The organism is Paracoccus sp. (in: a-proteobacteria) (genome assembly GCF_032007265.1).
GTDB lineage: Bacteria > Pseudomonadota > Alphaproteobacteria > Rhodobacterales > Rhodobacteraceae > Paracoccus.
In genome coordinates, this window is record NZ_DALZMB010000005.1 from 1 (window position 1) to 56,724 (window position 56,724).

The window sequence follows — 56,724 nt, forward strand, 5'->3', positions numbered from 1 at the left end:
GGATCGCGTGACAATTTCTTTGCATTGGGTGGCCATTCGCTTTTGGCAATTCAGCTGCATCGGACGTTGCGAGATCAGCTGGGGCTGGCGAGACTGGGCGTAACGGATATTTTCCGCTTCCCGGTGCTAGAGGCCTTTCAGCGTCATGTCAGCGGACTTGCACCCGCACAATCGCCCGTCATCAAGGTCGAGACACCGGCTGCTGCCCCCAAGGTCGCACCTAGTGTCGCGCCTGCTGTCGCAGCTGAACCGGTCGTTGCTGCGGTCGTGCGACCGACGCCGCCCGTGTCGGAAGGACTTGGTGATGTCATGGCGCAGCGTCGCGCGATGCGCCAGCGCCTACGCCAAGGACAATAGGGCCATCTAAATGATAAAAAACGCCGCGATTTGCGGCGTTTTTTATTGATCGGGTGAGTGGCTGATCGTCAAGAAATGAAAAGCCGCGCCAGTTTATGTGCGGAAACCTCGATATCGTGGCGCTCGGTCACCCTTTGGCGGGCATCAAGTCCCATTTGCCTGAGCGCCTCGATCGGGGCTGCGGCCGCGTCCAGCATGGCCTGGGACAGCGCATCGATATCGCCGGATGGAATCAACCATCCCTCTTGGCCGGGGCGGACCAGTTCGGGGACACCGGCGATATAGGTGGCGATACAGGGGCGCGCCGAGGCCATGGCCTCCATGATCACGACGGGCAAGCCTTCGGCGAAACTGGGAACGACCAGCAGATGCGAATCCCCCAGCGCGCGCCGCACGCCATCCTCGGCCTGCCAGCCAAGCAGTTCGACCGCATGAGTGATGCCTTCTTTCTGAAGCATCTGCTCGATCTGAGGGCGCAACGGGCCGTCACCAACCAGCGAAAGGTGCAATTTCGGGTTTTGGCGATAGGCCTGAGCAAAGCCCTGTATCAACAGGCCAAAACCCTTTTGTTCGGCAAAGCGCCCGATTGCGACCATGCGCAGCGTGTCATTTGCCGGCATCGCCACCGGCTCGGGCCAGTTGCCCATCTCGATCCCGCAGTGAACGACTTTGACCTTTGGCCAAGCCTCAGCCTCGGTCCAGCGATAGAGTTGCGAGCGGCCAAAGCTGCTGATCGCAGCGCAGAAGTGCGAATCGTGGACCTTGCCCCCCAGATCCAGCGCCTGAGGACTGTCGAATTCCTCGGGGCCATGCACCGTAAAGCTATAGCGCGGGCCGCCCAGCAGATAGGAATAAGCGGCAACGCGGGCCGAATTGGTGCCGAAATGGGCGTGGATATGGCTTAGACCAAGCTCTTTGGCACGGATCGCGACGCTGGCCCCTTCGATCAAATAAATCAGCTGGCGGGGAAAAGATGATTCGCCCGCACGGGAGCGCCGCCAGGCCAGGCGCACTGACCGTAACATCGCGCCGGGGCGTTGCAGGGTCTGGCGCAAAAGCCGCCCAGCCAGTTTGACTGGGCCTGCCTCTAGAATTCGTTCGGTTTTTTCGTGCTCAGCCAGATCCGCAGGGTCATGCAGCGCCTCGAGTTCGCCGCGCATCGCAAAGCGATGGACGAAAAACCCGAAGCGTTCGACAGCGGCGATTTCGCGTCGTATGAAACTATGTGAGGGTCGCGGATAGGTGTTGACGAGATATCCAATTCGCGGCAACTTCATGTCTAATTCTACTTCTGCGTGCTTTATTTAATATCAGGCAAAGAGTTGCCTAACTTTTTACTATTCTGGGCGATTTTGAGCCTGAAGCAAATGCTGGATCGAAGATTGCTTTGCGTTGGGGCAGAAATCTGAGAAGTTTACTTTAAGGTTCATGTTTGGACACTGCGGGCATAGCCCCAATAGCAGTTGAATATGAATAATTACTTGATGGAGCGGGAAACTGTTTGGAATCCTTGGCATATCAGCGGCTTTTGCAGGCTTGCTATCATGGGCTGCAACCTCGGCGTTTGACTGGCCAGTTTTAGGTGGTTTGGCGCTTTATGCAGTTTCGGGCAGTGGGATTGCACTGCTTTTGGCATGGCGCCGCTTCCAGCAGCAAGAACGCGAGGAAGAACTTGACCGCTGGAATGAGGCAGGCGTGAAGCAGGCAGCTTCGGTGGGAGTAATGCAGCGCGCTCAGTAACCTGTGCCGCGCAGCACGACCCGAAATGTCTGGGCGATGATTTTCGAATCGCTCAGAAAGCCAAGATTCATGGCGTAAGTAGCGTCGAAAGTGGCGCGGGCTGCAAAGCTGCTGTCATTGCGGTCCGAGATTTGCCACAGGCCGGTGACGCCCGGACGCAGGTGGTAGTAGTCGGCGCCAGGATAGAGCTGCGCCTGATCCAGCAGCATGGGGCGCGGCCCGACGATGCTCATGTCACCCTTGAGGACGTTGAAAAGCTGCAGCAGCTCATCCAGCGATGATTTGCGCAAGAAACGCCCGAATTTGGTAATCCGCGGGTCTTTCTTCAGCTTTTGAGTCAAATCCCACTCTGCACGGGCGATGGGGTCGGTGCTCAGATATTCCTCAAGCTTGCTGTCGGCATTGTGAACCATCGTGCGCAACTTCCACAAACGAAAGCTGCGACCCGAACGGCCAACGCGCAATTGGGAATAAAAAGGCGATCCGCCATCCATCGCGATGAATGCCGAAAGAATCAAAATCAAGGGGATTGCGATCGGAAGAACGCAAATCACCATCAAAATATCAAGGGGACGTTTGAAAAAACGAGCGTAGAGGGAACCGATTCCAGTGGGAAGGACCCTGCTATCCTGGGTTGAAGAGATGATACCGCAATCAACGTGATTCGGTTCATCGGCAGCAATATTAACCTGATGCTTCATCGTTACGCTCACAACACAATGTACTCGCTCATTATATCGAAGCATTTGCATAAAACTAGAGCTAACTCGGGGGCTAACTAAAAGAATAGGTTTGTTTGTTATCAATGGTTTATGAGGTGAAAAACCACAGATTTGCGACCGGAACGGGTTAGCCTAGGGCCTTTGAATAAAAAGCTTGGCAGTCAAGGAATGGTTAACCCTGGGTAAAGAGATTTCAAAACAACCTAGAGAAGAATCGCCCGGAGAAACATTTGCATTTTCTCAACGTATGCGCGGCGGCCATTCGCCAAAGATCGGCAATGCCCCTAATGGCGCCACCAGGGGGAATGCCAATCATCACCCTTAGGGTGTTGCAGTTTCTTATTGCGGTTTATTGCCCGGCTGGACCTAAGGCGCTGCAATAGGAACGCCGCTTTAGCGTCCCCGCGCCCAATCATGGCGGTTTTTGCCAATCCGCACGGCGATGGCCACGCTGGCATAGGTCAGAAAACCCAATGGATCGCGTGCCGCAAGCTGAAGGATATTGCGGCCCTGAGGCGGGGCATGTCCTTGATTTGACATTAATTCTGGGTACTTCTGCGCGATCTCGGTGACGCCATTGTCTTGACGTCTGCGCACGCGAACCAATCGGGAAAACCCTTGGGCAATTGGCCATTGATAGCTGCGATCGACCAAATGGCGCTCGCTCTCGGAGAAGTGAAGCCGAACAAAAGTGTCGTCGGAAATGATGCCCGGAAATTGTCCCCAACGCTTTCGACCGGCCTCATTGACCGCAAAAAGCCCCGCGCCCGTTACGCCTTGGGTGACGAAAGGCAGGGTCTGCCAAAACCGGGCATAGGCGCGCGAAATCGCGCTGGTGCTGGGGGCCACCACCAGCTTTCCACCCGCATAGCGTGCATCGTCCGTGTCCAAGGTCTGGGCAATGCCTGCCAGCAAGCCCGCACCCATGCGAATATCCGCATCAAGATAGATCCTTGGCCCCGGTCCGGCGATCGCGTCGGCGTGGTTCAATGCGCCGGGCTTGCCGCCTTCGGGGATCTCGATCACCGTCAGCTTCCAGTTTTTCTGGGCAAAGCGTGGCGCCATGGCTTGGGCGCGCTTGGCGGTGTCATCCGAGCAGCCATTGGCTGCAACGATCACCTCGACCTGACCTTGAAAGTCCTGAGCAAGAACCGTTTGCAGGCAATCGGCAATATATCCGCCTTCATTATGGGCGGGGATGATGATCTGAATGCGGTGCAGGGTCATTGTAATGGGGTGTATTCCAAGCAGCGGACGCGTATGCGACGGTGACGAGCAGGCACAACGCCCGTTCAGGTGTTAGGTTTCATGCGGATGTGAGCTTTGCCAAGTTACGGCCAGGCCCAGCATGCGGGCCACGAATCATCCTCCTATTGCACCAATGCTTTTCCTTGCCGCGACAAATTGGCCACGCTTTTTTGTCAAAGATACAAGCGGTCACAGTCATTTTAACATGGGCGCAACACCTGCAGCTTTATCGCTTATCCTTTGCTAAGCTCCTATTAATTCTATTGGTGTTTTCGGTTATGGCTTTTTCTGGGGCGACGATATCATGCTGATGATTACAGTATCATCGGTGAAGATTTGATTTATCAAGGGATCAATCTATTGACAGCAAACGCAGAAACGGGAACGGGAGAAGCGCCGTCGCATTCCGCGTTTGGCCCTGTCAGTGATAAGTCGGTTGTTTCCGTGTGGCGAAAATTGTTTCCCTTTCTAGGGCCGGTTGAAAAGCCCTCACCCGAGGCTGAGCGTTGGCGTCTGATCGCCCTGCTGCGCACCCGCGTGGTACGCGAAATGCGAGAGCGTGGTTGGACCCGTCTGGGGATCCTGCCCCTGACCCCCGGCGCGGGGGGAACCACCGTCGCGCTTGAGTTGACCCATGTGATTTTACGCCAGCCCGGCGTCAAGGTCAGCTTGATTGATTTGAATTTTTCGCGGCCCGATATTGCGCAGCAATTGCAGATCCCCGGCTGCGGCTCGATTTCGCAGGTGCTTTTTTCCGGGGGCGAAATCGCAGATCTTGCGGTTTGCCTGCCTGATTTTCCGGATCTGCTTGTGCTGGCCCCTGCCGCGCCCGAAGCCTTGGCGGCCGAACTGCTGCAAAGCCCTCAGCTTGCGGCGGGCCTAGAGCAGATCCAAAAAAATCAATCAAGCGATTACGCTATCTTTGATCTGGCCCCGCTTTCGGAAAGCGATATTGGCCTTTCGGCTTTGCCCCTGGTCGATGCCGTGCTGGTGGTCGCTGACGGCAGCCTGGGTCGGGTGGGCGATATGAAACTGGCACAAAGATATCTGGCAGATGACATTCCTTTGCTGGGCGTCGTTTTGAACAAAGCCGAGAAATAGGGCATCGCCATGGGACCGATACAATCGATTGACGATGTCATCTCGATGCTGCGGCGGCGCTTGCCGCTGGTGCTGACATTGATGGCTTTGGGGATTTTGGTCGCGCTGTATTTGGTCGTGACCTCGCCTCGGGTCTATGAGGCCGCAGCGGTTATTCAGATCGAGGCGCCGGCTATTGTCGACCCGGCCAGCGAAACCGGCCTGCCGATTGCGCGCCGCGTGCAGCTGATCGAACAGCGTATCATGGTGCGATCGAACCTGATCGCGGTGATCGAACGGCACAATCTTTATTCCGATCTGCCGTTAAGCATGAACGAAAAGGTGGCGCTGCTGCGTCAGACCTCGCGGTTGGAAAGTGTCGCGGCACCGGGGCAGGGCACGGGCACGGCCTCGCTGGCTGCAATCATCATTACCGCTCAGGGCGGCACGGCGCAGCAGGCGGCGGATATTACCAACGACTTTGCCGACAGCGTGATTAACCGCGACGAGGAAAACCGCCGCTCACGCATTCAGGAAACCCACCAATTCCTGCTTGGCGAGGAAAGCCGCCTGCAGATCGAGCTGGAAGCGCATGACCGCAAGGTTGCGGAATTCAACTCGAAACATGAAGATTCGCTGCCCTCGGCGCAGGAATATCTGCAAAGCGAATTGACCCAGCTTGCGGCTGAGGATGCGACACTTGATCGTGACATCATGGCCCTCGAGCGCGAGCGGCTGGCGCTGCAGGCTGGCGACAGCCCGACCGCATCCGAGGGGCGCTCGGCGGCATCGTTGGTCCAGCAGCTGCGCGCCGCCGAGGTTGAACTGTCGCAGGCCAAACGCACGCTTGCCCCAGATCACCCGGAAATTGCCCGTCTGGAAGCAAATATCAAACGTCTGACACAGGGCGGATTAAGCGATACCTCGCGCGTGGTGATGGAGCAGGTCGAGCTGATCGATTCCCAGCTTCGCCAGCTGCGTGGACAGAAAGAAGCTGTGAACAGCCGCCAAAAGGCCATTGAAAAGGCCCGGGCAGAAACCGCAGAAGTTGTGCGCGAATTCGAGGCATTGTCGCGCGAGCAGCAACGCTACCGCGACCGCTATAACGAAATCTCGCGTCGCCTTGCCGAAGTCGAGACCTTGCAATCCTTGCAGGCCAGCAACCAGACCGAGCGTTTTGTCGTGCTAGAGCGCGCGGTGCCCCCGGAATATCCCGCGCTGTCAGGTCGCAAGAAAAGCGCGGTTCTGGGCGTGTTTTCTGCCATTTTCGCCTCGGTCGGGCTGGCCTTTCTGCTGGAATTAAAAAATCCGGTTTTGCGTAATTCCGGCCAGTTTCAGCGCGCAACAGGTATCTTGCCAGTCGTGGCTTTGCCCTATGTGCCCAATGATGAAGATCTTGATGCCGCGTGGCGGCGCAAGATCTATATCTGCCTGATCTTGTTCTGGAGCTTTGTCGCTGCCGTTTGGCTACTTGGGTTTTTGCCCGGTGTGCCGTCGCCGGGTGTCGTTGGTCCGATGGGATCTGGTTAAGAAATGCATCAGCAAGAGGCCAAACCGGATAGTGGGCAAGGCGAGATTGCCACGACGGTTGCACAGCAGGGGCGCGCAGGCGGGGGACTTGCCTCACGCGCGCTAAGCGGCTCGATCCTGTCGATGATCGGCTTTGGTGGCGGCCAGATTATGCGTCTGGCGTCGAACCTGATCCTGACGCGCATTCTTAGCCCCGATGACTTTGGGCTGATGACGCTGGTGACGGGCTTTCTGATCGGGCTGACGATGTTCAGCGACATGGGGCTTGGCCCCTCGATCCAGCAAAGCAAACGCGGTGATGATCCGGCGTTTCTGGACACTGCCTGGACGCTGAAAATCATCCGCGGTGGCATTTTGCTGGCGGTCTCGACGCTGATCGCCTGGCCGCTTGCCGTGTTCTATAACGCGCCGCAATTCGCACAGGTCTTTCCCGTTGCCGCGATTTCGTTACTGATCGCGGGGTTCAATCCGACGCGGATCGACACGGCCGCGCGCCATATGTTCCTGGGCCGCCTGACCGCCATCGAACTGTCCGCCCAAGCCATCAATATCGGCATTGTGGTGCTTTCGGCCTATTTGTTGCAATCGGTCTGGGCTTTGGTCATTGGCAATATCGCCGGGGCGGCGGTCATGCTGGTGCTGACCTGGCTGTTTTTGCCGGGTCATGTCGACCGCTTCCGCCTAGAGCCCAGCTCACGCGCCGAGTTGGTCCATTTCGGTAAATGGATCTTTCTTAGCACGATCTGTGGTTTTTTGCTGTTTCAGGGCGATCGACTGATCTTGGGCCGTGTTCTGACGCTCGAACAGCTGGGCATTTATAACATTGGCCAGTTTCTTGGGACTGTGCCGATGATGCTGGGTGGGGCAATCTGCGGCAGGCTGTTCATTCCAATGTACCGCCAGCATCCACCGGGTGAATCGGCGGCCAATGCCCATATTTTGTCGCGCGCGCGTGCTGGCGTCTCGGTCTTGCTGATTTTTGGCGTGGCGCTTTTGGTGACGATCGGACCGCATCTGGTGGGCCTGTTATATGATGCGCGCTATTATCAAGCGGGCAGCCTTTTGGTCGTGATCGCGCTCTTGCAGCTGCCGCAGATCATGACGATGAGCTATGATTACTCGGCGCTTGCCGCAGGGGATACGCGCGGCGTTTTTGTCATGCAGGCATGCCGGGCAACGGTTTACGTGCTGCTGGTGGCTTTGGGTGCCTGGTATGCGGGGCTAAAGGGCGTGTTCATCGGTCAGGCCCTGGCCTATTTGCTGAACTATCCCGTCGTGATGCGGCTGGCGCGGCGTCATAACGCCTGGGATCCACGCCATGACCTGATCTCGGTCATCTTGATGATCACTTTGGTCTTTATCGGCTTTTGGCTTTACGGAGCCGAGATTGCTGCGGCGCTGGCGTAACCCAAGCGCCGCAGCCATTGGCCCTTAGAACGGGCTTTCAGGGAAGTAGAATTTCTGCGCGTTTTCCGGCGTGATCAGCTGCGAGCCGATGATGAAGCGTCCGGTCACCGGCGCATCCGAGACAAAGTTCAGAGCCGTCATCTCGATTGCCGAAGAAATCAGCGCAGGCGGATAGGTGACATCAACCGGCAGCTGCGGGTCTTTGTCCATGACGCGCTTGACGATTTCCTTCATGCCAGCGCCGCCAATCACCCACATTTCCTTTTCGCGCTTGGCGGCCGAGATTGCCTCCAGTACGCCCAAAGCCATGTCGTCATCTGCGGCCCAAACAGCGTCGATCTGCGGGAATTTCGTCAGATAATCCTGCATGACCTTAAAGGCATCGTCGCGGTTCCAGTTGCCATGCTGCTTGTCCAGCACTTCGATCTGCGAGCCATCCAATGCTTTTTCAAAGGCGTCCACACGCTCGTTGTCCAGCGTGGTGGGGATGCCGCGCAAGATCACGATCTTTGCGCCGGGCTTGAGGTTCGCCTTGAAATATTCACCAGCAACGCGCCCGAAAGCCGAGTTGTCGCCCGCGACGTAAAGGTCCTCGATGCCCTCTTCGGACAGGCCGCGGTCAACCACGGTGACCCATTTCCCGGCCTCTTTCACCGATTTCACCGGTGCGGTCAGCGGCTCGGATTCGAAGGGCAGCACCACCAGGCCGTCGATGTTGCGGGTCGCCATCATATCTTCGATGTCATTGACCTGTTTGCTGGCATCGGGCGCCGTGGCCAGAACGAATTCGATGTTCGGATAGGTCGTGCCCAGGCGCTTGATGGTTTCCTGCGCATGCCAGTTCAGCCCACCCATGAAGCCATGCGTGGCCGAAGGGATCGAAACGCCGATCACCTTTTTCTCGGCATCTTGCGCCATGATCGCGCCGCCCGAGACACCCATCATCAGCGCCGCGACCAGCGGCAGTTTTAGCATATTTCTACGAAGCATGGTTTTTTCCTCCCCTATTCACCGCTCGTCGGCGGTGGGTTTTTCCCGCTGCAAGACAACAGCAAGCACGATAATGACGCCCTGAATCGCCCCATTCAGGTAGGGGCTGACCAGCGATGTCAAATTCAGAATATTGTCGATCAGGCTTAGGATCAGCACGCCAACAACGGTGCCCCAAACCCGGCCTCGACCGCCTTTTAGCGACGTGCCCCCGATGATGACGGCAGCGATGGCCTCTAGCTCCCAGCCGATCCCGGTCGAACCCGAGGCCGAGCCAAGGCGCGGCACATAGATGATGACGGCCAGCCCGACCAAGCCCCCCAGCAAGACATAGCTAAGCAGCTTCACGCGGTTCACATCAACCGCAGAATAGCGCGCGACCCGGTCATTCGAGCCGATCGCCTCGATATAGCGGCCAAAGCGTGTGTGGCGCATGACCAATTCGCCCAGAACAGCCACCACCGCGAAGGTGATGATCGGCCAGGTGATCCAGCCAATGCCTGAATAATAGACCGGACGATAAAGGGTGCGCATATCCGAGGCGAGGCTCAGTGTGCCGCCATCGCCCAGCCAGGTCACCAGGCTGCGGAAAATCCCCATCGTGCCCAAGGTGACGATGAAGGGTTCGATCCGGGCCTTTGTGACAAGCGAGCCGTTGATCATACCTGCCAGCAGGCCGCCGACCAGCGCGACGCCCATGCCGAGCAAGATCGTGCCCCAGTTCACGCCGGTCAGCGGCGCAAGGGCGTTCATGGCGATGATTGCGACCCCTGCCAGAAAGGCAGCCATCGAGCCGACCGAAAGATCAAGGCCCCCCGATGTGATCACAAAGGTCATGCCCACCGCGATCAGCCCGATAAAGGCCGAGCGCGCAAGCACGTTGGTGATATTTGCCGGCGCCAGAAACGATGGGTTCAGGAACCATCCCAGCAAAACCAGCAGAATCAATGCGACCAAGGGGCCGAGGACGTGAAAGTTGATACGCTTCATGGGGTAACTGCCTCGACTGGTGCTTCTGCGCCAACGCCCATGGCGAGACGCACGATATTGTCTTCGGTAATCTCGTTGCCAGAGACCTCGCCTGCGATGCGCCCTTGACGCATGACCAGGACGCGATCCGCCAGGCCCATGACCTCGGTCAGTTCCGAGGAAATGACGATGATGCTGCGACCTTCGGCCGCCAGCTTGCGGATAAAGGCATAGATCTGGCTTTTCGTGCCGACATCAATGCCACGGGTCGGCTCATCAATGATGATGATCTGGGGGTCGGTCAGCATGGTTTTTGCCAACAACAGCTTTTGCTGATTACCACCCGACAGATTGCCGGCCATAATCTCGCGCGAGGGGGCGCGAATATCGAATTCCTTGATCGCATTCTCTAGGGCGCGGGCTTCGGCCGTTTTGTCGATCCGAATGCGTCCAAATTTCTCTAATGCGGCCAAGGTCAGGTTAGAGGTCAGGCCCTTTTGCAGCAACAGCCCGGCCTCTTTGCGGTCCTCGGTCAGATAGGCCAGCCCTGCATCGGCGGCCTGACGGGGGTCGCGAATGGTGAGGTCCTGACCGTTGCATTTGACCTTGGCCGTGGCGGGGCGCAGCCCGACCAACCCTTCGGCGAGTTCGGTCCGGCCTGCACCAACCAGCCCGGCAATGCCCAGAACCTCGCCGCGACGCAGTTGGAAGTTCACATCATGGACCCGCCCGGGCACGGTCAGGGATGATACCTCAAGCACGGTATCCCCCAGCGCGGTGGCTTTGGGCGGAAAGAAATCCGTCAGCTCGCGCCCGACCATCGCGGTTGCCATGTTATCTTCGGTCATCTCGCCGCGTACGCCACGATGAACGACCGAGCCGTCGCGCAAAACCGTGATGCGGTCGGCCAGATGCACCACCTCGTCCAGACGATGCGAGCAGAACATGATGGCCACACCATCCGCGCGCAGCCGGTCAATCTGATCGTAAAGCGCGCCCACTTCGCGATGCGTCAGCACCGCCGAGGGTTCGTCCATGATCAGCACCCGCGCATCGCGTGACAGCGCCTTGGCGATTTCGACCATCTGCCGATCAGGCACGGACAGATCCCTGATCTGCGCATCCGGCGAGATCTTGGTCTGAAGCCTTTCAAGCAAAGCAGCGGTCTGCTCGCGCATGGCGTTATGATCCAGTCGCCAACCGCCAATTTCGCGGCCCAAAAAGACGTTTGCCGCGACGCTTAGATCCGGCGCCAGGTTGAATTCCTGATGGATGACGATGATGCCCGCGGCCTCGGCCTGGGGGCCAGAGCGATAGGGCGCCGCTTGTCCGTTGAGCAGCACCTGGCCCGTGGTCGGAGCCAGAAAACCGCCCAGGATTTTCATGATCGTCGATTTTCCTGCGCCGTTTTCACCGATCAGCGCGTGAACCTCGCCGGCATGAAGGGCCATATCAACGCCGTGCAAAACCTCGATCGGGCCAAAGCTGCGCGTGACCCGGTCCAGTGCTAAAACTGCTGTCATATACGCACCCATTGCCCGTTGGCGGCCGAGCTTTCCTGCGCGGCGGCGATAAAGCGCATCCCCGATAGCCCGGCTGCGATGCCGGGGACGCGGTCCAGATGAGTCAGATCGCCCTGAATGATATCGGCAATATCTGAATAAAGGTTCGCAAAGCCCTCTAGGTATCCCTCGGGGTGACCGGGGGGCGTGCGAGAAGAGCCTGATCGATCTTGTGCGCGCGTCAGAATGCGCGGAGGCTGACCTTTGGGCACATGGATCAACCGCTCGGGGGTTTCTTGCGCCCAATGCAGCGCCCCGTCAGAGCCGTAAACGTCCAATGTCAGGCCGTTTTCATGGCCGACGGCAACTTGACTGGCCCAAATCCCGCCCTTGGCGCCGCTGGCATAACGCAGCGACACGCGGGCATCGTCGTCTATCTGGCGATTGGGTACCATCGCGGAAATATCGGCCGAGATTTCCTCAGGGGTCTGACCCGTCACGAATTGCGCCAATTGCCAGGCATGGGTGCCGATGTCGCCAAGCGCACCCGCGCCCGCACGTTTGGGATCGACACGCCATTCGGCCTGTTTCGAGTGGATCTCATCTGCCAGCCAGCCTTGCAGATAATTGGCCTGAACCATGCGCAATTGGCCGATCGCACCCTCGGCGATCAGGGCGCGTGCCTCTCGGATCAGGGGCAGGGCTGAATAGTTATGGGTCAGGAAAAAGCGCGCGGATGAGCTGGCGGCAGCATCGGCCATGGCCTGAGCCTCGGCGCCTGTTGCCGCAAGTGGCTTGTCGCAGATGACATGGATCCCAGCTTGCAGAAAGGCAATCGCGGGGGCGGCATGCAAATGGTTGGGGGTGACGATGGAAACGGCACGAATCCCGTCGGCGCGGCCTGCTTCGGCGCGGGCCATTTCGGCATAATCCGAATAGCTGCGCGGAATATTCAGCGCCTCGGCCGAGGATTTCGCCCGCTCTGGATCAGAGGAAAGCGCCCCTGCGACCAGATCAAAGCGCCCGTCCAGCCGTGCTGCAATCCGGTGAACGCCGCCGATAAAGGCGCCCGCACCGCCGCCAACCATGCCCAATGGGATGCGCGCGTTCATAGTCCAAGCGCCTTGTTGACTGCGCTTTGATCGATGGCGCCTGCGGCGAAATCGTCAAAAGCATGCGGGGTGACGCGGATCAGGTGATCGCGCACAAAGGCCGCACCCTCGCGGGCTCCGTCCTCGGGGTGTTTAAGGGCGCATTCCCATTCAACGACAGCCCAGCCTTCATAGTCATATTGGGCGAGCTTCGAGAAAATGCTTTTGAAATCGACCTGCCCGTCGCCAGTGCTGCGGAAGCGGCCTGCACGGTTTACCCAGGATTGAAAGCCGCCATAGACGCCCTGTCGCCCGGTCGGGTTGAACTCTGCATCCTTGACGTGGAACATCTTGATCCGCTCGTGATAGATGTCGATGTGCTGCAGATAATCCAGCTGCTGCAGCAGGTAATGCGACGGATCATATAGCATATTCGCCCGCGGGTGATTGCCGACGCGGTCAAGGAACATCTCGAATGTGACGCCGTCATGCAGATCCTCGCCGGGGTGGATCTCAAAGCAGATGTCGATGCCATGCTCATCCGCAAGATCAAGCAAGGGCAGCCAGCGTGCGGCCAGCGTATCAAAGGCGGTCTCTACCAAGCCCGGCGCGCGTTGGGGCCAAGGGTAAAGATAGGGCCATGCCAGCGCACCCGAAAAGGTGGCCATCGCCTTCAGGCCAAGTGCCGCACTGGCGCGGATGGTCTTGGCGACCTGATCGACCGCCCATTCCTGACGCGCTTTGGGATTGCCATGCAGCGCAGCCGGGGCAAAAGCATCGAAAGGCGCATCATAGGCCGGATGAACGGCGACCAATTGGCCCTGCAGATGGCAGGCCAGCTCGGTCACTTCGATGCCATTGTCGCGCGCCTGTCCCAGATAAGCATCGCGCCAGGCCGCAGAGCTGACAGCCAAGTCCAGATCAAAGATCCGATTGTCGTTGGACGGCACCTGAACGCCACGATAGCCCAGGCTCGAAGCCCAGGTCGTAATCGCACCCCAGTCGTTGAATGGTGGCTGATCTGCTGCAAATTGCGCCAGAAACAGTCCCGGTCCGCGCATGGTTTTCATCGTGGCTCCTCCTCACTTGCAGAAGTCTTGCCCTGTTCTGCAATCGATTGCAATAATCTTGTGGAACCGCAGGCAGAAGCTTAGGGTCCGCCGCTATGAATGATCACGCTCATAACCAAAATCCGGTCAAAATTTCTGATGTCGCTCGTCTGGCGGGGGTCTCTGCCGCGACTGTCAGCCGGGTTCTGTCGCGCCCCAATATGGTGGCCGAGGCCACGCGAGAGGCGGTCTTGCAGGCGGTTCAGGAAAGCGGATACCGGATGAACCATGCCGCCCGGAACCTGCGCAAGCAGCGGACAGGCGCCGTCGTTGCCTTGGTTCCAAATCTTGGAAATCCGTTTTTTGCCAAGATTTTAGCGGGGTTAGGGCGCAGTCTGGAAGAGGCGGGCTATGACCTGCTGGTGGGCGATACATTGGCCCAAGGGGGGCGCAGGCGGTCCTTGCAGCGCTTTTTGGATCCATCACGCGCCGATGGAATCGTGCTTTGCGACGGGCTGGTTGCGCGGGACGAACTGTTGCCGGGACGTGGAGTTCCGCCGGTGGTAATGGCCTGTGAATGGCGTGATGACCTGGATCTGCCCTATGTGGCGCTGGATAATGCGACCGGCACCGAATTGGCCGCCCGGCATCTGGTCGCGTTGGGGCATCGCCGATTCGCATGTATTGGCGGGCCGCCCGAAAATATTCTGCATCGGACCCGTATTGAAGGGGTGGAGCGAGTTCTGGGGGCACAGGGGTTTCGCGTCTTTCCCGGAGATTTCTCGCTTGATGCGGGCAAACGTGCGGCAGGGGCATGGCTGGCGCTTGATCCGGCCGAACGACCCACCGGTGTGATTTCCTTTTCTGATGAAATGGCCTTTGCCTTTGTGGCGGAATTGCAAAGGCACGGGATCGAGGTTCCGCGCGATCTGTCAGTGGTCGGCTTTGACGATATTGAACTGGGCGCGCATCTGACGCCCGCCCTGACCACCGTTCGCCAGCCCAAGCGCGATATTGGGCGACTTGCAGCGGAAACCATGCTGGCGGTGATCGAAGGATCAAAGGTGGCTTCGCGTCTTTTGATCCCGCCCAAGCTGATGGTTCGGCAATCCACCGGGCCCGCGCCTGACTAGGGAAATTACCCATTCATCATATTAATGCGCGTAGCAGTGGGCGCGTTTTTTGAAAATCCCAAAGAAATTGGGTATTTTTTTGATGAAGAAAAGTTTTGACGGATAATTAATCATATAATACGCCTTGAGTCGGGGCCGGGAGGAACGTGGCCCACAGGGAGAGAACATCATGAAGCATTTTCTTGCGGCGACCACGGCGGTCGCCTGTCTCACCATGGCTGCTCCGGTTCTTGCCGCGGGGATGGAGGGCAAAGTTGTTGGCTTTTCCCAGATCGGCTCGGAATCGGGCTGGCGCGCGGCCGAAACCACTTTGACCCAGACGCAGGCCAAAGAGCGCGGCATCGATCTGAAATTTGCTGATGCGCAGCAAAAACAGGAAAACCAGATCAAGGCGGTGCGCGGCTTCATCGCTCAGGGCGTTGATGCGATCTTGATCGCGCCGGTCGTGGCGACGGGCTGGGACGATGTCTTGACCGAAGCCAAAGATGCCGAAATTCCGGTCGTTTTGCTGGATCGCCAGATCGAAGCCCCCGAGGATCTGTATCTGACGGCAGTGACCTCGGATCAGGTCCATGAGGGCAAGGTCGCAGGGGAATGGCTGGTCAAGGATGTGGGCGACAAAGCCTGCAAAGTTGTCGAATTGCAGGGCACCACGGGTTCTTCGCCGGCAATCAACCGCAAAAAAGGCTTTGAAGAGGCTTTGGCGGGGCACGACAACATCACCATCGCCCGCTCTCAGACCGGGGATTTCACCCGCACCAAGGGCAAGGAAGTGATGGAAAGCTTCATCAAAGCCGAAAACGGTGGCAAGGATATTTGTGCGGTCTATGCCCATAACGACGATATGGCGGTTGGGGCGATCCAGGCCATCAAGGAAGCGGGGCTGAAACCCGGAACCGATATCAAGATCGTCTCGATCGATGCCGTGCCAGATATTTTCCTGGCGATGGCTGATGGAGAGGCAAATGCCACGGTCGAACTGACGCCCGATATGGCCGGTCCCGCCTTTGACGCTTTGGCGGCCTATTTGAATGATGGGACTGCCCCCGCAAAGTGGATCCAGACGGAATCAAAACTTTACACCCAAGCCGATGATCCCAAGGCCGTTTACGAGGCCAAAAAAGGCCTTGGATATTGATGAGCTGACTGAAGGGCGGGGCTGAAAGGCCTCGCCCATTTTGCAAGAGGCGGGGCAGATGGTTCACACGGGCATGCTTCTTGAAGCGCGCGCAATCGATAAATCCTTTTTCGGTGTCAAGGTTCTGGACGGCGTTGATTTCAGCCTGCGTGCTGGCGAGATCCATGCGCTTTTAGGTGAAAACGGCGCTGGAAAATCCACATTGGTCAAGATTTTGACAGGCGCGTATCGTCGGGATCACGGTGAGATGGTCCTTGCCGGGCAATCGGTCGAGCCGCGTTCGGTTGCCGAGGCGCAGGCTTTGGGGATTGGCACGGTCTATCAAGAGGTCAATTTGCTGGACAATTTGACCGTGGCCGAGAACCTGTACCTAGGGCGGCAGCCGCGTCGCTTCGGGCTGATCGATGCCGGGCGGATGCGCAAGGATGCGGCACGGCTTTTGCAGGGATATGGGCTAGAAGTTGATCCGGGCGAGACGCTTGGACATTACTCGGTCGCCATACGCCAAATCATCGCCATTGCCCGCGCGGTCGATCTTTCGGGCAAGGTTTTGTTTCTGGATGAGCCAACGGCCAGCCTGGATGCCCGCGAAGTCGAGGCGATTTTCGCAGTCCTGCGCCGCCTGCGGGATCAGGGTTTGGGGATCGTGATCATCACGCATTTTCTTGACCAGGTTTATTCTTTGGCAGATCGCGTGACGGTTTTGCGCAATGGTCGCATGGTCGGCAGTCGTGACATCTCGGACCTGCCGCGACGGGATCTGGTCAGCTTGATGCTGGGCCATGATCTGGCCGAGGCGACCCATGCGCGGCCTCGTCCCAGCGTGGATGGGGCGACCGCGGCCTTTAGCTTTCGTGACTTTGGCAAACGCGGCATGATCGCGCCTTTCGATCTGGCGATTCACCCGGGTGAGGTGGTGGGGATTGCGGGCCTTTTGGGCTCGGGTCGAACCGAGACCGCCTGTCTGATGTTTGGCATCGAGCGCCCTGACAGTGGCGAGATGCGCATCGATGGCCAGGCGGTCCAGTTGAAATCCCCCGAGGATGCGATTGCACATGGCATTGGACTATGTCCCGAAGAGCGTAAAAGCGACGGGATCGTTGCCGATCTATCGGTGCGTGAAAACATCGTTTTAGCCTTGCAAGCGCGGCGGGGCTGGTCGCGGCCGATCCCTCGCGCCGAGGCCGAGGCGATTGCCCTGCGCTATATCAAGGCGTTGGACATCCGGCCCCCCGATCCCAATCGCCCGATCAAATTCCTGTCGGGCGGAAATCAGCAAAAGGCGATCTTGGCGCGTTGGCTGGCCACAGACCCGCGCCTGCTGATTTTGGACGAGCCTACGCGAGGGATCGATATCGGGGCGCATGCCGAGATCATTGCACTGATCCAGCGCCTTTGCGCGGATGGGATGGCCTTGGTGGTCATTTCCTCTGAGGTCGAAGAGCTGGTTGCCTATGCCTCGCGCGTCATCGTCCTGTCCGATCGTCGCCACATCCAAGAGCTGACCGGGGCCGAGGTCAATGCCGGGGCGATCATGAATGCCATGGCCTTGGCCGGAGATGCCGCATGAGTGCAATTGGCTTGAAACTGCGCCGTCTGGCACCACAGCTGGTGGCGCTGGGCGTGGTGCTGGCGCTGACCGCGATGGTCGCGCCGGGATTTTTCTCGCTTTCGGTGCAAAATGGCCGCCTTTACGGCAGCTTGATCGATGTCGGGGTACGTGTGGCGCCGGTGGCCTTGCTGGCGATTGGCATGACCTTGGTGATTGCGACCAAGGGCATTGATCTGTCGGTGGGGGCCGTGATCGCGATTTCAGGCGCGATTGCCGCCAGCCTTGTGGCGCAGGGGCAGCCCTTGATCGTGGTGGTGGTCGTGGCTTTGGCTGTGGGCTTGATCTGCGGTATCTGGAACGGGGTTCTGGTCGCTTTTCTGGACATTCAGCCGATCATTGCCACGCTGATCCTGATGGTGGCGGGGCGCGGGATCGCCCAGCTGATCACCAATGGCGTTATTTTGACATTCAATGACGCCTCATTCGCCTTTATCGGCTCGGGTGCGGTTTTGGGCATTCCGATGCCGATTGTGATCTGGGTCGCGATGGGGCTTGCGGTCGGGCTTTTGGTGCGACGCACAGCCCTTGGCCTGCTGATCGAGGCGGTGGGGATCAACAGGCGGGCCTCGATGCTGGTGGGGGTCAGGGCGCGGTTTTTGATCATGACGGCCTATGCGATCTCGGGGCTTTGTGCGGCCATCGCCGGGATGATCGTCACCGCCGATATCCGCGGAGCCGATGCCAATAATGCTGGCCTGTGGCTAGAGCTGGATGCGATTTTGGCCGTGGTGATCGGGGGGACATCGCTTTCGGGCGGCCGTTTCTCGATCACGGCATCGCTGATCGGGGCTTTGATCATTCAGGCCCTGAATACCGGCATTTTGATGTCGGGGCTGCCGCCTGAATTCAACCTGATCGTCAAAGCCGTGGTGATCGTGGTCATTTTGACGCTGCAATCGCCCGCCGTCCGGCTAGAGGCCTCTTTTCTGAAAAGCCTGCGCAGACATGGCAAATCCGAGGTGAAATCGTGATCCGCACCCGTAACCTGCCTTTCGTCGCGACGGTGGTGATCTTCATTCTGGCCTATGCGCTATGCGTGGCGCAGTTCCCCAATATGCTGTCCTGGCGCGTGGCGGGTAATCTTCTGACCGATAACGCTTTTCTTGGGATTGCCGCGGTTGGCATGACCTTTGTGATCATCTCGGGCGGCATTGATCTGTCGGTAGGGGCGGTGATCGCATTTACCTCGGTCTTTGTCGCGGTTCTGGTTCAGGCGGGGTTGCATCCGGCGCTGGCCTTTGGCTTGGCGCTGGTGGTGTCAACGGCCTTTGGCGCGGTCATGGGGCTGACGATTGATGTGCTGAAAATGCCTGCTTTTGTCGTGACGCTTGCGGGGATGTTTCTGGCCCGAGGGGCCGCCTTTCTGATCTCGACCCAGTCCGTACCGATCAGCCATCCGTTTTTGCGCAGCCTCAAAAGCATTGCCATTTCATTGCCGGAAAAAGGAAAACTCAGCTTTCTGGCGATCCTGATGCTGCTGGTTTTTGCGGCGGGCGTGATTATCGCTCATCGCACGCGCTTTGGTGCCAATGTCTATGCGATGGGCGGCTCGGCCCAGTCATCGGAGTTGATGGGCGTGCCTTTGCGGCGAACCACCGTCCAGCTTTACGCGCTGTCGGGCTTTCTGGCGGGGCTTTCGGGGCTGGCCTATACGCTTTATACCTCGGCCGGTTATTCGCTGGCGACGGTGGGTGTCGAGTTGGACGCCATCGCCGCTGTAGTGGTCGGGGGCACCTTGTTGACAGGCGGCGCCGGGCTGGTTTTAGGGACGTTATTCGGTGTGCTGATTCAAGGCTTGATCCAGACCTATATCGTTTTCGACGGCAGTTTGTCGTCTTGGTGGACCAAGATCGTCGTGGGCTTGCTGCTGTTTGCCTTTATCGTGTTGCAGCGCGTTATTCTGGTGGTCAGCGCCTATCGCGCCAAGCGCCGCACGGCGCAGGTCGCGGGATGACCATATTGAACCGTACCTTGTTCGACGCGGCCCCTGCCTCAAGCCATGCACGTGTCGTCGATGCTTTGGGCCGTGCGATCGTCGCAGGTGAAATGGCCGTGGATGAGGTTCTGCCGGGCGATCCCATGCTGAGTGCGCGCTTTGAGGTGTCGCGCACGGTCCTGCGCGAAGCGATGAAGACATTGGCCGCCAAGGGTCTTATTCGCGCCAAATCGCGCGTCGGCACCCAAGTTAATCCGCGCGAGATGTGGAATTTCGTTGATCGCGATGTGATCACCTGGCGCATGCAAACCGGCATGGATGCGGAATTCGTGCGCCAGCTCGCCGAGATGCGGCTGGCCCTTGAGCCGGCAACCGCAGCCCTGGCCGCGCGCCACGCCACGCCCGATGAAATCATTCGCCTTTACAATATCGCGGCGCGTATGGGTGATCCCTGTCACAGCCGCGAAAGCTTTGCCAAGGTTGATCTGGAGTTTCACCTTGCGATCGCGGTGATGTCGCGCAACCCCTTTATCCGCTCGGTCTCGACCCTGGTCGAAGCTGCGCTGGCCGTCAGTTTCCAGCTGTCTTCACCAGCGCTTAGCCCCGAGGGGATCGCGCAAAGCGCTGCCTTGCACCTGCGCATTGCCCGGGCAATTGCCGATCATGATGCGGAAACGGCGGCGGCCTCGATGCGAGTCGTCATTGATGAAGGGGTCGAGCGGGCCTTCGAGGCGCTAGAGCCCGAAAGGGCCGGAACCTCTGCCTAGATTATCCCCGGCAGTCTGGAAAATTTTACCAAATCCAAGGTATATTGCGACTATTTGGTGATTTCCCTCTATCCCCTTGCGTCGTTTTTCGGCATGGCTGACCTGTATTTTGGGGCCCTCGTGTAGATTTGTCCGAGGGTGGCAGGAGAAGGATCACCATGACCGACGACAATACTCCGCATAAGTCGCGCATCACCAAAGAAGAGGCGCTGGCCTATCACATGGAGCCGCGACCGGGGAAATTTGATGTCGTCGCATCGACACCGATGGCGACGCAGCGTGATTTGTCGTTGGCTTATTCGCCCGGTGTGGCTGTCCCGGTCGAGGCAATCGCCGCCAATCCCGAGCTGGCATATGACTATACGGTCAAAGGCAATATGGTTGCCGTTGTCTCAAACGGGACCTCGATTCTGGGTCTGGGCAATCTTGGTGCGCTGGCCTCGAAGCCGGTCATGGAGGGCAAGGCGGTTCTGTTTAAACGCTTCGCCGATGTGAATGCCATCGACATCGAGCTGGATACCGAAGACCCCGAGGAAATCATCAAGGCCGTCAAGCTGATGTCGCCGACCTTTGGCGGGATCAACCTTGAAGACATCAAGGCGCCCGAATGTTTCATCATCGAGCAACGCCTTAAGGAAATCTGCGACATTCCGGTTTTCCATGACGATCAGCACGGCACGGCCGTCATCTGCGCGGCAGGTTTGATCAACGCGCTAGAGCTGTCGGGCAAGAAGATCGAGGATGTGAAGATCGTCCTGAACGGGGCGGGTGCAGCCGGGATCGCCTGCCTAGAGCTGGTCAAGGCCATGGGCGCACAGCAAAATAACTGCATCATGTGCGACACCAAAGGCGTGATCTATCAAGGCCGCACCGAGGGCATGAACCAGTGGAAGTCGGCCCATGCCGCTGTCACCGAGGCCCGTACCCTCGAAGAGGCGATGCGTGGGGCAGATGTGTTCCTGGGGGTTTCTGCCAAGGGTGCGGTGACGCAGGATATGGTCAAATCCATGGCCGATAATCCTGTGATTTTCGCAATGGCGAACCCCGATCCGGAAATCACCCCCGAGGATGCCCATGCGGTCCGCCCCGATGCGATCGTGGCAACCGGGCGCTCGGACTATCCCAATCAGGTCAACAACGTCCTTGGTTTCCCTTATCTTTTCCGCGGTGCGCTGGATATTCATGCCCGCGCGATCAATGATGAGATGAAAATCGCCTGCGCCCGTGCTCTGGCCGAGCTTGCGCGCGAGGATGTGCCAGATGAGGTGGCCGTGGCCTATGGCCGCAAGCTGCAATTTGGCCGCGACTATATCATCCCGACGCCCTTCGATCCGCGTCTGATCCATGTCATTCCTCCTGCGGTTGCGCAGGCGGGCATGGAAACCGGCGTCGCCCGCCGCCCGATCATCGACATGGAGCGCTATGTCCAAACGCTGAAGGCCCGTATGGACCCGACGGCTGCGGTCTTGCAGGGCATTCATGCGCGCGCGCGTCAGGCGCAGGCGCGGATGATCTTTGCCGAGGGTGACGATCTGCGGGTTTTGCGCGCGGCCGTGGCTTGGCAGCGTGGCGGCATGGGGCAATCCATCGTCGTTGGTCGCGATGCCGATGTCCGGGAAAAGCTAGAGACGGTGGGTCTGGGCGATGCCGCGCGCGAATTGACCGTGGTGAATGCCTCGAATTCGCGCCATCTTGATCAGTATCACGACACGCTTTACGCCCGCCTGCAGCGCAAAGGCTTTGACCGGGAAGACACCAACAAGCTGGCCAATCGTGACCGTCATGTCTTTGCCTCGCTGATGCTTGCGCATGGGCATGGTGATGGTCTGGTGACGGGTGCGACGCGCAAAAACGCGCATGTTCTGGCACAGATCCGCAAGGTCTTTGACGTCAATCCCGAGGATGGCGCGGTCGGGATCACCGCTGTTTTGCACAATGGCCGTATCATCTTGATGGGCGATACGCTGGTGCATGAATGGCCCGAGGCCGAGGATCTGGCCGATATTGCGACCCGCGGCGCCCATGTGGCACGCGGTCTGGGGCTGGATCCGCGCGTGGCCTTTTTGTCCTTCTCGAACTTTGGCTATCCGATCAGCGAGCGTGCCGTGAAAATGGCCAAGGCGACCGAGGTTCTGGACACGCGCAAGGTTGATTTCGAATATGAAGGCGAAATGACGGTCGATGTCGCGCTGAACATGAATCAGGCCGCGAAATATCCGTTCTCGCGGCTGTCTGGCCCGGCTAACGTTCTGGTGGTGCCCGCGCGCCACTCGGCCTCGATCTCGGTCAAGCTGCTGCAAGAGATGGCAGGGGCAACCGTCGTTGGACCGATCCTGACGGGCGTGCCAGAGCCGATCCAGATTTGCTCGACCTCGTCGACGGTGAATGACATTTTGAACATGGCCGCGATTGCGGCGGGCCGTCTGGGACAGGTCCGCTAACGCCAGGCGCGTCGCCCATTCCGAAATGGACAAAAGGCAGCCCAAGGGCTGCCTTTTTCATGAACAAGACGCGAAATCGCGAAATGCCGGATTATTCGGCGGCAATCATCGTCGTGAACTTGCCGCACCAGTCGTTCTTCTGAACGATCGGCCAGAGGCCACGGCCATCAACCTCTGCCGGGGCGACGGGCGGGTTGACGCGGCACAGACCTGCATCCGAAAGCTGGATCGGCGAATTGGCGGCGTGGTCTTCGTAGAATGCGCAAGAATTGCAAATTGCGTGGCTCATCGGGATGTCCTGTCTGGCTGGTTTCGATCAACAGCTTGCTGGCATCCGCTGGCTGGCTGTGTTGCGGCAGATATGTGGGCCAAGGCTGCGAAGGTCAATGAAAAATATAATAAAAACAAATACTTAAGTAGTTTGCTTTGGCATTCAAGACCAAGGGAAATTATCGGATAGAGGAAAAATCTTTTGAATTCGGTGGCTTGCGGGAAAGCCGCGAATTGGGGTGAAAAGACGACAGAAATGCTTGTTAGCCCGACCAAAAAACTTTCTTGGCCAAGTCATAACCTGATGGAATCTATATGCTTTCTTGAACCGGATCTGTCCGCGAATCACTGCTGCGCGCGTCATGGGGCAACCGGTCCAATCGCGGCATGAAAAAAGCGCCCCCGAAAGGGCGCCTTATGCTCAGCAGGGGCGGGCTATGGCCTAAAGTTCCAGCTCGCCGCTTTCGATCTGGCGCTGGCGTTCGCGGAAACGCATGCGGTCAGCATCGCTATATTCCTGCGCGCAGCGATGACAGCAGACGCCTTCCTCGAACTCGGGGCGCAGCTTGTCCTCGGCCGAAAGCGGGCGGCGGCAGGCATGACACAGCTGATAATCCCCCTGAACCAGCCCGTGGCCAAGGCTGACGCGTTTGTCAAAGACAAAACACTCGCCCTGCCATTTGCTGTCATCCTGCGGCACATCCTCTAGGTATTTCAGAATGCCGCCCTTGAGGTGATAGACCTCGGGAATGCCCTGAGACAAAAGGAAGTTCGTTGATTTCTCGCAGCGGATGCCGCCGGTGCAGAACATGGCGATGCGCTTGTTGTGAAAGCGATGGGCGTTCTCTTGCCACCACGCGGGAAAGTCGCGAAAGCTTTTGGTGCCGGGATCGACGGCACCGTCAAACGTGCCGATTTCGACCTCGTAATCATTGCGCGTGTCGATTACGGCCACATCGGGTGCCGAAATCAGCGCATTCCAATCCTTGGCCTCGACGTAATGGCCGACCGAGGCGGTCGGGTCCACATCCGGCTGGCCCATGGTCACGATTTCCCGCTTGAGGCGCACCTTCATGCGGGCAAAGGGCATCTCGGCGGCCGGGCTTTCTTTCCATTCGAAAGCGGCGCAGCCGGGCAGGGTACGGATATGGGCCAGCACGGCGTCAATACCTGCACGCGGACCAGCGATGGTTCCGTTGATGCCTTCGCGCGCAAGCAAAAGCGTGCCCTTGATGCCGCCTGCCTCGCATAGGGCCAGCAAGGGCGCTTGCAAGGCGGCCGGATCAGGGAATCGGGTGAAGTGATATAATGCGGCGACGGTAAACATTGCTGCCGCTTGCCTTAACTTTGGCCAAGGATCAAGTAAACTTGGATGCACTCGCAGCAAATTGCTTGCAGCCCCGGACAAAAACCGCAAACCTAATGGCCTGAATTGGTTGGGGGGCCGGATGTCCAAAGCTTTGATCGTTATCGATATGCAGGTCGATTTCTGCCCGGGCGGTGCCCTTGCGGTTGCGGGCGGTGACCAGATCATTGCGCCGATCAACGCGATGATGGCGGATTATGATGCGGTGATCCTGACGCAGGATTGGCACCCCGCCGATCACACCAGCTTTGCCGATAATCACCCCAATGCCGCGCCCTTTTCGGTAATCGAGATGGATTACGGACCACAGGTGCTGTGGCCGCGCCATTGCGTGATCGGATCGACTGGCGCGGATTTTCACGCCGGGCTGGATCTTGGCACAGCCGATCTGGTGTTGCGCAAAGGCTTTCGCGCCGGGATCGACAGCTATTCGGCATTTTTTGAAAATGACCACCAGACGCAGACCGGCCTTGCCGGCTATCTGCGCGACCGCGACCTGACTGATCTGTCCTTTGTCGGGCTGGCCCATGATTTTTGCGTGGCATGGTCGGCGATCGACGCCGCAAAACTTGGGTTTCAGGCACGTGTTCTGGAATCCGCCTGCCGGGCGATTGACCTGAATGGCTCACTTGAACAGGCCCGCAGCGGTATGATTGCGGCAGGAGTAATACTGGCATGATGATTCCGACCGTCGATATCGCGACGCGCGTTTATAATCACAAATGGAAAATCGATCCGATTGTGCGCTCGCTAATCGATACCGACTTTTACAAGTTGCTGATGTGTCAGTCTGTTTTCCGCAATCGCCCGGAAACCAACGTCACCTTTAGCCTGATCAATCGCAGCAAAGGGATCCGCCTTGCTGATCTGATCGATGAGGGGGAGCTGCGCGAGCAGCTTGACCATGTGCGCGGCCTTAGCCTGACACGTGGCGAAAGCACCTGGCTGCGCGGCAATACATTTTACGGCAAGCGACAGATGTTTCGCCCCGATTTCATGGAGTTTCTGGAAAATCTGCGCCTGCCTGCCTATCAGCTGGAAAAGCGCGATGGCCAGTACGAGCTGCATTTCGAGGGGAAATGGCCCGAAGTGATGCTGTGGGAGATCCCAGCGCTTGCGATCATCATGGAGCTGCGCTCGCGGGCGGTTCTCAAGGACATGGGGCGATTTGAGCTGCAGGTGCTTTACGCCCGCGCCATGGCCCGTCTTTGGGAAAAGATCGAAGAGTTGCGCAAGCTTGGCCCCGATCTGCGCATTGCCGATTTCGGCACGCGCCGCCGCCACAGCTTTTTGTGGCAAGACTGGTGCGTTCAGGCGATGGTCGAGGGCTTGGGCGACGAGCGCTTTATCGGCACCTCGAACTGTCTGATCGCCATGCGCCGGGATATCGAGGCGATTGGCACCAATGCCCATGAATTGCCGATGGTCTATGCGGCCTTGGCCCAAAACGACGACGAGCTGCGGCAGGCGCCCTATAAGGTGATGGCCGATTGGCATGAAGAGCATGACGGCATGCTGCGCATCATCTTGCCCGATACCTATGGCACCAAGCATTTTCTGGAACATGCGCCAGATTGGCTGGCGCGCTGGACAGGTATCCGCATCGATTCGGGCGATCCTGCCGAGGGCGCCGAGACGGCAATCGCATGGTGGAAAAGCCGGGGCGAGGATCCGCGCGAAAAGCTGATCATCTTTTCCGACGGGCTTGATGTCGACAAGATCCGCCAGCTGTTCGAGCGCTTCCACGGCCGCGTCAAAGTCAGCTTTGGCTGGGGTACGCTTTTGACCAATGATTTCCGCGGGCTGGTGCCGGGCGATGGGCTTGCGCCTTTCTCATTGGTTTGCAAGGCGGTCGCAGCCGACGGGCATCCGACGGTGAAACTGTCGGACAACCCGGAAAAGGCGACCGGACCCGCCGAACAGATTGCGCGCTATAAGCAAGTCTTTGAAATCGGTGCCCAGAAAAGCATCAAGGTCGAGGTTTGATCTGACGCAATAGGAAAAGGCCGGGGCAGGTTGCACCCGGCCATTTTCTTGGCGCCGATCCCTTGCCTTAGGCTTTGTCGCGCCAGCGGTTGACCAGCGGATAACGCCGATCCAACCAAAAGGCCTTGCGCGTGATGCGCGGCCCAGGCGCGGCCTGATAGCGCTTCCACTCACTGCCAAAAAGCAGCGCTTGCACCTTGAGAACGACCTCGGCCGGGTGGCCTTTGGCGACCAGTTCCTTGACGGATAGATCATCCTCGACCAAGCCCTCCAGAATGGCGTCAAGGACCTCATAGGGGGGCAGGCTGTCCTGATCCTTCTGATCGGGACGCAGCTCGGCCGAGGGGGGCTTCGAGATGATGCGCGGGGTGATCACCTCGCCCGGTTTGCCCAGCATCCAGTCGCGGTGATTGGCATTGCGCCAGCGGCAGGTTTCAAAAACCCGCGTCTTATACAGGTCTTTGATCGGGTTATAGCCGCCCGCCATATCGCCATAAATCGTGCAGTAGCCGACTGCGACCTCGGATTTATTGCCGGTGGTCAGCAACAGCCCCCCGAACTTGTTCGAGATCGCCATAAGCATGACGCCGCGCAGACGGGATTGGATGTTTTCCTCGGTCGTGTCGGGCTGAGTGCCCACCATCAAATGGGCCAAGGCATCGCCGACCGCGTCACGCGCGCCATCAATGCGCACGCTGTCAATACGCACGCCCAGCCGGTTGGCACAATCGCTGGCATCCTCAAGGCTTTCGGCCGAGGTATATTCGCTTGGCAGCATGATGCAGCGCAGGTTTTCAGGGCCGATCGCATCGGCGGCAATGGTCGCAACCAACGCCGAATCGATGCCGCCAGACATCCCCAAAAGCGCCGTTTTAAAGCCAGATTTGCGCATATAGTCGCGCAGGCCCTCGGTCATCGCCCGGTAATCTTGTTCCCATTCATCGGGCTGGACATCCATCTGCCCGGCCTCGGCGCGCCAGCCATTTGGGGTCTGCACAAAGTCGACATGCGCAAGGACTTCATCGAAGGGCACAAGCTGCACGACTTTTTCCACGCCGCCCGTCGGGCCGGGGTTCAGCACGAAGCTGGCACCGTCATACAGCTGATCATCCTGCCCGCCGACTGAATTGACATAGACCGCAGACAGGCCCGATTCCAGCACCCGCGCCACGATATGGTTCATGCGCAGATCAAGCTTGTTGCGGTGATAGGGGCTGCCATTGGGGATCAGCAAGATCTCGGCCCCGGTCTCGACCAGCGTTTCTGTGACCTCGGGCCACCAGCTGTCTTCGCAGATCGGGCTGCCGATGCGCACAGGCCCGATCCGATACGGCCCGGACACCGGCCCGGAATCAAACAGGCGCAATTCGTCAAACAGCTGCTTATGGGGCAGGTCATGCTTTAACACCCGCGCCACAACGGCCCCGCCCTGCAAGACCCAATAGGCATTGTACAGCTTGTCGCCTTCGCGCCACGGGCCGCCAATGCCAATCGCTGGCCCATCCGCGCATTCGCGCGCCAAAAGCTCGATCGCGGCAATCGCATCTGCGGTAAAGGCGTGTTTAAGGACCAGATCCTGGGTCTGATAGCCGGTGATGAACATCTCGGGCAAAGCCAATAGATCAGCCCCCGCCGCCTTGGCCTCGATCCAGGCGGCGCGTGCTTTGGCACTGTTGCCCGCCAGATCGCCCACGGTCGGATTGAGCTGCCCCAGTGTGATACGGAAACGATTGGCCATCGCGCTCTCCCTGCCTTGCTGCTTCTGTTGATAGGCGAGGTCGCGCGAAAGGAAAAGTCGGCCTTTGCGCCCTGCGCCTGCATAGGCTAAACCCGTCTAAAAAGCAGGCATACCGGAGGCAAGGTGATGAAGGCAGTGATTGCCGCCACGGCGATTTTTCTGGCAGGCGCTGGCATTGCCGGGGCCGATACTGTCATCACCAAGCAATATGATGACGGTGGCGTCTACGAGGGGACATTCCGCAACGGCCGTCAGCATGGTCGCGGCAGCTACAAGCTGCCCAATGGCTATGCCTATAGCGGCGACTGGGTCGAGGGCGAGATCCTGGGCCAGGGCAAGGCCACTTTCCCCAATGGCTCGGTCTACGAGGGCAGCTTCGCCAAGGGGAAGCCCAGCGGCAAGGGCAAGATCACCTATGCCGATGGCGGGACTTATGAGGGCGACTGGAAAGACGGTGAAATTACCGGGCAGGGCGTTGCCCATTATGCCAATGGCTCGGTCTTTACCGGCGGTTTTCTGGATGCGCTTCATCACGGCAAAGGTGTGCTGACCCAGCCCAATGGCTATCGCTATGAGGGTGATTGGAAAAATGGCGTCAAAGAGGGGCGGGGCAAAATCACCTATCCCGACGGTGCCATCTACGAGGGGGACATGCTGGCCAACCAGCGCGCCGGCCGCGGCAAGCTGACCATGCCCGATGGGCTAAGCTATGATGGCGGCTGGGCCGCAGGTCAGATGAGCGGCGAGGGAAAGTTGGTCCAAGCCTCGGGCGATACCTATACGGGCCGGATGGCGAATGGCAAACGCGAAGGCCAAGGCGTTGCCACCTATGAAAACGGCGATCGTTACGAAGGCACCTTTCATGACGATAAGCGCGATGGCCGGGGCGTGTTCACGGGCACGGACGGCTATCTTTACGAAGGTGACTGGGTCGAAGGCCGCATGGAGGGCATGGGCCATATCACCTATCCCGATGGTTCATCCTATGATGGGGCGTTGAAAAACGACCTGCCCGACGGCCGCGGCAAGATCACCTACCCTGACGGCGCGACCTATGAAGGCGACTGGGCCGAGGGCGTGATCGAGGGACAAGGCGTGGCAAAATATGCCAATGGCCTTGTCTATGAAGGGGGCTTCAAAAACGCCCGCAACGAAGGACAGGGCCGCATGGTCTATCCAGGTGGCTATGTCTACAACGGTGCCTGGCACGAGGGCCAGCGCAGCGGTGAGGGCCAGGCCACCTATGCCGATGGAACAACCTATGACGGCAGCTTCGTCAATGGCCTGCGCGAAGGCAAAGGCCGCCTGATTACCCCCGATGGCTTCCGCTATGAAGGCGGCTGGAAACAGGGGGAAATCGACGGCGAAGGGGCTGCGACCTATAAAAACGGCGACACCTATACCGGCAGCTTTGCAGCAGGCAAGCGTCAGGGAACTGGCGTGATGCGCTACGTCACGGGTCAGGTTGCTGCCGGCGAGTGGGAGGACAATCGTCTTGCCAAGCCGACAGAGCCCGATGCACCAGATGCGGTCGCCCCGCCCGAGGCAGAGTTGCCTGCCGAGCCTTCAACGAACTAAGCGTCCTCTGCCTTTCTCCGGAATAAAAATACCCCTAGCTGCATGGCCGCTGGGGGTATTTTTATTCCGGAGAAAGGCGCGGCTGTCATGGCGCTTTTACAGCAAACGAATGGCAGCGCTTTCGGGCCAATGGGCAAAGGGCAAGACCCGTCCGTCACTGCGGCTTTCCTGAACCTTGCTCAGGTCGACCTCGGCTTTGACCCAACCGGGCTGGTTGAGTGTGCCCTCGGCGACGATGCCGCTTTCAGGCCAGAGCCCGTCAGAGGGGGCGTAAATCGCGGCAGCCCCTCGGTTTTCATCGATGGCGGGGTTCCAATCGACATCTCCGACGGTTGGTGATTGCACAACGACGCATTGCGCCTCGAGCGCGCGGGCCATGGCGCCGATCTTGACACGATTGAAGCCTGCGATCGTATCGGTGCAAGACGGGACGAGGATGATTTCGACCCCCGCCTCGGCAAGGGTTCTGCCAAGCAGAGGGAATTCACTGTCATAGCAGATCAAGATACCAAGTTGGCCCAGTTTCGTGTCGAAGATCCGTAAGCCGGGGTTGGCGATCACATCCCAGTCCTCGCGTTCGAACCGGGTCATGATCTGCTTGTCTTGATGGCCAATTCGGCCTTCCGGCCCGAAGAGCACGGCACGGTTATAGGGACGCTGATCCAGAAAGACCGGCCCAGAGGCTGCGAGGATGTAAACGCCGTGACGTTTGGCCAGCTCGCAATGCAATTGATCGCGCATCGCCTCATGGCGCGCCACCTCGTGAAGGCTGGCCTCGAGATCGGCGGCGATGGCGGGGCCGCCAAGTGAGGCAAGCTCCATCGCGCCATATTCGGGGAAGACGAGCAGGTCGCAATCTGCTGCCTTTTCGACCCAATCCGTGATTTTGCGTGTGTATTGCTCGGGTGAATCGAACCAATCGAAATCATAGGCAGCGGTTGCGATCTTGACGTTTCTCACAGCGATTTCATCCAAAATTGCAAGGGTTTGGCCGAGGATCGATCCGCGCCGATGTCTTTCCATTCGAAACTGGCGATGACGCCGGGCAGGGGGGAATAGCCGCGCTTGTGCCAAAAGCCGTCGAGCGGGCGATAGTCTGCGGGTCGGGCCGGGTGGTCTGTCGGGCGCATCACGCTGCAAAAGGCGCTGTATTTGCGGCCCAGGGCGCGAGCCTGTGCCTCTCGGCCGTCGAAAAAGGCATGGCCCAGCCCCTGTCCGCGATATTGCCCCAGCAAGACCGATTCCGCGCAGTAAAAGATCTGGTCCAAGGGTTCGGGCCGGTTGGCGAAGGCGGCGGCGAAATCCTGGGCGTGATCCTCCATCGGGGCGCCCGTCGCCGCGCCGATCATGCGCGCGTCGTCATAGGCCGCGACCACCACCGCGCCGGGTGATTGATAGGCGCGCAGATAGTCGCGCTCGTAATCCAGATCGCCATCATAAAGATAGGGCCAGTCCCGAAAGACGGCGATGCGCAGCCGTGCCAGATCATCCAGCACGGCCTCGACAGCGTCTCCGGTCAGGACCCGGGTGGTGATCATCCGACGACCTGCTCGGTCCAGTGCGAGAGGTTGTAATAGGTCGTCACCCGCGAGATTTTGCCGTCACGGATCGTGAAGAACGTACCTGCGGGCAGGCGATAGGTTTGGCCATTGGCCTCGGGAAGGCCTTCGTCGGTTTTCAGATATGTGCCATTGACGATGAATTCAGCGGCGGCGCGATCACCGGCTTCATTGACGAAAATCACCATATCGGTGAGATTTTCCTGATAGCTGTCCGTCATATGGCGGTTGAATTCCGCAAATAGCTCTTTGCCGCGACGGATGCCGCCTTCGTTCACATGATGCTCGATATCATCATGCAGCATGGCCAGCATGTCATCTGTGCGGCCGGCATTGAACGCATCATAGTAAGCGATGATGAGGGCTTTGGTATCCATGGTGGGCTCCTGTCGGTTTAGCCTGATTTAACCCTTCCACGCGCGGGCGTCACCTCCATCCTTAGGTCTAAGGCCGTGACGCGATCGCGGTGGATTTTGTGGCATTTGGCCGTTAAGTCAAAAGGGCATCAATCGGAGACAGCTATGACCAACCTCGGCCCACGCGACATCACCTGTTTCAAAGCCTATGACGTGCGCGGACGGTTGGGGATCGAGCTGGATGAGGATGTAGCCTATCGCATCGGCCGCGCTTTTGCGCAGGGCCGTGGGGCGAAAACCGTGGTGGTGGGCCGCGACAGCCGCGAATCCTCGCCCATTCTGGCGCGAGCGCTGATCCTTGGCCTGACCGAGGGGGGAGCGGATGTGCGCGATCTTGGCCTTGCTGGCACCGAAGAGATGTATTTCGCCACGGCGCATTTTGGCGCAGATGGTGGGATCGAGGTTACCGCCTCGCATAATCCCATTGATTACAACGGCATGAAACTGGTTGGCCCAGGCGCTGCGCCTTTGGACCCGGACACCGAATTCAAAGAGCTGGCGGCCTTGGCCTGCAAGGGCGGCTTTGTCGAGGCCGAGCATGTCGGCGTGGTCACGCCCTTTGATCAGGCCCGCGCGGTCTATGCCAAAGCGGTCGTTGATTTCGTCGATGTCGGAGTTTTGCGCCCGATGAAAATCCTGGTGAATGCGGGCAATGGTACGGCGGGGCCGACCTTTGATGTGATTGCGGCCGAGCTAGCCTCGCGCGGGGCGCCGCTCGAGTTCATCCGCATCAATCATGATCCCGATGCGGCCTTTCCCAACGGTATCCCCAATCCATTGCTTGAGGAAAACCAGCCCATGACTGCCGATGCGGTCCGCCAACATGGTGCAGATCTGGGTCTGGCCTGGGATGGTGATTTTGACCGTTGCTTCTTTTTTGACGAAAATGGCCGCTTTATTGCCGGAGAATATATCGTGGGCCTTTTGGCAGCGGCATTTCTGGAAAAGCACCCCGGTGAGAAAATCGTGCATGATCCGCGGGTTGTGTTGAATACACGCGATGTGGTTGCGGCCTCGGGCGGGCAGGCGGTGCAGGCACGCACGGGGCATGCCTTCCTTAAGAAAGCCATGCGCGAGCAAGGCGCGATCTATGGCGGGGAAATGTCTGCTCATCACTATTTCCGCGACTTCCATTTCGCGGATAGCGGCATGATCCCTTGGCTTTTGGTGGTCGAACTTTTGTCGCGGCGTGGCATGTCGTTGTCGCAGATGCTGTCGGAACGGATGCGGGCCTTTCCTTCATCGGGTGAGATCAACTTCCGTCTTCAAGACCCCGACCGCGCCATTGCCCGCGTGCTGGCACAATACGAGCCGCAGGCTTTAGGACGGGATGATACCGACGGGATCAGCCTGGAGTTTGCCAATTGGCGCTTCAATCTGCGGCGTTCGAACACAGAGCCGGTGGTGCGGCTCAATGTGGAATCCCAAGGCGATGCGGCCCTGGTCAAGGCGCGGCGGCGCGACATCGAAGAGCTGCTATTGGCCGACTAAGCCCCGGGGCTGGCTAGCCTTTGGGCTGCGCCAGCGCCGCCGGTGGCTTGGGCGCCTGTGCCGGTATTTGTGCGGGTACCACCACCGGGGCGTCTTCGTCGATATAACTGCCAGGAGGGGCGCGCATGATCGCCTCATGCAAGGCAATCGCCTCATTCAGGTTTTCGAAAAACCTTAGGCGCCCACGGTCCAAAACCGCGCCCATCGTGCACATTTCCCGCACCATAGCCATGGAATGGGTCACGACGATGGCCCCGGATTTGCTCATCCGATCCGAGAATACCCGCTGAGATTTGGCGCGAAAGGCGGCATCCCCGACCGAGGTGACCTCGTCCACCAGATAGGTATCAAACTTGATCCCCATACTGGTCCCCATCGCCAGCCGTGATCGCATACCTGCGGAATAGGTGCTGAAGGGACGGTGAAAATGCATTCCCAGCTCAGCGAAATCGCCGACATAATCGACCAGTTCGTCGCTGTCGACGCCATAGATACGCGCGACAAAGCGCACGTTTTGCGCGCCCGTCAGATCGCCGTGAAAGCTGCCGGCAAAGCCGACGGGCCAGGAAATCGTGCCACTGGACACCACGCGACCATAGGTCGGAGAGATCGTGCCCGCGATGATGCTGAGCAGGGTCGATTTGCCTGCGCCATTGCGCCCCAGCAGCGCAACCGACACCCCCGAGGGAAACACCGCATTGATGCGGTCGGCAACCACATGCTGCACCCCTTGGCGGCGAAAAATCTTGGTCAGTTCCTCGAGACGGATCATCGCTATTTGCGGTCGCGAATACTGTAATAAACCAAGGTCATGATCGACCAGCTGATCAGCAAGACGCCAGCGGCCAGTGCCAAAAGCCGCCAGCGATTGGGCTCGATCGAGGCTTCGGCAATGCGCGGCGAGATATGGGTCGCAAGATAGCGCGACTGTCGCTGCGCCTCGACCAGCGCGGTCTCATAGCCAATCCGGGCCGAGCGATAGGCGCCTTCTGCAAATTCGCGATCAACGGCCAGTTTTTCGTATTCCGACACCATCTGCGCATAGCTTTCGCCGTTCGGGCCTTGCCCTTCGGCACCGAATTTCGCGCGCTCTTTGGCGATCAGATTGTTCAGCGCATCCAGTTTCTGCTGGGATTGAATCACACGGTTATCGGTCGGCTTGGCGTTTTCGCTTAGCAGATCGTGCTGGATCATCTGCTCGGCCAGGCGGGCCTGCAAACCGCCCAGAACGCCCATTTGACCGGCCAGATCTGCCTGTGGATCAACAATTTGCGTGCGCATGCGGAAAGCGGTCATATCCTGACGTGCCGCGATCAAGGCAACGCGGGTCTTTTCCAGCTCTTGCGTGGAGAGGCGCATGGCATCATTGCGTGCGATCGCCGATAGCTCGTTGATCTTGTGGTCGCTGGCTTCCAGAATGCTCTGGGCGATAAGTTGGGCATCTTCGGGGGCGAAGGCGCTGACATTCAGCGTGATCAGCCCGGTAGAATTGTCGTAGTAAACCTGCACCTGACGCTGCCAGTAGTCGGTCAGATCCTCGATCGTGCCCTTGGGATTATAAGCGAAAACAAAGTCATAAGGCCAATCGCGCGAAAACATCTTTCGGATGTCAAGCTTCTGATCGACGGTTTCGACCATGTCGTGGCTGCGGATATATTGATAAAGAATATCAGTATCCGAAGCCCCGACCGTTCCCCCGCCCAAGGCTGCCAAGCCGCCCAAAAGGTCAATCGACGAGGCCTTGTTATCCTCTTTGCGCACCGAAAATCCGGTGGTCGATACATATTGATCCGAGGCGCGGGTCCACAGATAGGCCGCGGTCAACACTGTCGGCACGATCACGATCAGCACGAATGTCAGCAAAAGCACCCAGTGACGTTTTTGTGGCTGGGCTGGTTGCACGGGCTGGCGCACGGGTTGCGGCGCGGGATGGCCAACGGCCTGATTTGGCCGGGGGGGCGCAGCGGGTGGCGGCGGTGCGGGCCGAACCTGCAAAGGTTGAGGTGGGGCAGGCCGGGGCGGGGCGTCCTGGGGCAGCGTCCGGGGCGGATGAGGGCGTGGTTCGCCACCACCTGCCGGCGCGGGTTGCGGTTCGGCTTGCGGTTTTGTTGCGCCGGAAGGCGCGGGCGCAGGTTGGGGTGCCGTATTGGCGGGGGCGGGCGCTGCCGCGGTATCCGAGGGCTTGGGCTGTGCCGCCGCTGCGGGGTTGGGAACAGATGCAATCACGGTCCCCGCCGCCGGGGCTTGCGGTGCGGGCTGACCCGCGCCAGCAGCCGCAGCATGCCCTGAATTGGCTGCTCCTGCGTTCTGGCCTGCGGTTTGCGGTGAATTCGCTGCCGAAGATGGCTGTGCGCGCAAGGGATCAGTCTGTTGGGACACGTAAAAGGGGCTTTCGATAAGTTGCCTTCCTCCTATAGTTGTTACATTCACCCATTGGTCAAGTCCAACCCCTCGATGGAGGTCGCTGTCATTCCTGCTTTCGATGACCAGCCGCAAAAGACATATCTGCGCGCGCATCGCACACCGCGACCCCGCTTTTTGATGGCGCGGATCGTGACTGCTTTGATGCTGCGCGAAATGGCGACGACCTATGGCAAATCCGCAGGCGGATATCTTTGGGCGGTACTCGAGCCGGTTTTGGGCATCGGCCTGTTATCGGTCATTTTTTCGCTTTCTCTGAACAGTCCGGGTCTGGGCACCAACTTTCCGTTGTTTTACGCGACAGGCTTTCTGCCTTTTGTGATGTTCAACGAAATGGGCAATAAAGTCGCGACCTCGATCCGGTTCTCGCGCCCCTTCATGGCCTATCCGGGGGTCACATTTCTGGATGCGATGGTGGCGCGCGCCCTGCTGAATGTGCTGACCCATTGCAGCATCATCGCCATTGTCATGACCGGGATCTTTGTGATCTTTCAGCTTCCGGTCGATGTCGATATCGGCGCGGTGGCATCCGCGCTGATCATGACGACGCTGCTTGGATTGGGGGTGGGAACGCTCAATTGTTATCTGTTCATGGCCTTCCCGATCTGGGAGCGCGCCTGGAGCATCCTGACCCGGCCGCTTTTCCTGATCTCGGGCTTGTTTTTCACCTATGACATGCTGCCCTCGGCCGCGCAGGATGTGCTGTGGTACAATCCGCTGATCCATTGCATCGGCATGATGCGGCACGGATTTTATCCGACCTATGAGGGGGCCTATCTTAGCATGGGCTATGTATTGGGCATCTCAATCGTTTTGATCTTTTTCGGGCTGCTGTTGCTGATCCGTAAATATCGCGACCTGTTAGAGGGCTAAAGCAACAGGTCGGAGGACAGGAACTGAGATAGCCCGTTCAGTTGAATGGTCAGATCGGCCTTGCGATCGCCATCCAGGTCCACGCTAAGCACCACCATATCGCTGCGATATTCAGCGCGGATCTGGCCTGAGGATGAGAAAGCGGCGGTGCCGATATAGCGAAGGCCCAAGCCGCGCATATCCAATACGTCCTGACGTATGGCGAAATCGGTAATGACATCTGTGGAGCGATCAAAGCTATTGCGATTGTCGAAAAGGAATACATCTTTTCCGGCGCCACCGCTTAGGCGATCAGAGCCGGGACCGCCCGAAAGTCTGTCATTTCCGTCGCCGCCAAACAGCCAGTCATTTCCGACCCCCCCACTTAGCAGGTCATTGCCGGGCCCGCCGTGCAGCGTATCATGGCCATCCTCGCCATGCAGGTGATCATTGCCGAGACCACCATCCAGATAGTCATTGCCCCCTGCACCAAATAAGGTGTCATTGTCCTCATTGCCATAAAGTTGGTCGTGACCCTCGCCGCCATAGAGAAGGTCTTCGCCCAAACCTCCGTAAAGCGTGTCGTTATCCTGATCACCGAAAAGCCGGTCATTGCCGCTGCCGCCCCGCAAAACGTCGTTGCCGTAGCCGCCATAAAGCGTGTCATTGCCGTCATCGCCAAATAGCGTGTCATTGTGGCCATTGCCGTGCAGCCAGTCATGGCCCGCGCCACCGCTGAGATAGTCATTCCCGGCGCCACCATAGAGCGTGTCATTTCCACCCTCTCCGAACAGCTGGTCATTGCCCTCACCTCCATCGAGAAGGTCATTGCCGTCGCCGCCATAAAGCGTGTCGTGATCCTGATCACCGAAAAGCCGGTCGTTGCCGCTGCCGCCCCGCAAAACATCATTGCCATAGCCACCGTAGAGGGTGTCATTGCCCGCATCGCCATAAAGCCAGTCGTTTTGACCATTGCCATGAAGAAAGTCGTCGCCATCTCCGCCATAAAGGGTGTCATTGCCTGCGTCGCCGTAAAGCCAGTCATTGCCTGCGCCGCCATCTAGCCAATCGTTGCCCTCACCGCCGTACAGGGTGTCATGGCCCGCTTGACCCAGCAGACGATCGTTGCCGTCGCCCCCGGAAAGCCAGTCCTGCCCGGCGCCCCCGTAGAGAGTATCTTGATCGGCATCGCCAAACAGGCGGTCATCCCCATTTCCCCCGTCTAAGCTATCGTTGCCGTAGCCGCCGTAGAGGGTGTCATTGCCATCATTGCCAAATAGCGTGTCGTTCTGTCCGTTTCCGTGCATCCAGTCATTGCCGCCCCCTCCCGACAGCCAATCGTTTCCCTCGCCGCCGTAAAGGGTGTCATTGCCGTCGTCGCCTGAAAGCACATCATTGCCGATGTTGCCGTTCAGCAAATCCTGTCCAGCGCCCCCATAAAGCGTGTCGTCACCTTCATCGCCAATCAGGGTGTCGTTGCCAGCGTGGCCATGCAGCAGGTCATTCCCCGGCCCCCCGTAAAGCTGGTCATCACCATCTTCGCCATAGACGCTGTCATTGCCAAAGCCGCCATAAAGCGTGTCATTGCCCTCGCCGCCAAACAGCGTGTCATTGTCGCGGTTGCCATAAATCAGATCGTTGCCAGCCCCGCCATAAATCAGGTCATGGCCGTCGAAGCCGGTTAATTCGTCATGCCCTTCGCCGCCGTAAAGCGTGTCATTGCCCAGCCCGCCAAACAATGTGTCGTCATCTTCATCACCGTAAAGCAGGTCATTGCCGTCCCCGCCGTCCAGATCGTCGCGCCCTTGACCGCCGTATAGCGTGTCATGTCCGGCGCCGCCCAACAGCAGGTCATTGCCATCGTGGCCGCGCAGCAAGTCGTTGTCGTCGCCACCATCCAACGTGTCGTTACCCGCCCCGCCCATCAGCGTGTCATTACCAGCGCCACCATTCAGGTAATCCGCCAGATCCGCCCCCATCAGCAGATCATTTCCACCCATGCCAAAAAGCCGCCAGATCCCGGTGCTGACCGTCAATGTGTCGTTCCAGGATGAACCATATTGCGCGTTACCCGAGGCCGGTGGCGGGTAATGGGCATGGGGAAACATGGCGTTGGTAAACCAAGACAGATCTAGGCGGTTGCCGTCGCGCGAATATATGTCAATCGTCGTGGCGCCAAACTGGACCCGCATCCCCCAGGCCTGGGGGGACATCGTCAACTGCATGGTCGAGCGGATCATGCCCAGATTGCTTAGGTCCAGCCGATCAAGGCCCGCCTCGAAATTGGTGATCGTAATGCGCCCCGTAACCGCACTAAGAACGAAGACATCGCTGCCATCACCGCCGGACAGCGAAATGGGATTGGCGCCGCTGACCAGAATGTCATTGCCCTTGCCCCCCAAAAGCGCCGTCGTATCCGACCCTGCTTTCAGCAGGTCATTGCCATCCGTACCGGCTTGACTGCCCGCAGCTGTGGTCTGGGTTCGGCCGATGATGCCTGGGTCGAAGCTGAACTGGGTGATCCCCGCTTCCGTCGATGAGGTCACGAAAACCGCAATCTTTCCATCAACCGCAACGGCCTTGATCGCCGTGACCTTATCCAGCGACCAGCCGTCACGATCGGCAAGTGTCAGCAGGTGGATCAGCTGGCCATCTGGCATCAGGGTGAAAACCGTGATGCCGCTGTCACGTCCGCCTGCGAAAATAAAGGCCCGTCCATCCATCATCAAAGAGGCAAGCGCCGTAACACCTGCAAAGCGCGTGGTCAGCTCATCGATCACGTGATCGCTGGGCAATAGCTCTCCGCTCGCGGTCACACGCATCACGGTGAGGGACGAACTGATCGCAGAGCCGACCACGATATAGCTGACACCCGCGACCGAGACCGCCTGAATATGGTTGGGTTGGGTCAGCCCGAGACCATTTTCCCCCGTCATCACCCGCACGGGCCCGCCAATGCCATCCGCCGTCATCTCTTGGATGGAAATCGCATTGGCCAGCGATGAAACCCCGACCAGGAACTTCTTTGAGCCCACAGAAACGGCGACAATTTCATTCACTTCGGCATGGGGTGGGGCGCCCGAAAAGGGCAGTTCGGCCTGAGAGGCCAGCTGAATCCGGCCTGTGGGGTCGAGTTGCCAGATCGAATAGCCCAGCTGATTGTTGTTGACCGTGTAAAGAAAGTCCTGAGCATCGATCCGAAACTGGCCCAGAAGGATCACGTTTTTGCCCAGTCCCTCTGGGCCAGAGGTGGTGAAACTTGTCCCAAAGGCGCCGCTGCTGTTCAGGCGATAGTTAAACCCACCGTTTTGCATCACCCCCGTACCGGCAAGCACCAGATCCGAGCCCAAACTCAGCAGTTCGATCCGGGGCAGATCCAGATACCCCACCGCAGGCCCATAAGCGGCCCCGCCCAAATAGGTGATCGGCTGATTGGCCCCGCTTAAGCGATAGGCCGCAAGGCCACCGCCCAGATGGGTCGCCGTATAAAGCCAGACGCCAGAGCCTTCGGTGACGACGGCCATATCGGTGATATTTTGCGTAAACACCGCCGGATTGGCGAAATAGGTGGTGATATGACGATATTCCATGGCCAGATGTCGTGAAGTCCTGATTTAAACCCCGAAAAGCGCAGTGGTGACGCTAGCCAGATGGGCTTAAAATACACCTCGCATCTAGGACCAAATGATGTTGTTGATTAACCGCGCATCAGCTTGTTTTTCAAAGTTTGCTTTGCCATGGCAGAGAACGCATGATGGTCCTTTAAGCGAGTGTTCGAATGATGATTGAGACGACCAGACTTCCCGATGTGCTGATCCTGACGCCCAAGCGCCACGGCGATGCGCGCGGCTTTTTTTCGGAAAGCTGGAACCGCAAAACGCTGGCCGAGGCGGGGGTTCATCTGCCCGAATTCGTGCAGGATAATCATTCTTTTTCTAACGCAATCAATACATTGCGCGGTTTACATTTTCAGTCCCCTCCTCATGCGCAGGGCAAGTTGGTGCGCTGCGCCCGCGGCAGGCTTTTTGATGTCGCGGTCGATATCCGCAAGGGCAGCCCGACTTATGGCCAGTGGTTGGGCGAGGAGCTGTCCTTTGAAAACGGCCGCCAGTTGTGGATCCCTGCGGGCTTTTTGCATGGCTTTGTGACGCTCGAGGCGGATACGGAAATCGCTTATAAATGTAGCGATTATTACGCCCCCGAATGTGACGGCGCGGTCAGCTGGAACAGCGTGGGAATCGATTGGCCTATTCATTCCTCCCCGATCCTGTCGGCCAAAGATGCCGCCGCCCCGGCGCTGGCCGAATTCGACAGTCCTTTTACCTATGAGCCTGCAGCATGAAGATTTTGGTTACGGGTGGTGCCGGTTTCATCGGCTCTGCGGTCGTTCGTCTTGCGGTTGCCCGCGGTCATCAGGTCGTCAATCTTGACGCTTTGACCTATGCCGCCAATCTGGAAAACGTGGCCTCGGTCGCGCAAAGCCCGCTTTACGCTTTTGAGCAGGCCGATATTCGTGACCGCCCCGCGCTCGATCGTATCCTTGCCCAGCATCGCCCCGATGCGGTGATGCATCTGGCGGCGGAAAGCCATGTCGATCGCTCGATCGATGGGCCGGGCGCCTTTATCGAGACCAATATCACCGGCACCTATAATATGCTGGAGGCCGCGCGCAGCTATTGGATCGCGCAGGGCCGCCCCGATGGGTTTCGTTTCCATCATATCTCGACCGACGAGGTTTTCGGCTCGTTGGGCGAAGATGGCCAGTTTACCGAAACCACGCCCTATGATCCGCGCAGCCCCTATTCGGCATCCAAGGCGGCCTCGGATCATCTGGTGCGTGCCTGGCACGAGACCTATGGCCTGCCGGTCGTTCTGACCAATTGTTCGAACAATTACGGCCCCTGCCACTTTCCAGAAAAGCTGGTGCCCGTGGTGATTTTGCGCGCCCTGAGGGGTGAGGAAATTCCCGTTTACGGCGATGGAGGCAATGTCCGCGACTGGCTTTACGTCGAGGACCATGCCGATGCGCTGCTTTTGGCGCTGGAAAAGGGCCAGATCGGGCGCAGCTACAATATCGGCGGCGAGAATGAGGCGAAAAACATTGATCTGGTCCGCATGATCTGCGCCCAGATGGATCGCCTGCGCCCCGAACATGCCCCTCATGATCGGCTGATCCGCTTTGTCACCGACCGTCCCGGCCATGATCGTCGCTATGCGATCGATCCGACCCGCATCCGCGATGAGCTGGGCTGGCGCCCCTCGGTCACGGTTCAGGAAGGTCTGGCACGCACGGTCGAATGGTATCTGGACAATGAGGATTGGTGGCGCCCGCTGCTGGATCGTCAGGGTGTCGGCGAAAGACTGGGCAAAGCATGAGCATTCTTGTTTTTGGCCAAAGCGGTCAGGTCGCGACCGAGCTGGCGCGTCTTGCCCCGGACGCTGTGTTTCTGGACCGCACGCAGGCCGATCTGACGGATCCTGATGCCTGCGCGGCGGCCATTCGTGCCTTTGACGCGCATGGGGTTATCAATGCCGCTGCCTATACGGCGGTCGATCGCGCCGAAAGCGAGGCCAAGATTGCGGATCTGGTCAATGCGCGCGCCCCTGCTGCAATGGCAGGCGCGGCGCGTGATCTGAACATTCCGTTCCTGCACATCTCGACCGATTATGTCTTTGACGGCTCGGGGGATCGGCCCTGGCGCGAGGATGATGCGACCGGTCCCTTGGGTGTCTATGGTGCCAGCAAGCTGGCCGGCGAGCAGGCGATTGCTGCGCAGGGCGGGCAATGGGCGGTGCTGCGGACCTCTTGGGTTTTCTCGGCTCATGGTGCGAATTTTGTCAAAACCATGCTGCGGCTTGGGGCCGAGCGCGATGAGCTGCGCGTCGTCGCCGATCAGCATGGTGGCCCAACGCCCGCGCGCGATATTGCCGCCGCCTGTCTTGAGATGATGCAAGCCATGACGGCCGACCCGGCCAAGCGTGGCGTTTACCATTTCTCGGGGATGCCAGATACCAGCTGGGCCGATTTTGCGCGCGAGATTATGGCGCAGGCGGGCCTTGCCTGCCACATCACCGATATCGCGACCTCTGATTATCCCACGCCCGCGCGCCGCCCGGCGAATTCGCGCCTTGATTGCCGCGCGATCGCCCAGAATTTTGGCATTTCGCGCCCCGACTGGAAGGCCGGATTGCGCGCGGTTTTGACGGAGCTGAAAACATGACCGAGACTGCAAAACTGGCGCGTAAGGGCATCATTTTGGCCGGCGGCTCAGGCACAAGGCTTTATCCGATCACGATGGGCGTCTCCAAGCAATTGCTGCCCATATACGACAAGCCTATGATTTATTACCCAATTTCGGTAATGATGTTGGCCGGAATCCGCCAGATTGCGGTGATCACGACCCCCGAAGATCAGGCACAGTTTCAGCGCTTGCTTGGCGATGGCACTCAGTGGGGCATCCATTTCGAATGGATCATTCAGCCCTCGCCAGATGGTCTGGCACAGGCCTATATCCTGGCCGAGGATTTTCTGGCGGGTGCGCCCTCGGCTATGGTTCTGGGCGATAACATCTTTTTTGGTCAGGGGCTGCAGACGCTGCTTGCCTCGGCGGATGCGCGCCAGCAGGGGGGGACGGTTTTTGGCTATCGCGTCGCCGACCCCGAGCGTTACGGCGTTGTGGCTTTTGATGGCGAAGGTCAGGTGAATGCCATCATCGAAAAGCCCGCAATTCCACCGTCAGACTATGCGGTGACCGGGCTGTATTTCCTGGATGAAACGGCCCCGGCCCGCGCCCGCGCGGTACAGCCATCGGCGCGGGGCGAGCTGGAAATCACCACATTGCTTGAAACATATCTGCATGAAGGTGCCCTGACGGTCGAGCGGATGGGGCGCGGCTATGCCTGGCTGGATACGGGAACCCATGCCAGCCTGCTGGATGCGGGAAATTTCGTGCGCACGCTGGAACAGCGTCAGGGCCTGCAGACCGGCTGCCCCGAAGAGATCGCCTTTAACAACGGCTGGATCGACGCCGATGCATTGCGCGCCTTGGCCCAGAAATATGCCAAGAATGAATATGGTGCCTATCTGGCGAAGCTTCTGCCTTAAAGCCGCGCGTCAGCGGCTGGACAAACGGCCCGTCGCTGCTGCCGCCATAATCGCGCAGGTCCCGGCACGGCTTTGACGATAAAAGCCGCGCCGCCACAATGCAGCCGCCGTCATCAGGCCGGGCTTGTGGCGCGCGTTCTTGAAATCGACCAAAAGTTTGCGGTTTTCGGCGGTAAGCAGATCCGCAACCGGCTCAAGCGCTGCTTGGTTCGCGTCCAGCCAAGCGGAGAATGTCCCGTCAAACAGCTGAGACACACGCGCGGCCTTTGCACGTGCCGTGTCATTTCTTCCCATCAGATTTTCGGGATGCTGCCGATAAAGCAATACCTGCGCACGGTCGCGCATGATCGCGGCCCCGGCGCCCGACAGCAGCTGATAGGCCCACCAATCATGCGATACGATCCCCGCCGCCTCGGCTGCGGGCGCACCTTGTTGCAACAGGCGCAGCGCCGCTTGATTGGCGACGATCGTATTGCCGGGAAGGCAGGCCTGGATCAGTGCATTGGTGAAAGTCAGCGGCCGCGTGAAGGCAGGGGCCGGAGCAAGAATATTCAGATCCGCATCGCAGATTGTCGTCCGCGCGGCATAGATGGCTGGCCCGGATTGTTCGGTCAAAAAGGCGGCTGCTCGCTCTAGCTTGTCGGGAAGCCATTTGTCATCTTGATCGCAGTAAGCCAGCCAGCCGTCGCTGACCTGTCGAGTCAGATGCAGAAAGTTGCGGGTTGACCCGGCGCGAGGGCCAGGAATGATCTGCCCACGATCTTTTGGAAATGACGCCAGAAAATCTGATGCGATCTGCATCGTCGCATCACTTGAGCCATCATCCGAAATCAGCAGCCGCCAGTGAGGATAGGTTTGAGACGCGATACTGGCCAGCTGGGTCGCCAGAAAGGCCGCGCCGTTATAGGTGGCGAGGGCGATTGTAATTGGAGGCGGCAAACCACAGTCCTTCATCAGCTTTCCAGCAAGCTAATGGTTTCGCGCGCGGGCTGCCAGCCTGTTGCAATATGGCTGCCGTCATTGCATCTGCCGTGCGATATCCTCGACCAGAATGGCAGAGACTTCGACATCTGCAACATCCTTGGCGGCTTTCAACAGCGCGGCCCGCAAGGCCTCCATCTGGACGTCCGAGGTGTAATTGCCGCTGAAGCCACCCGTATTGGCATGAATCATCAAGGCCCGCAAAAGTGCATCGCGTAATTTATGCTCGCGCGCAAAGGTCTTTTCTGACGCGGCGCTGGGAATTTCCAAGGACAGCGTCAGGATCATCGTGGCGAAAGTATCGCCATTTTGCATGATCGGAATAAAGAACTGATTGGGGAAGCGGAAATAGGTCACCTCGACCTCGCTTCCCTGCGAGGAGGCATCTGATCCGGTATCCTGACCGTGTTCTGTGGTCTTGGATGCCTCGGCTTCTGCGCCTGCCTCAATAGGGGGCTTGCCGCGAAAGAGATCACCGGCGACCGAGCCACCCAAAAGGGCCAAAATGCAGATCAAGACGAATAAAAGTTTGCGCATCATCGGTCGACCTCAATAAGGCAGGATAATATCGGCAATTTGCTGACCCAGACGCGGCTGCTGCACCTGGCTGATATTTCCCCGCCCGCCATATGAAATTCGAGCCCCGGCAATACGGTCATAGGCGATTTCATTGCGCCGCCCGATATCGGATGGTCTCACGAAGCCACTGACCGTCAATTCGCGCACCTCGTTGTTCACGCGCACCTCTTGGGTTCCCTGAATGCGCAGCACCCCGTTAGGCAGCTTGTCGATGACGGTTGCCGCAACACGCAGCGCCAGTTTTTCGCGACGCGAGATATTTCCGCTGCCTTTGTAGCTCGAGCTTGATTTCACATCTGCCAGCTCATCCATGCTTGCCCCATCCGGAAGGATGCTGCCCAACCGCTGCGGTAGCCCCATCAGGCTGGGAATATTAACCCTTTCACTGGCGGCGCGTGTCTGACCCGAGCTGTTTTGAAATTCGGCCTTGTCATCGATTTCGATCGCAACCGTCAAAATATCGCCGATCTGACTGGCCCGACGATCACCGACCAGCGACGAAGGCGCGGTCGACCAAAGCGACGCACGAGACACAAGGGCGGTCATTTCGGCGGGTTGATCAGGCAAAGCATAGGCCCCCGCCGACATTGCCTGAAATTCAGCGCCGCCCATCGTGTCGCTTAATTCAGGGGCCTTTCCGACTTGGCCAAACCGTGCACAGGCCGTCAGGCTTACGTTGCAAAGGCAAGCGGCCATGAACAACAAGGGAAGTGCTCGCTTCATTTTGGCGCTCAATTCTTTTGGATTGTGACGGATCCGTCTTGGGCCACGATGCCCGAAACGGTGGTTTTCGAGGCGACATTCATCACGCGGATGGTGTCGCCGACTGCGCCCGACGACAGCGCGCGACCGTCCGCCTCGATCTGAAGCGAATCTGAAACATAGACAATTTTGACGATCTGATTGCGGTCGACCAGCCTTGGGGCGGTCAGTTGCGCGGGCCGAATAGCCTTGCCTTCGTAAATTGTGACCTTTGCCTCAAGCCCGATCAGAGAACTGGCGTAATCGTTCGTATCTGTCTGATCCTGCACGACCATCAGATCGGCAGGTGTGATGATTGTGCCTGCGGGCAAGGTCCGTGCGGCGGTCACCTCGGTCGCGTTCGCCGCACTTGCCAGAAGCAACAGGAAAGCGCCAAGTTTCAGCATCAGCGCACCTGGACCGTTGCGCCAAGCATCTGATCGACCGCTGAGATCACCTTGGAGTTCAGCTCGTAGCCGCGCTGCGCCTTGATGAGTTCGGTCATTTCACGCACCGCATCGACCGAGCTTTCCTCTAGATAGCCTGCGCGCAGGGTGCCCATCCCCTCTTGTCCGGGCATGGCGACCTGAGCTGGACCCGAGGCGGGGCTTTCAAGGAACATATTTGAACCGATGGCCTCAAGGCCCTTTTCGTTGACGAAATTGGCCAAGGAAAACTGCCCAAGGTTCTCGGGTTCAACCTGGTTATCGAAATAGGCAAAGACTTCGCCATTGGCGCTGATGGCAATGCTGCGGGCATCGGCGGGCAGGGTAATGCCAGGCACGACCGGGTAGCCTTCGGAGGTGACGATTTGTCCATCGGGCGAGCGCTTCAGGCTGCCGTCGCGGGTATAGGCTGACGCCCCCGAAGGCAAAGTCACTTCGAGATAGCCATTTCCGTCAATGGCAACATCCAGATCACCGTTGGTTTGCGTCAATGAGCCTTGTTGCAGCATCACGCTGACTGCATTTGGGCGAACGCCAAGACCAATTTGCACCCCGGCTGGCACCATCGTGCCCTCGGTCGAGGTCAGGGTGCCCGGCCGGACGGCTTGCTGATAGTAAAGATCCGCGAATTCGGCGCGGCGGGGGTTGTAGCCGGTGGTCGACATGTTCGCGAGGTTGTTCGAGATGACATCGACACGCGTTTGTTGTGCGCTCATCCCTGTGGCGGCGATTTGCAGGGCCTTCATTTGATTTCCTTTCAGCGTGTCAATGAGTTGATAGCATTGCGGATTCGTTGATCCTCGTTATCAAGAAAGCTTTGACCAAGTTCGTAGGCGCGCTGGACCTCGATCATGCGGGTCAGCTCGAGGACGGGCTCGACGTTGGATTCCTCCAAAAAGCCCTGGCGCACTTTCACATCCTCCATCGGCTCAAGATCGGGGCCGGGGGTCAGCAGGTTGCCCGATTGATGCAGCAAGACCGAAGGGTCGGGAGTGGCAAAAACGCCGATGCGTCCAACCGGCTGATCATCGGCAGAAATCGTTCCATCCGGGCCGATACCGATATTTTTGACGCCATCAGGCACGGCGATTGGCCCCTGACCTTCGTCAAGAACGCGGTTTCCCGCCATATCGACCAGCTCGCCGTCTGCGCTTAGGGTAAAGGCGCCATTGCGGGTCAGGCGGTTGCCCTGAGGGGTTTCCACAAGAAAAAACCCCTCGCTTTCGATGGCTAGGTCCAGCTTGCCATTGGTCATGGTGAGCCCACCCTGACGAAGATCAACCATGCGTCCGCGCGCATTGGCCATCGCCAAAGTCGTGCCGTTGCGGTCGAGTGAGACCATGTATTCCGAGAAAATCACGCCTTCTCGGCGAAAGCCCGTCGTATTGGCGTTGGCGATATTATTGGCGACGCTGCGCATTTCATTCATAAGACCCGACTGACGGGTCAGCGTCGTATAAATGGCGTTATCCATGGTTCAAAGCCCACTGATCAAAGGGATCAACTGATCGTTGAAGAAGTCGGCAAGCATGGTGGTCATAAAGCTCATCGTGACCCAGAAAACTGCTAACATCAGGCCGATTTTCGGGACAAAGGTCAGCGTCATCTCTTGAATCGAGGTCAAGGCCTGAAAAAGACCGATGATGACCCCGGTCAACAGCGCCACCGCCAACAAGGGGGCCGACATGCGCGTTGCGATCCAAAGGGATTGCCGGGTCAGATCGAAGAGCAGATTCTCATCCATGCTGGCGCTCAGACCGGCATACGCATGATTTCCTGATAGGCCTCGACGACCTTGTCGCGGATGGCTGTCACCATATCCATCGCCATTTCGGCGCGTGCGATCGACTGGACCAGCTCATGGGTTTCGGTGCGCCCGCTCATCGCGCCCATGGCATCGGCGTCGACCTGGCCCATTACTTGGGCAAAATCGGCAATGCCCTTGCTGAGGCCCTGGGGCAATTCTTCGGCGGGCGCAATCGAGGCGCGGGCATTATGATAGGCGTTGGCAGCCGAAAGGTTTGAAATCATGGTGTTGCTCCGTTTTAGCGGCGAATAAGTTCAAGCAGAGAGCTGCTCATTTGGCGGGACTGTTCAAAGACGCGAAGGTTGGCCTCATAGCTGCGCCCTGCTTCACGTGAATCCGCGATCTCGATCACCAGATCGACGTTCGAGCCGTGGTAATAGCCTTCGGCATCGGCAAGCGGGTGGGCAGGATCAAAGAGCTGAGGCAGCTCGCTGCGGTCCAATTGGGTGGGGCTGACGCGCACCTTGCCGGAACGGTTGCCAAAATCGACATCCTCTTGAAAGCTGACCAGCTTGCGCCGGTAACCCGGCGTATCGGCATTGGCGATATTCTCAGAAACATGGCGCAGTCGCGTCGCCTGAGCCTTCATCCCCGAGGCAGAAATCTGCGTCGCCGAAAGAAAATCGGTCATCATGAGCCTTAATATTTGCGGCCGATGCTGGTGCGCATCAGCGAATAAGTTGATTTGGTGATCGAGACGGCCAGATCGAATTCGCGGCGCGCATCGGCGATGCGAAACACCTCATCCTCTAGCGACACGGTGTTGCCATTGGGGGCGGGTTCACCCTCGGTGCTGATCCGGCGGGGGGCGCCCATGCCCCAGTTTGTTCCAGCAAGGTGATTGGCGCGGGTTGTGCGCATCGCGATCTGGGGCGCGCTTTGATAGTTCGCACCGAAGCTGGCCAGATCCATTGCAAGAAAGCCGGGCGTATCGGCATTGGCGACATTGGTCGCGATCAGCTTTTGGCGTTTCGTGCCATGAGCAATCAGGCTTTCCGCCATCTTCAGAGTTTCGATCCTGTCAAACATCTCATTCTCCGCATCGTCGATAACTCGGTCTTAACGGGAATTGGTTTAGAAACAGTTTCGACACAGCGGATTTTCAGACGGGGAACAAAGATGGAGCGGATTGCAGATATTGCCGCAAGAATTCGGCAGGAAAAATTTATCCGCTACTATGGTTTGGTGCATGCAATTCAGGGTGGCGTGGTGCTGGTCAGCGGGCTGAACAATCATGCAGCTTTGGGGGATCGCATTCTGTTTCACCTGCCCGGTGCCGAGCCGATTACCGGTGAGGTGGTGGCACTTCAGGCGCGATTCGCAGCGATTTTGCCCGAGGGGCCGGCAGAGGGGCTGCATATTGGCGCGCGCGCCGAGTGGCTGGGCGCGCCGCGTTTGACCCCGTCAGAGGCATGGATCGGGCGCATTATCGACCCGCTTGGCAAGCCGCTGGATGGGCGTCCCTTGGCGCAGGGAAGTCAGCAAATGCGCTTTCGCGCGCCGCCGCCGCCCGCCGCCGATCGCAAGCGCCTTGGGCCACGCCTTGATACAGGGCTGGCGATTTTCGATACAATTTTACCGATCGTCCAAGGTCAGCGCCTTGGCCTTTTTGCGGGCTCCGGAGTGGGAAAATCGACATTGCTGTCCGCACTGGCAAGGGGCGTTCATGCCGACGTTGTCGTGATTGCCATGATCGGAGAGCGCGGCCGCGAGCTGCGGGAATTTGTCGAATCGGTTCTTGGCCCCGAAGGGATGGCCAGGGCCGTCGTCGTTGCGGCAACCTCGGATCAATCCCCGATGATGCGCCGCAGATGTGCTTGGGCCGGTATGGCTGTCGCGGAATATTTCCGCGATCGCGGCCAACACGTGCTGTTCTTGGCCGATTCGATCACCCGCTTTGCCGAGGCGCATCGCGAAATCGCACTGGCCGCCGGAGAAAGCGCCAGCTATCGCGGCTTTCCGCCTTCGGTGTCGAATTTGATCATGGCGCTGGCAGAAAGATCCGGACCCGGACTTGAGGGGCAGGGCGATATTACCGCGATTTTCTCGGTCCTTGTGGCGGGCTCGGATATGGAAGAGCCGATCGCAGATATTTTGCGCGGTGTGCTGGATGGCCATGTCGTTTTGGACCGTGCTATTGCCGAAAGGGGACGCTTTCCGGCGATTGACGTGTTGCGCTCGGTGTCGCGTTCCCTGCCTCATGCGGCCAGCGCGTCCGAGAATGCGTCGATTGCGCGCGCGCGCACTTTGCTTGGTGCCTATGCCGAATCAGAGCTGATGATACGCGCGGGGCTATATGCCGCCGGAACCGATGAGGTTCTGGACGAAGCCGTTCGGATTTACCCAGCTTTGGATCGGTTTGTGACGCTAAATGCGCCTGCGGTCGCGCAAAGTTTCGCGCTGCTGAAAACGGCGTTGGGCCGCCCGAATCACTCGGGACTGGGTGCGTGATGCGCCAGAAACGAACCTGAAGTTGACGTAGCGGTAGCTTTTTCGCGAGACGACCGCCCTGGCGGCGTTAATTTGCACGATTTGTCTTAATGAATGTTAGCTTAGACACACCGCCCATTGCTTGTGGCAGGACGACTTGCAAACCTTAACGAGTTATTTTCCCAGGAGCAGCAATGGCGATTGGTGAGTTTTTTATTCGTTATCTACAACTTAAAGAAGTTTTAGCCTCGGATGATTTGTTACGGTTGCGAACTTTGCCCACAACCAGGGCCAGTTTCCGCTCTGGTGCTGTTATCGTCTCAAAAGACGAAGAGCTGACCCGCAGTGCCATGATTTTGCAGGGAATGGCCGCGCGTTCCTATCCCATAGTTGGCAAGCCCGATCATCATGTCATTACTGCCATCCACATTGCTGGCGATTTTCTGGACCTGAAGGGCTTTGCTTTGGGGCATCTGCGCTACCGGGTGATTTCGATGGGACCGACGAGCGTGGAGTTTGTCGCCCATGACGAGCTGAAGAAAGTGATCGAAGATTTCCCCGATCTGGCGCATCTTTTGTGGCAAACGACCGCCACCGACGCGGCGATTCACGAGCAATGGTTGGTTGCGGCGGCGTCATTGCGCTCGACCGCGCATTTGGCCCATCTGATTTGCGAGCTGTACACCCGGCAAAACCGGATTGGGGCTGCGCAAGGCGGTCGGCTGACCTTGCCAATTCTTCAGCGCGAGCTGGCAGAAATTCTGGGATATTCGCCGATCCACATCAACCGTGCCGTGCGCGATCTGAGGGACCGAGAGCTGGTGCGTTGGCTTGGTGCCGAGGTCGAGATCCTGGACTGGGACGAGCTTAGCAAATTGGCGCGATTTGACCCGCAATATCTGAACGAAAACAATCTTTAGCCCCGATCCCTGCGCTGACCTGCGCCTAATAAAAATGGCTATTGGCACAGCCGATAGCCATTTTTGCGGGCCTTGATGTCAAGGTGCAGGTGATCGTCATGTGCGGCATTCGATCCCGGCCCAAGCACGGTCGTGAAATACATGCAGGCCGTGCCACGAATCGCGGCCTGAAAGGCCTCGGTCATGTCGCCACTGTCTTGTCGGGGTGCGACGGTCAGGGTCTGGCCATCGTCAAAGATCAGGGCGGCGATATCAAAGGCGTTGCCAAGCGCATGTTCCGACACGTTGGCCGTGCTTTGGTTGCCGACGACGCCGCGGCATTGATAGGTCGAGCCGGGGGCGATTTCGCGCAGGCGCGGCGCCCCGGGCAACAGCCGACTTGCGGGCTGCACAAAATCTTTCAGCCAAAATGCCAGATGGCGGGCAGTGTCACAGCGCATCACCGGCGCACCTTGCAGCGTAATGCCGGGCAGGATTTCGGTGATCCTCACAGGGCGATCAATGCCGCAATCGCGGTTATCGGCCTCGGTTATGGCTGCCTCGGGCGCGTAACTTGTACCAAGGGTATGAAGCATCAGCAGGCAGGCTGAATAGTCGAAATCGCTTTCGCGCAGGCTTGTATGCTGGGGCTGTTCGGGCGCCACCGGGGGCGCGTCCGGCGCAGCCTTGGGTTGATCATCGACCGGGGTTCCGGTGGAATAATCAAGCGCGGAGGGTGCAGCTGGGGCGCCTTTGGCGGCAAGCCCGTCATGAGATACTGCGGGCTTGTCGGCTGGCGGGGCAGGGGCTTTGGATGCCTCTGGTATTTGCGGTTTGGGCTGGGGTCGAGGGGCCTGCGACAGATCGGGCGGGGCTGGGGGCGGGGTCTGAGCGGCAAGGCCTGAGCATGATAGCGCCACAAGGATCATTGCCAGCACCGCTCCGCCCCGCATCGCCTTAATTCCCTGCCGGAAGGGGGGAAGTCACCAAAGGCGCTATTCCCGCCGCGGCAGCTTGTGGCGTTGTGGGCTGCGGCGTTTGGGCAGGGGCGGGTGGCTCTGCGGGCAGTTTGGCCGCAGAGGTTGAGCGTCGCGGTGGCAGCGTCGGCGCAATTGCCGCCGCAGCAGTGCCGGCTGCGGGCAAAACTGCAGATGTCACCGGCTCATTGACCGAAACCGCTTCGGCAATCGCCTCGGACAGCAGGTCATCGCCCGCGACAACCGGCGCGCCGCCAGTTTGAGCTGCGCCACCCGGGGCAGCCGCCGCAGTCGTGGGCGTGGCCGCGATCCCAGCAGGGCCGGGCGTGACCGGGGTCGCAGCGCCATTGGCAACCGTCGTTCCCGATTGGGGCGCGGTATTGTTGATTGCCAGCGATTGCGGGCGAGCGGGCGGACGGATCGCGCTGATCGCGCTGGCAACCGTCGTGGCCGCAGTCGTCTTGTTTGCCCCAGCCGCAGCTGCACCACCGGTGACATCGGCAATGCTTACCCCCGGCTCAAGGAATTCCACGGTCGTGACCTTGGCTTTGACCATATGGGCCAGCTCACGCGCGTCCCAATTGGTCAGCCGAACGCAGCCATAGGATTGGTTCACGAAAAGCCGCGAGGGGGTTGCCGTCCCATGAATGCCGTAGGTCGGCTCGGATAGGTCGATCCAGACCTCACCCACCGGGCCATTGGGACCGGGCGGCACGATCAAAACCCGATCGTTATTGCCCTGCTTGAAGTTTTTGTTGGGGTTGTAGGTATAGGTCGGGTTCAGCGCGACGGCATCGACCGTATGCGTGCCATGCGGCGAGGGTGTCGAGGTTGAGCCGACCGTGGCGGGATAATCCGCGACCATATTGCCTTTGGCATCATAGGCTGCGACGCGGCGCGTGGCTTTGTCGACGATAATGCGGGTGACGGTTGCACGAATGGGTTTGGCCGGCACTGTGGCCTTGATCGTCACGCCCGGTTCAAATTTATGACCCGGGTTAAGCTTGATCAGGAATTTCTCATCCATGTGAAAGCGCTCGGCCAGCTTTTCCGAGATGCTGGTAAAGCCCTGAGAGGTCATCTTGGCTTTTTCGGCGTAATCGCTGGGAATATTGTCGACCAGACCATGGGCGTCATCTTCGGTGATCGTATAATCCATGGTCAGCGCTTCGCTGGCGAAGGGCTGTAGCAGCTGCCAGACAACCGGACTCATGCGGCCATCCATGGGCAGATTGGCCCGCCGTTGATACGCCTTGATCGCGCTTTCGCTCATGCCGCCACGCCAGCCATCGACCACGCCGGGCGAGATGCCAGCGCGGTCCAGCAGGATCTGGACCTTGGCGGTCAGTGCCGATTGCCCGGCAGGAAGATCACCCGAAGTGTATTCCGCCGTCTCGATATCCGCAGCCGAGAAATTGCGCGATTGGTTGCCCGGCGCAACGGTGGCCTGTGCAAAGGCCGGATGCGCGACAAAGGCAATTTGACCAGTTGCAGCGATTGCGCCGGCAAGGGCGATGCTGGTCAGATGGCGGGAAAAAGACGAGAGATGGGGCATTTGGGCTCCGGGCAGGCTCGGGTCAGTCAGACTGACAAATGAACCCTGCCGCGGCAGGTTGCAAGCGCTCCCGAATCAAGTTGCCTTGAGACGGAAGCGCTAAAAGACGGGCGGCTTAGAAAAGCGCGCTAAGAGTGTGACCTTCCGAGAAATACTGACGCGAAACGGCGATCGCGGCAGCATCAGCCCAGTTGGTGCGTTCGATGACCAGAACCGGCGCACCACGCTGCGCGCTCAGCGCATTGCTGACGAAATCGGATTTGACCGAAGTCGCCGAGACAGCAAGGTTGCCGTGGTTCAGCGCCACGTTTTCGGTCAGCCATTCAAACGCCGAAACCTCGGCCAGCTCGGCCTGTTCCGCAGCAGGTGCCGCTTCCAGGTTGATCCAGATTTCTTCGCCGCAATAGGGATTGTCGTCGGCGCTGAATTCGGCGCGGACTTCAAGAACCTCTTGGCCCGGCTTCAGCATCAGCAGCTGAGCGATATCGCTGGGGGGCGTGATCCGGCGCATGTCGATCAGGCGATAGCCATAGACCGCGCCTTTTGCCTCGATCTCGCTGCGCAGGAAGTTCTTGGGCAGGGTCGAGCTTTGCGGCGGATGCTTGGCAATGCGCGTGCCGACCTTGCGGCGGCGTTCCAGCAGCCCGCTGGCAGCCAGCGCGGTCAATGCACGGTTCACCGTCGCGCGAGCGCAACCAAATTCTACAGACAGTTCGCTTTCGGTCGGGATAAGCTGACCTGGACGCCAATACCCTCCGCGAATCCGGGACAGGACCTCGGATTGAACAGCCTGCCAAGTCATCATGCGTTGTGGTGTACGCACCGGATCTCCTGTCGTCAGCGTTTGTCCGACCTGTTTCGGTAGCGAGGAAAAAGCATTCATAATCGTCTCGGAGATTGTATTCGTTGTTTCTTAATCGCCCATAAAGGGAATATGTACAAGGATATGATATACTGAACGGATAAGTTCAGGTCATTTATACCACAATCGTCGTAGTCCGAAAATAAGGCGGGATTGACATTCCTGCGACAGGGTTCGAACCCTGCGACAATCAATTCCCTGAATATTCCCCGGAGCCGAGAATTATGTCCGACGCGACGACGTCACGTAGCCCTGCACAGGTCTCGACCGCATGGGCGGTGCTGATCGCGATCAGTGCATGTCACATGATCAACGATGTCATGCAATCTATGCTTTCAGCCATATATCCGCTGTTGCAGGAAGAATTCTCGTTAAGTTACGGACAGATCGGGTGGATGACCTTTGCCTTTCAGGTCACGGCATCCTTGTTGCAGCCTGCAGTTGGCATTGTGACCGATAAAAACCCAATGCCGCGATCCTTGTCTTTCGGGATGGGGTCAACCTTTGTTGGGGTCTTGTTGCTTGCAGTTGCGCATGACTATTACATGCTGCTGATCGGCGCGATGCTGATCGGTGTCGGCTCATCGATTTTCCATCCAGAAAGCTCGCGCGTTGCGCGAATCGCCTCGGGCGGCAAGTTCGGCACGGCGCAGTCACTGTTCCAGCTGGGCGGGAACTTTGGTCAGGCGATGGGACCGCTGCTTGCGGCTTTCGTGGTCGTGCCACTGGGGCGCCCGTCAATCGCCATTTTTTCGGCATTCGCCATGGCGGGTTCGGCGATTTTGTGGCGCATCGGCACCTGGGCCGAGGGTAAGCGCAAGGCCTCGGTCAGCCATGAGGCACCGCGCCTGCGGCTGCCGCGCAATAAAGTGATCATTGCCACCACCGTGCTGGCGATTTTGACCTTTACCAAGAATATCTACACCGCCAGCCTGTCGAGCTATTACACCTTCTTCCTGATGGAGCGGTTCGGCATCGGCACGCAGGCCGCACAGGTCATGCTGTTCCTGTTTCTTGCCGGTATGGCCGGTGGGGTTATGCTGGGGGGCATTGTCGGTGACAGGGTTGGCCCGGTCCGCGTGATCTGGTTCTCGATTCTGGGGGTGTTGCCCTTTACCTTGATGCTGCCGCATGTGGGTCTGGCGATGACCGGAGTGCTTAGCGTTGTGATCGGGCTGATCCTGGCCTCGGCTTTTCCTGCGATCGTGGTTTTCGCCCAAGAGCTGGTCCCGGGGCGAACGGGAATGATCGCCGGGATCTTCTTTGGCTTTTCCTTTGGTATGGGCGGAATTGCTGCGGCGTTTCTGGGCTGGGTCGCGGATATGCGGGGCATTGAATATGTCTATTGGCTTTGCTCATTCCTGCCGCTGATGGGTCTGCTGACGATTTTCCTTCCCAAGATGAATCGTCTATAGATCTGGCTTGTTTCGGGCGGCAGATCGCCGCCCACAAGACCGGAGGAAAGACGATGACCCAAGCGATCCGCGCCGTAGCGATTACGGCAGAAGCATTTGCCCCTTATGGCGAGCTGCTGACTGCCCGTGACGAGCCGACCAAGCTAATCAATGCGGGCCGCTGCGAGCGCCATCACGCTTTGGCCACGGTCGAGCGTCATGGCGGCGAGGCGATCATCTCGATCTTTCGTTCGCAGCCCATCAGCCTGCCCTATGACTGCACCCTGCTCGAGCGTCACCCCCTGGGATCGCAAGCGTTTTTCCCGATCACGCCGGGGGCCTGGCTATCGGTCGTGGCGCCTGACGAGGGGGGCAAACCCGGGGCGCCGCTTGCCTTTATCGTACCAGAAGGCATGGGCGTGAACCTGCGCGCAGGGGTCTGGCACGGCGTTCTGACGCCACTTGATCATGCAGCAGATTTTCTGGTGATCGACCGCGAGGGCAGCGGCGTGAACCTGGAAGAAGTCGAAATCGCGCCGGTCACGATCAGCCAATGACC

At 58.8% G+C, this 56,724-nt stretch carries 55 protein-coding genes (1 of these 55 only partly in view); 25 read left to right on the forward strand and 30 right to left on the reverse strand.

All coding sequences use genetic code 11. The features are described 5' to 3' along the window. Positions 1–357 (forward strand): phosphopantetheine-binding protein (locus RTS12_RS02145; RefSeq protein ID WP_312525033.1); only part of this gene is annotated, 357 nt, incomplete at its 5' end. A gap of 68 nt (positions 358–425) precedes the next feature. On the opposite strand, the gene RTS12_RS02150 is transcribed toward RTS12_RS02145, so the two are convergent. The 3 genes from RTS12_RS02150 to RTS12_RS02160 all read right to left on the reverse strand — a co-directional run bounded on the left by RTS12_RS02150 (position 426) and on the right by RTS12_RS02160 (position 4,046). After that, complete coding sequence (locus tag RTS12_RS02150) at positions 426–1,634, reverse strand: glycosyltransferase (protein ID WP_312525035.1); 1,209 nt, start codon at positions 1,632–1,634, stop codon at positions 426–428. Between the two features lie 456 nt (positions 1,635–2,090). Further along, the gene (locus tag RTS12_RS02155) at positions 2,091–2,849 is read right to left on the reverse strand and encodes a sugar transferase (protein WP_312525037.1); all 759 of its coding nucleotides are present in this window, start codon (positions 2,847–2,849) and stop codon (positions 2,091–2,093) included. A 363-nt stretch (positions 2,850–3,212) separates the two neighbouring features. Continuing rightward, entirely contained in the window at positions 3,213–4,046 is an 834-nt protein-coding gene (locus RTS12_RS02160) for a glycosyltransferase (protein ID WP_312525039.1), read from the reverse strand. Positions 4,047–4,511: 465 nt separating this feature from the next. Here RTS12_RS02160 and RTS12_RS02165 point away from each other — a divergent pair, with 465 nt between their 5' ends. The 3 genes from RTS12_RS02165 to RTS12_RS02175 are packed head-to-tail and all read left to right on the forward strand — an operon-like array spanning position 4,512 to position 8,084. Beyond that, positions 4,512–5,168, forward strand: coding sequence for a chromosome partitioning protein (locus RTS12_RS02165; protein ID WP_312525041.1), 657 nt, complete (start codon positions 4,512–4,514; stop codon positions 5,166–5,168). Between the two features lie 9 nt (positions 5,169–5,177). Continuing rightward, the gene (locus RTS12_RS02170; RefSeq protein ID WP_312525042.1) at positions 5,178–6,677 is read left to right on the forward strand and encodes a lipopolysaccharide biosynthesis protein; all 1,500 of its coding nucleotides are present in this window, start codon (positions 5,178–5,180) and stop codon (positions 6,675–6,677) included. 3 nt (positions 6,678–6,680) lie between these two features. Then, positions 6,681–8,084, forward strand: coding sequence for an oligosaccharide flippase family protein (locus tag RTS12_RS02175; RefSeq protein WP_312525044.1), 1,404 nt, complete (start codon positions 6,681–6,683; stop codon positions 8,082–8,084). Between the two features lie 24 nt (positions 8,085–8,108). On the opposite strand, the gene RTS12_RS02180 is transcribed toward RTS12_RS02175, so the two are convergent. Genes RTS12_RS02180 through RTS12_RS02200 form a run of 5 tightly spaced genes read right to left on the reverse strand, consistent with a single transcriptional unit; the run spans position 8,109 to position 13,706 of the window. Then, complete coding sequence (locus tag RTS12_RS02180; RefSeq protein ID WP_409455657.1) at positions 8,109–9,074, reverse strand: ABC transporter substrate-binding protein; 966 nt, start codon at positions 9,072–9,074, stop codon at positions 8,109–8,111. A gap of 18 nt (positions 9,075–9,092) precedes the next feature. Further along, positions 9,093–10,064 (reverse strand): ABC transporter permease, encoded by a 972-nt coding sequence (locus tag RTS12_RS02185; RefSeq protein ID WP_312525046.1) that lies wholly within the window; start codon positions 10,062–10,064, stop codon positions 9,093–9,095. After that, positions 10,061–11,566, reverse strand: coding sequence for a sugar ABC transporter ATP-binding protein (locus RTS12_RS02190; RefSeq protein WP_312525048.1), 1,506 nt, complete (start codon positions 11,564–11,566; stop codon positions 10,061–10,063). Before RTS12_RS02190 ends, RTS12_RS02185 begins: the two co-directional genes overlap by 4 nt. Beyond that, positions 11,563–12,657 (reverse strand): Gfo/Idh/MocA family oxidoreductase, encoded by a 1,095-nt coding sequence (locus RTS12_RS02195; RefSeq protein ID WP_312525050.1) that lies wholly within the window; start codon positions 12,655–12,657, stop codon positions 11,563–11,565. The genes RTS12_RS02190 and RTS12_RS02195 overlap by 4 nt, the downstream gene beginning before the upstream one ends. Next, positions 12,654–13,706 carry a sugar phosphate isomerase/epimerase gene (locus RTS12_RS02200; protein ID WP_312525052.1) on the reverse strand — a complete coding sequence of 351 codons (1,053 nt, stop codon included), beginning with the start codon at positions 13,704–13,706 and terminating at the stop codon, positions 12,654–12,656. The genes RTS12_RS02195 and RTS12_RS02200 overlap by 4 nt, the downstream gene beginning before the upstream one ends. 95 nt (positions 13,707–13,801) lie before the next feature. On the opposite strand from RTS12_RS02200, the gene RTS12_RS02205 reads away from it, so the two are divergent. From RTS12_RS02205 to RTS12_RS02235, 7 genes are all read left to right on the forward strand, one after another. Beyond that, positions 13,802–14,818 (forward strand): LacI family DNA-binding transcriptional regulator, encoded by a 1,017-nt coding sequence (locus tag RTS12_RS02205; protein ID WP_312525054.1) that lies wholly within the window; start codon positions 13,802–13,804, stop codon positions 14,816–14,818. Between the two features lie 169 nt (positions 14,819–14,987). Next, on the forward strand, positions 14,988–15,956 hold the full coding sequence (gene ytfQ / locus RTS12_RS02210; RefSeq protein ID WP_312525056.1) for a galactofuranose ABC transporter, galactofuranose-binding protein YtfQ: 969 nt from the start codon (positions 14,988–14,990) through the stop codon (positions 15,954–15,956). Between the two features lie 58 nt (positions 15,957–16,014). Next, complete coding sequence (locus tag RTS12_RS02215; RefSeq protein WP_312525058.1) at positions 16,015–17,526, forward strand: sugar ABC transporter ATP-binding protein; 1,512 nt, start codon at positions 16,015–16,017, stop codon at positions 17,524–17,526. Next, positions 17,523–18,539: an ABC transporter permease gene (locus tag RTS12_RS02220; protein ID WP_312525060.1), complete on the forward strand. Its 1,017-nt coding sequence runs from the start codon at positions 17,523–17,525 to the stop codon at positions 18,537–18,539. The genes RTS12_RS02215 and RTS12_RS02220 overlap by 4 nt, the downstream gene beginning before the upstream one ends. Then, positions 18,536–19,522, forward strand: coding sequence for a galactofuranose ABC transporter, permease protein YjfF (gene yjfF, locus RTS12_RS02225; protein ID WP_312525062.1), 987 nt, complete (start codon positions 18,536–18,538; stop codon positions 19,520–19,522). The genes RTS12_RS02220 and yjfF overlap by 4 nt, the downstream gene beginning before the upstream one ends. Beyond that, positions 19,519–20,271: a FadR/GntR family transcriptional regulator gene (locus tag RTS12_RS02230; RefSeq protein WP_312525064.1), complete on the forward strand. Its 753-nt coding sequence runs from the start codon at positions 19,519–19,521 to the stop codon at positions 20,269–20,271. The genes yjfF and RTS12_RS02230 overlap by 4 nt, the downstream gene beginning before the upstream one ends. A 158-nt stretch (positions 20,272–20,429) precedes the next feature. Next, positions 20,430–22,712 carry an NADP-dependent malic enzyme gene (locus RTS12_RS02235; RefSeq protein WP_312525066.1) on the forward strand — a complete coding sequence of 761 codons (2,283 nt, stop codon included), beginning with the start codon at positions 20,430–20,432 and terminating at the stop codon, positions 22,710–22,712. 91 nt (positions 22,713–22,803) lie between these two features. Here the strand turns inward: RTS12_RS02235 and RTS12_RS02240 are convergent, their stop codons facing one another. Together RTS12_RS02240 and RTS12_RS02245 are read right to left on the reverse strand one after the other, a co-directional pair. Then, positions 22,804–23,001, reverse strand: a complete 198-nt coding sequence (locus RTS12_RS02240; protein ID WP_312525067.1) for a hypothetical protein — start codon at positions 22,999–23,001, stop codon at positions 22,804–22,806. A 423-nt stretch (positions 23,002–23,424) separates the two neighbouring features. Further along, positions 23,425–24,309 (reverse strand): rhodanese-related sulfurtransferase, encoded by an 885-nt coding sequence (locus tag RTS12_RS02245; protein ID WP_312525069.1) that lies wholly within the window; start codon positions 24,307–24,309, stop codon positions 23,425–23,427. A gap of 121 nt (positions 24,310–24,430) precedes the next feature. On the opposite strand from RTS12_RS02245, the gene pncA reads away from it, so the two are divergent. After that, positions 24,431–25,027 carry a bifunctional nicotinamidase/pyrazinamidase gene (pncA, locus tag RTS12_RS02250; RefSeq protein WP_312525071.1) on the forward strand — a complete coding sequence of 199 codons (597 nt, stop codon included), beginning with the start codon at positions 24,431–24,433 and terminating at the stop codon, positions 25,025–25,027. After that, complete coding sequence (gene pncB, locus RTS12_RS02255; RefSeq protein WP_312525073.1) at positions 25,024–26,334, forward strand: nicotinate phosphoribosyltransferase; 1,311 nt, start codon at positions 25,024–25,026, stop codon at positions 26,332–26,334. The genes pncA and pncB overlap by 4 nt, the downstream gene beginning before the upstream one ends. 67 nt (positions 26,335–26,401) lie before the next feature. Here the strand turns inward: pncB and RTS12_RS02260 are convergent, their stop codons facing one another. Continuing rightward, a complete protein-coding gene (locus RTS12_RS02260) occupies positions 26,402–28,072 on the reverse strand; it encodes an NAD+ synthase (protein WP_312525075.1) in 1,671 nt (556 codons plus the stop codon). A gap of 126 nt (positions 28,073–28,198) precedes the next feature. Here RTS12_RS02260 and RTS12_RS02265 point away from each other — a divergent pair, with 126 nt between their 5' ends. Further along, a complete protein-coding gene (locus RTS12_RS02265) occupies positions 28,199–29,650 on the forward strand; it encodes a 2-isopropylmalate synthase (RefSeq protein ID WP_312525077.1) in 1,452 nt (483 codons plus the stop codon). A gap of 96 nt (positions 29,651–29,746) precedes the next feature. On the opposite strand, the gene RTS12_RS02270 is transcribed toward RTS12_RS02265, so the two are convergent. Genes RTS12_RS02270 through RTS12_RS02280 form a run of 3 tightly spaced genes read right to left on the reverse strand, consistent with a single transcriptional unit; the run spans position 29,747 to position 31,586 of the window. Next, complete coding sequence (locus tag RTS12_RS02270; RefSeq protein WP_312525079.1) at positions 29,747–30,610, reverse strand: carbon-nitrogen hydrolase family protein; 864 nt, start codon at positions 30,608–30,610, stop codon at positions 29,747–29,749. Beyond that, a complete protein-coding gene (locus tag RTS12_RS02275; protein ID WP_312525081.1) occupies positions 30,607–31,188 on the reverse strand; it encodes a GNAT family N-acetyltransferase in 582 nt (193 codons plus the stop codon). The genes RTS12_RS02270 and RTS12_RS02275 overlap by 4 nt, the downstream gene beginning before the upstream one ends. Further along, a complete protein-coding gene (locus RTS12_RS02280; protein WP_312525083.1) occupies positions 31,185–31,586 on the reverse strand; it encodes a ketosteroid isomerase-related protein in 402 nt (133 codons plus the stop codon). Before RTS12_RS02280 ends, RTS12_RS02275 begins: the two co-directional genes overlap by 4 nt. A gap of 144 nt (positions 31,587–31,730) precedes the next feature. Here RTS12_RS02280 and RTS12_RS02285 point away from each other — a divergent pair, with 144 nt between their 5' ends. Then, the gene (locus RTS12_RS02285) at positions 31,731–33,116 is read left to right on the forward strand and encodes a phosphomannomutase (RefSeq protein WP_312525085.1); all 1,386 of its coding nucleotides are present in this window, start codon (positions 31,731–31,733) and stop codon (positions 33,114–33,116) included. A 13-nt stretch (positions 33,117–33,129) separates the two neighbouring features. Here RTS12_RS02285 and RTS12_RS02290 read toward each other — a convergent pair whose 3' ends face one another. Next, the gene (locus RTS12_RS02290; RefSeq protein ID WP_312525087.1) at positions 33,130–33,888 is read right to left on the reverse strand and encodes an ABC transporter ATP-binding protein; all 759 of its coding nucleotides are present in this window, start codon (positions 33,886–33,888) and stop codon (positions 33,130–33,132) included. A 2-nt stretch (positions 33,889–33,890) separates the two neighbouring features. After that, on the reverse strand, positions 33,891–35,495 hold the full coding sequence (locus tag RTS12_RS02295; protein ID WP_312525090.1) for a capsule biosynthesis protein: 1,605 nt from the start codon (positions 35,493–35,495) through the stop codon (positions 33,891–33,893). Positions 35,496–35,516: 21 nt separating this feature from the next. Between RTS12_RS02295 and RTS12_RS02300 the strand changes: the two genes are divergently transcribed. Beyond that, complete coding sequence (locus tag RTS12_RS02300; RefSeq protein ID WP_312525092.1) at positions 35,517–36,410, forward strand: ABC transporter permease; 894 nt, start codon at positions 35,517–35,519, stop codon at positions 36,408–36,410. Here the strand turns inward: RTS12_RS02300 and RTS12_RS02305 are convergent. Then, positions 36,407–39,979, reverse strand: a complete 3,573-nt coding sequence (locus RTS12_RS02305) for a calcium-binding protein (protein WP_312525094.1) — start codon at positions 39,977–39,979, stop codon at positions 36,407–36,409. The genes RTS12_RS02300 and RTS12_RS02305 overlap by 4 nt on opposite strands. A 188-nt stretch (positions 39,980–40,167) precedes the next feature. Between RTS12_RS02305 and rfbC the strand changes: the two genes are divergently transcribed. Genes rfbC through rfbA form a run of 4 tightly spaced genes read left to right on the forward strand, consistent with a single transcriptional unit; the run spans position 40,168 to position 43,494 of the window. Next, positions 40,168–40,731: a dTDP-4-dehydrorhamnose 3,5-epimerase gene (rfbC, locus tag RTS12_RS02310; RefSeq protein WP_312525096.1), complete on the forward strand. Its 564-nt coding sequence runs from the start codon at positions 40,168–40,170 to the stop codon at positions 40,729–40,731. Continuing rightward, positions 40,728–41,765: a dTDP-glucose 4,6-dehydratase gene (rfbB, locus tag RTS12_RS02315; protein ID WP_312525097.1), complete on the forward strand. Its 1,038-nt coding sequence runs from the start codon at positions 40,728–40,730 to the stop codon at positions 41,763–41,765. The genes rfbC and rfbB overlap by 4 nt, the downstream gene beginning before the upstream one ends. Next, entirely contained in the window at positions 41,762–42,610 is an 849-nt protein-coding gene (gene rfbD, locus RTS12_RS02320) for a dTDP-4-dehydrorhamnose reductase (RefSeq protein ID WP_312525098.1), read from the forward strand. Before rfbB ends, rfbD begins: the two co-directional genes overlap by 4 nt. Continuing rightward, the gene (gene rfbA, locus RTS12_RS02325) at positions 42,607–43,494 is read left to right on the forward strand and encodes a glucose-1-phosphate thymidylyltransferase RfbA (protein WP_312525099.1); all 888 of its coding nucleotides are present in this window, start codon (positions 42,607–42,609) and stop codon (positions 43,492–43,494) included. The genes rfbD and rfbA overlap by 4 nt, the downstream gene beginning before the upstream one ends. Positions 43,495–43,503: 9 nt before the next feature. Here rfbA and RTS12_RS02330 read toward each other — a convergent pair whose 3' ends face one another. The 10 genes from RTS12_RS02330 to RTS12_RS02375 all read right to left on the reverse strand — a co-directional run bounded on the left by RTS12_RS02330 (position 43,504) and on the right by RTS12_RS02375 (position 49,077). Beyond that, a complete protein-coding gene (locus RTS12_RS02330) occupies positions 43,504–44,433 on the reverse strand; it encodes a glycosyltransferase (RefSeq protein ID WP_312525100.1) in 930 nt (309 codons plus the stop codon). Between the two features lie 78 nt (positions 44,434–44,511). Then, the gene (locus RTS12_RS02335) at positions 44,512–45,015 is read right to left on the reverse strand and encodes a hypothetical protein (RefSeq protein ID WP_312525101.1); all 504 of its coding nucleotides are present in this window, start codon (positions 45,013–45,015) and stop codon (positions 44,512–44,514) included. A 9-nt stretch (positions 45,016–45,024) separates the two neighbouring features. Further along, positions 45,025–45,777, reverse strand: a complete 753-nt coding sequence (flgH, locus tag RTS12_RS02340) for a flagellar basal body L-ring protein FlgH (RefSeq protein WP_312525102.1) — start codon at positions 45,775–45,777, stop codon at positions 45,025–45,027. Positions 45,778–45,785: 8 nt separating this feature from the next. Continuing rightward, on the reverse strand, positions 45,786–46,202 hold the full coding sequence (gene flgA, locus RTS12_RS02345) for a flagellar basal body P-ring formation chaperone FlgA (protein WP_312525104.1): 417 nt from the start codon (positions 46,200–46,202) through the stop codon (positions 45,786–45,788). Then, positions 46,202–46,987, reverse strand: coding sequence for a flagellar basal-body rod protein FlgG (gene flgG, locus RTS12_RS02350; RefSeq protein WP_312525105.1), 786 nt, complete (start codon positions 46,985–46,987; stop codon positions 46,202–46,204). The genes flgA and flgG overlap by 1 nt, the downstream gene beginning before the upstream one ends. 11 nt (positions 46,988–46,998) lie before the next feature. Next, the gene (locus RTS12_RS02355) at positions 46,999–47,715 is read right to left on the reverse strand and encodes a flagellar hook-basal body complex protein (protein ID WP_312525106.1); all 717 of its coding nucleotides are present in this window, start codon (positions 47,713–47,715) and stop codon (positions 46,999–47,001) included. 3 nt (positions 47,716–47,718) lie between these two features. Next, positions 47,719–47,985 carry a flagellar biosynthetic protein FliQ gene (locus RTS12_RS02360; protein ID WP_312525107.1) on the reverse strand — a complete coding sequence of 89 codons (267 nt, stop codon included), beginning with the start codon at positions 47,983–47,985 and terminating at the stop codon, positions 47,719–47,721. An 8-nt stretch (positions 47,986–47,993) separates the two neighbouring features. Next, entirely contained in the window at positions 47,994–48,272 is a 279-nt protein-coding gene (locus tag RTS12_RS02365) for a flagellar hook-basal body complex protein FliE (RefSeq protein WP_312525108.1), read from the reverse strand. Between the two features lie 14 nt (positions 48,273–48,286). Further along, a complete protein-coding gene (gene flgC, locus RTS12_RS02370) occupies positions 48,287–48,679 on the reverse strand; it encodes a flagellar basal body rod protein FlgC (protein WP_312525109.1) in 393 nt (130 codons plus the stop codon). An 8-nt stretch (positions 48,680–48,687) separates the two neighbouring features. Continuing rightward, positions 48,688–49,077: a FlgB family protein gene (locus RTS12_RS02375; protein ID WP_312525110.1), complete on the reverse strand. Its 390-nt coding sequence runs from the start codon at positions 49,075–49,077 to the stop codon at positions 48,688–48,690. Between the two features lie 90 nt (positions 49,078–49,167). Here RTS12_RS02375 and RTS12_RS02380 point away from each other — a divergent pair, with 90 nt between their 5' ends. Then, the gene (locus RTS12_RS02380; protein ID WP_312525112.1) at positions 49,168–50,499 is read left to right on the forward strand and encodes a FliI/YscN family ATPase; all 1,332 of its coding nucleotides are present in this window, start codon (positions 49,168–49,170) and stop codon (positions 50,497–50,499) included. Positions 50,500–50,753: 254 nt separating this feature from the next. Further along, positions 50,754–51,398 carry a Crp/Fnr family transcriptional regulator gene (locus RTS12_RS02385; protein ID WP_312525113.1) on the forward strand — a complete coding sequence of 215 codons (645 nt, stop codon included), beginning with the start codon at positions 50,754–50,756 and terminating at the stop codon, positions 51,396–51,398. A 38-nt stretch (positions 51,399–51,436) separates the two neighbouring features. On the opposite strand, the gene RTS12_RS02390 is transcribed toward RTS12_RS02385, so the two are convergent. The 3 genes from RTS12_RS02390 to RTS12_RS02400 form a co-directional block, all read right to left on the reverse strand. After that, positions 51,437–52,330: an extensin family protein gene (locus RTS12_RS02390; protein WP_312525114.1), complete on the reverse strand. Its 894-nt coding sequence runs from the start codon at positions 52,328–52,330 to the stop codon at positions 51,437–51,439. Between the two features lie 4 nt (positions 52,331–52,334). After that, positions 52,335–53,909, reverse strand: a complete 1,575-nt coding sequence (locus RTS12_RS02395) for a L,D-transpeptidase (protein WP_312525115.1) — start codon at positions 53,907–53,909, stop codon at positions 52,335–52,337. A 115-nt stretch (positions 53,910–54,024) separates the two neighbouring features. Further along, positions 54,025–54,732, reverse strand: coding sequence for a UTRA domain-containing protein (locus tag RTS12_RS02400; protein ID WP_312525116.1), 708 nt, complete (start codon positions 54,730–54,732; stop codon positions 54,025–54,027). Positions 54,733–54,995: 263 nt separating this feature from the next. On the opposite strand from RTS12_RS02400, the gene RTS12_RS02405 reads away from it, so the two are divergent. The 3 genes in view from RTS12_RS02405 to RTS12_RS02415 are tightly spaced (at most 53 nt apart) and all read left to right on the forward strand, a layout consistent with a single transcriptional unit that may run on beyond the window. Then, the gene (locus RTS12_RS02405; RefSeq protein WP_312525117.1) at positions 54,996–56,186 is read left to right on the forward strand and encodes an MFS transporter; all 1,191 of its coding nucleotides are present in this window, start codon (positions 54,996–54,998) and stop codon (positions 56,184–56,186) included. A 53-nt stretch (positions 56,187–56,239) separates the two neighbouring features. Beyond that, positions 56,240–56,722: an ureidoglycolate lyase gene (locus RTS12_RS02410; protein ID WP_312525118.1), complete on the forward strand. Its 483-nt coding sequence runs from the start codon at positions 56,240–56,242 to the stop codon at positions 56,720–56,722. Further along, positions 56,719–56,724: the 5' portion of a ribonuclease HII gene (locus RTS12_RS02415; protein WP_312525119.1), read on the forward strand. Its footprint extends 609 nt past the window's final position; 6 of the gene's 615 nt are visible here — the first part of the coding sequence; the start codon lies at positions 56,719–56,721; its stop codon lies beyond the right edge, outside the window. The genes RTS12_RS02410 and RTS12_RS02415 overlap by 4 nt, the downstream gene beginning before the upstream one ends.

Bases quoted from the DNA above. Each gene is read 5' to 3' on its own strand.
- RTS12_RS02290 (WP_312525087.1), bottom strand. From the start codon at position 33,888: ATGATCCGTCTCGAGGAACTGACCAAGATTTTTCGCCGCCAAGGGGTG.
- RTS12_RS02380 (WP_312525112.1), top strand. From the start codon at position 49,168: ATGGAGCGGATTGCAGATATTGCCGCAAGAATTCGGCAGGAAAAATTT.
- RTS12_RS02230 (WP_312525064.1), top strand. From the start codon at position 19,519: ATGACCATATTGAACCGTACCTTGTTCGACGCGGCCCCTGCCTCAAGC.
- RTS12_RS02280 (WP_312525083.1), bottom strand. From the start codon at position 31,586: ATGGATACCAAAGCCCTCATCATCGCTTACTATGATGCGTTCAATGCC.
- RTS12_RS02185 (WP_312525046.1), bottom strand. From the start codon at position 10,064: ATGAAGCGTATCAACTTTCACGTCCTCGGCCCCTTGGTCGCATTGATT.
- RTS12_RS02180 (WP_409455657.1), bottom strand. From the start codon at position 9,074: ATGCTTCGTAGAAATATGCTAAAACTGCCGCTGGTCGCGGCGCTGATG.
- RTS12_RS02390 (WP_312525114.1), bottom strand. From the start codon at position 52,330: ATGCGGGGCGGAGCGGTGCTGGCAATGATCCTTGTGGCGCTATCATGC.
- rfbA (WP_312525099.1), top strand. From the start codon at position 42,607: ATGACCGAGACTGCAAAACTGGCGCGTAAGGGCATCATTTTGGCCGGC.
- flgA (WP_312525104.1), bottom strand. From the start codon at position 46,202: ATGCTGAAACTTGGCGCTTTCCTGTTGCTTCTGGCAAGTGCGGCGAAC.
- RTS12_RS02205 (WP_312525054.1), top strand. From the start codon at position 13,802: ATGAATGATCACGCTCATAACCAAAATCCGGTCAAAATTTCTGATGTC.
- RTS12_RS02405 (WP_312525117.1), top strand. From the start codon at position 54,996: ATGTCCGACGCGACGACGTCACGTAGCCCTGCACAGGTCTCGACCGCA.
- ytfQ (WP_312525056.1), top strand. From the start codon at position 14,988: ATGAAGCATTTTCTTGCGGCGACCACGGCGGTCGCCTGTCTCACCATG.
- flgC (WP_312525109.1), bottom strand. From the start codon at position 48,679: ATGACCGATTTTCTTTCGGCGACGCAGATTTCTGCCTCGGGGATGAAG.
- RTS12_RS02200 (WP_312525052.1), bottom strand. From the start codon at position 13,706: ATGAAAACCATGCGCGGACCGGGACTGTTTCTGGCGCAATTTGCAGCA.
- RTS12_RS02175 (WP_312525044.1), top strand. From the start codon at position 6,681: ATGCATCAGCAAGAGGCCAAACCGGATAGTGGGCAAGGCGAGATTGCC.
- RTS12_RS02150 (WP_312525035.1), bottom strand. From the start codon at position 1,634: ATGAAGTTGCCGCGAATTGGATATCTCGTCAACACCTATCCGCGACCC.
- RTS12_RS02275 (WP_312525081.1), bottom strand. From the start codon at position 31,188: ATGATCACCACCCGGGTCCTGACCGGAGACGCTGTCGAGGCCGTGCTG.
- RTS12_RS02360 (WP_312525107.1), bottom strand. From the start codon at position 47,985: ATGGATGAGAATCTGCTCTTCGATCTGACCCGGCAATCCCTTTGGATC.
- RTS12_RS02375 (WP_312525110.1), bottom strand. From the start codon at position 49,077: ATGTTTGACAGGATCGAAACTCTGAAGATGGCGGAAAGCCTGATTGCT.
- RTS12_RS02155 (WP_312525037.1), bottom strand. From the start codon at position 2,849: ATGCAAATGCTTCGATATAATGAGCGAGTACATTGTGTTGTGAGCGTA.
- RTS12_RS02355 (WP_312525106.1), bottom strand. From the start codon at position 47,715: ATGGATAACGCCATTTATACGACGCTGACCCGTCAGTCGGGTCTTATG.
- RTS12_RS02260 (WP_312525075.1), bottom strand. From the start codon at position 28,072: ATGGCCAATCGTTTCCGTATCACACTGGGGCAGCTCAATCCGACCGTG.
- RTS12_RS02190 (WP_312525048.1), bottom strand. From the start codon at position 11,566: ATGACAGCAGTTTTAGCACTGGACCGGGTCACGCGCAGCTTTGGCCCG.
- RTS12_RS02245 (WP_312525069.1), bottom strand. From the start codon at position 24,309: ATGTTTACCGTCGCCGCATTATATCACTTCACCCGATTCCCTGATCCG.
- RTS12_RS02410 (WP_312525118.1), top strand. From the start codon at position 56,240: ATGACCCAAGCGATCCGCGCCGTAGCGATTACGGCAGAAGCATTTGCC.
- RTS12_RS02215 (WP_312525058.1), top strand. From the start codon at position 16,015: ATGGTTCACACGGGCATGCTTCTTGAAGCGCGCGCAATCGATAAATCC.
- RTS12_RS02365 (WP_312525108.1), bottom strand. From the start codon at position 48,272: ATGATTTCAAACCTTTCGGCTGCCAACGCCTATCATAATGCCCGCGCC.
- RTS12_RS02395 (WP_312525115.1), bottom strand. From the start codon at position 53,909: ATGCCCCATCTCTCGTCTTTTTCCCGCCATCTGACCAGCATCGCCCTT.
- rfbB (WP_312525097.1), top strand. From the start codon at position 40,728: ATGAAGATTTTGGTTACGGGTGGTGCCGGTTTCATCGGCTCTGCGGTC.
- flgG (WP_312525105.1), bottom strand. From the start codon at position 46,987: ATGAAGGCCCTGCAAATCGCCGCCACAGGGATGAGCGCACAACAAACG.
- pncB (WP_312525073.1), top strand. From the start codon at position 25,024: ATGATGATTCCGACCGTCGATATCGCGACGCGCGTTTATAATCACAAA.
- RTS12_RS02170 (WP_312525042.1), top strand. From the start codon at position 5,178: ATGGGACCGATACAATCGATTGACGATGTCATCTCGATGCTGCGGCGG.
- RTS12_RS02240 (WP_312525067.1), bottom strand. From the start codon at position 23,001: ATGAGCCACGCAATTTGCAATTCTTGCGCATTCTACGAAGACCACGCC.
- RTS12_RS02160 (WP_312525039.1), bottom strand. From the start codon at position 4,046: ATGACCCTGCACCGCATTCAGATCATCATCCCCGCCCATAATGAAGGC.
- RTS12_RS02235 (WP_312525066.1), top strand. From the start codon at position 20,430: ATGACCGACGACAATACTCCGCATAAGTCGCGCATCACCAAAGAAGAG.
- RTS12_RS02285 (WP_312525085.1), top strand. From the start codon at position 31,731: ATGACCAACCTCGGCCCACGCGACATCACCTGTTTCAAAGCCTATGAC.
- rfbD (WP_312525098.1), top strand. From the start codon at position 41,762: ATGAGCATTCTTGTTTTTGGCCAAAGCGGTCAGGTCGCGACCGAGCTG.
- RTS12_RS02265 (WP_312525077.1), top strand. From the start codon at position 28,199: ATGAAGGCAGTGATTGCCGCCACGGCGATTTTTCTGGCAGGCGCTGGC.
- rfbC (WP_312525096.1), top strand. From the start codon at position 40,168: ATGATGATTGAGACGACCAGACTTCCCGATGTGCTGATCCTGACGCCC.
- RTS12_RS02195 (WP_312525050.1), bottom strand. From the start codon at position 12,657: ATGAACGCGCGCATCCCATTGGGCATGGTTGGCGGCGGTGCGGGCGCC.
- pncA (WP_312525071.1), top strand. From the start codon at position 24,431: ATGTCCAAAGCTTTGATCGTTATCGATATGCAGGTCGATTTCTGCCCG.
- flgH (WP_312525102.1), bottom strand. From the start codon at position 45,777: ATGAAGCGAGCACTTCCCTTGTTGTTCATGGCCGCTTGCCTTTGCAAC.
- RTS12_RS02305 (WP_312525094.1), bottom strand. From the start codon at position 39,979: ATGGAATATCGTCATATCACCACCTATTTCGCCAATCCGGCGGTGTTT.
- RTS12_RS02220 (WP_312525060.1), top strand. From the start codon at position 17,523: ATGAGTGCAATTGGCTTGAAACTGCGCCGTCTGGCACCACAGCTGGTG.
- RTS12_RS02335 (WP_312525101.1), bottom strand. From the start codon at position 45,015: ATGATGCGCAAACTTTTATTCGTCTTGATCTGCATTTTGGCCCTTTTG.